Genomic DNA, 56,217 nt, shown 5'->3' on the forward strand with positions numbered 1-56,217 from the left:
CTGCCCGCCCTGCGCGACCGCTTGGCCGCCGCCCTCCCCTGACGGCCGTCCACCCGGTTCAGCGGGCCACGGCCAGCCGGTAGTCCTCGTCGGCGCCGAGCAGGTTGCGGTGCGTGTCCTCCGCGGTGATGACGCCGTCGTCCAGGACGAGGACCCGGTCGGCGGCGTCCAGGAGGGCCGGGCTGGACGTGATCACCAGCGTGGTGCGGCCGCCGCGCAGCCCGGCGATGTTGCGCGCGATGAGCTGCTCGGTGACCGCGTCCACGGCCGTGGTCGGGTCGTGCAGGACGAGGAGGGGAGCGTCGGCGGCCAGGGCGCGGGCCAGGCACAGGCGCTGGCGCTGGCCGCCGGACAGGTTCGCGCCGCGGTCGCGGACGGCGTGGTCGAGCCCCTCCCGGTGGAGGGCGACGACGTCGGCCAGCATGGACGCCTCGACGGCCTCGGCGACCAGCCGGGCGCCGCCCGCCGGGTCGATGTTCGTGCGGAGGGTGCCCGCGAAGACCTCCCCGTTGGACGGGTTCACCAGCATGTGCTCGCGGAGCGCGTCGATCGACAGGTCCGCCGCCTCCCGGCCGCCGACCCGCACCGTGCCCTCGTACGCACCGGGCGGGACGTCGCCGGAGAGAAGCGCCATGAGGTCGGCGGCCGCACCCGGCCGGTACGCGGCGATCGCGACGAACTCGCCAGCGGGCACGTGGAATCTCAGCTTGCGCAGGGACCCGTACTGGACGCAGTCGATCTCCAGGCCGCCGTCCGCGGCGGGACGCCCCGAGCCCGGAACCGTCACCGGAGGCGCGGCCAGCACCAGTGCCATCCGCTCGGCGGACGCCCGCGCGACCATGACGTACTTCGGCATCTCCGAGAACAGCTTGAGCGGTTCCATGATGAACTGCGCCAGCCCCACGGCCATGACGAGTTCCCCGGTGGTGATCGCGCCCTGGAACGCGAGCCGTCCCGCCAGCAGCGTCACGGCGGTGGCGAGGAGCGCGTTGAGGGCGAGCGCGGTGCCCGCGTACGCGGCGTTCGCCCCGGCGACGGTGACCGCCTGGTTCCGCGCCTCCCCGCTGACCTCCCGGTAGGACCGGAACGCCGCGTGGTTGCCGCCGAAGCCGTGCAGCGGGCGCAGGCCCGCGATCAGGTCGGCGACCTTCGCGCCCGCCCGCGCGACCCGGGCCTGCTGCTCGCGGGTGCCGGAGCCGATCCGCTTGGACAGCACGCTCAGCGCCGACAGGACGGCGACGGTCCCCGCGATCACCAGCAGTCCGAGCCACGGCGAGGCCAGGGCGAGCGCGACCGCCGCGATCAGCACCGCGACCAGCGAGCTGACCAGCAGCGGCACCACCTCGACGATGTCGGCGGTCTGGTCGGCGTCCTCGGTGGCGATGGTCAGCACCTCGCCGGACTTGAGGCCGGTGTCCGCGGCGACCGGCTGGAGCCCGCGGCCCGCGACCCGCACCCGCCAGCGGTGCGCCTCGGTCGTGCCGGCCTTCTGCAGGACGCGCATCCCGAACCGCCACGAGAACGACACGGTCGTGATGATCACGGCGAGCGCGGCGACCGACAGGGCGAGCGCGCCGGGGCTCCGGTCCCGCATCGTGTGCTGGACGATCAGGCCGAGCGCGATGGGGAACGCCGTCTCGCCCGCCTGGTACATGCCGAGCAGGACGGTGCCCGCGGACATGGCGCCGGCGTTGCGGCGCAGCGCGGTCCGGAGGATCTCCGGCCCGGTGCCGGTCCGCCGGCTCTCGTCGGCTGTCATCGGCCGCCCGCCCGCCACGCCTGCCAGAGCCGCGCGTACCGCCCGCCGAGGGCGACCAGTTCGTCATGGGTGCCGTGCTCCACCACGCGGCCCGCGTCCAGCACGGCGATCCGGTCGGCCGCCTTCGCCTGGCTCAGCCGGTGCGCGACGAGCAGCGTGGTGCGGCCCCGGCACGCGGCGAGGACGGCCCGCTCCAGTTCGGCGGCGCCCTGGCTGCCCGCCTCCGCGGTCGACTCGTCCAGCACCACCACGGGCGACCGGCTCAGCACCAGCCGGGCCAGGGCGATCTGGGTGACCCTGGTGGCGTCGAGGCGCTCGCCGCCCTCGCCGACCCTGGTGCTCAGCCCGGCGGGCAGCGCGGCGGCCCAGCCGTCCGCGCCGACCGTGCGGAGTGCGTCCACCAGTTCGGTGTCGGACGCCTCCGGCGCGGCGAGCCGCAGGTCGCCGGCGAGGGAGCCGGAGAACACGTGCGTCTCCTGCGTGAGGATGCTCACCAGCGCCCGCGCCCCGGCCTCGTCCAGACCGGCGAGGTCGGCCGGGCCGATGCGCACCGATCCGGCCTGCGGGGTCCCGATGCCGGCGATGAGCGCGGCCAGGGTCGACTTGCCCGCGCCGGTCGCCCCCACCAGCGCCAGTGAGCCGCCCGCCGGGATCGTCAGGTCGACGTCCCGCAGGACCGGTTCCTCGGAGCCGGGATAGGTGAACGTCAGCCCCTCGACTGCCACCGGGTACGCCGCGCCGGCCTCCGGCGGGACGGCCGTGCCGCCCACCAGGCGCTCCTCCGCGGCCTCCCCGAGCACCCCGACGAGCCGGGTCAGGCTCGCGCCCGACTTCTGCGCCTCGTCGAAGGTGAACAGGATGGAGCCCAGCGGGTTGAACAGGCGGTGGAACAGCAGCGGGGCCGCCGCCACGTCGCCCAGGCTCGCGGCGCCGGCCTCCAGCAGCGCGTACCCCACCACGATGATGAGGACGAGTCCGATGAACTCGGCCCGGTTCTCCCGCCCGACGAACCGGCCGAAGAGGTGGAACACCTCGATGCCGAGATCGCGCACCCGCCACGACTCCGCGGTGACCTTCGCGCGGAAGGCGCCCTCAAGCCGGTACGCCCGGACCGTGCCGATCCCGTCCAGGCCGCTGATCAGTTCCTGCGCCCGGTCGGCCTGCGCCGCGCGCTGCTTGCGGTAGAGCGGCGCCGACCTCGGGAGGTACCAGCGTAGCGCCAGCGCGTACGCGGGCAGCGCGCCGGCGCCCGCCAGGCCGAGCCGCCAGTCGAGGCCGAACATGCCGGCGGTGGCGATGGCGACCAGCACGCCCGCGGAGAAGACCGTGGGGACGGCCGTCCGGATGCCCTTCGACAGGACGGCGACGTCGTCGCCGACCCTGGACAGGACGTCCCCGCGGCCGACCTGCTCGATCCGCGCGCTCGGCATGCCCAGCACCGCCCGCACGGCGTCCTCCCGCAGCCGTGCGAGCAGGTCGGCGCCGAGCCGTCCGATCAGGTACTCCGACGCCGCGGTGGCGACGGCGCCGAGCGTCCCGGCGGCCACCATGAGGGCGCCGACCGTGACCAGGATCGATGACGATCCGCCCTCGGTCACCCCGTCGACGACCCGGCCGAGCAGCAGCACCGGCAGCACCTGGAGCGCCGCCCCCGCCACCGTGGTGAGGACGGTGGCGGCCGTCAGCCCGGGCGTCTCACGGCAGTGCGCCGCGACCCATCGGGTGGCCTCGCGGCCGGTCGCCGTGTGCAGGGCGGCGGGGGCGAGGCGCGTCGCTGTGGTCGCCACGCACCTACCCGGCCGACTCGACGAGCTGGTCGATCGCGTACGGCACGGACAGCAGGGTGCTCTGGGAGAGGGCCGCGCCGACCGCCGGGCCCTCGCTGTCCAGCAGGTACGACACCTTGCCGTCCTTGACCGCGGAGAGGTTGGCGAACAGCGCGAACTTCTTCAGCGCCTCCTGGTCGGCCTTGTCGTTGACGACGAAGACGCGGTCGACGTCGACGAGGTCGACGCGTTCGGGGGACAGCACGGTGTAGAACTTACCGCCGGCGATCTTGTCGATCTCCGTGGCGCCCTTGAAGCCGAGGCCGGACACCAGCTGCCCGCGGACGTCGGTGGTGGTGAAGGGCGCGACCGAGTTCTTGTACCAGGACAGGACGACGGCCGTCTGGCTCGCGAACTCCGGGTGCGCCTTGCGGACCGCGGCGAGCTTGGCCTGGATGTCCGCCACCATCTTCGTGCCCTCGGCCTCCTGGCCGAGCGCCTTCGCGATGTGCACCGCGTTGTCCTGCCACGGCGCGCTGAACGGCTCCTTCTCCGCCTTGGTCCGGGCCACCGTCGGGGCGATCTTGGAGAGCTTGTCGTAGCCCGCCTTGTCGATCTCGGAGTAGACGGCGACGATCAGGTCCGGCCGCAGCGCGGCGATCTTCTCGTAGTTCGGGCCGGAGTCGCCGTTGCTCATCACGACCTCGGGACGGGCGCCGCCCCACTTGTCCTTCACCCAGGGCCACTGGGTGTTGATGTCGGGGGACGTGCCCGGCGGGTTCGGGTACTGGTCGACCATGCCGACCGGCTTGACCCCGAGCGCGAGGAGCGCCTGGTCGTCGGTGTAGCCGACGGAGACGACCCGCTTGGGCGCCTCGGTGATCCGGGTGGTGCCGAACGCGTGCTCCACGGTGACCGGGAAGGTGCCCGCCGCCGCGGCCGGGGCGGTGTCGGCCGGGGTGTCCGACGAGCCGGAACCGCAGCCGGCGAGGAGGAGGGCGCCGAGGACCGCGGCGGACAGGACGGCCGCCGGCCGCCGGGACCTCGTGCGTGTCGTTCGATGGGGGGCCATTCGACATCCTTGCCTCGTGCCGTCCGCTCCGCCCCGGGCTCAGGGCGGACTGATCTTGGCGGGAGCTAAGGCGAGGCTAACCTAACTTGTTGTGGACATTCCAGGCGGGGGCCGGTCAGCGGGACCGGACGTGGGCGCGGCCGATCGGCACGATGAGCGGCCGGTCCCCCACCGGGTCGTCGATCACCTCGGCCCGCAGCCCGAACGCCTCGCGCAGCAGCTCCGCGGTGACCACCTCGCGCGGATGGCCCTGCGCGAGGATCGACCCCGCCCGCATCACGACGAGGTGGTCGCTGTACCGCGTCGCCAGGTTGAGGTCGTGCAGGACCATGACCACGGTGCGGCCCGCCTCGTGCAGGTCGTCCACCAGGTCCAGGACGTCGATCGCGTACGCCAGGTCGAGGTAGGTGGTCGGCTCGTCCAGCAGCAGCAGGTCGGTGCCCTGGGCCAGGATCATCGAGATCCAGACGCGCTGCCGCTGCCCGCCGGACAGCGTGTCGACCGGGCGGCGGGCCAGGTCCGCCACCCCGGTCATGGCCAGCGCGTCCGCCACCACGCCGGCGTCGTCCGACGACCACTGCCGCAGCCAGCCCTGGTGCGGATGGCGGCCCCGCGCGACGAGGTCGGCCACCGTCAGCCCCTCCGGCGCGACCGGCGCCTGCGGCAGCAGGCCGAGCTTCCTCGCGACGTCCCTGGTCCGCAGCTTCGCGATGTCGGTACCGTCCAGCACGACCGTGCCGCTGGCCGGCTTCAGCAGCCTCGACAGGGTCCGCAGCAGGGTCGACTTGCCGCAGCCGTTCGGGCCGATGATCGTGGTGATCACACCGGACGGGATCTCCACGTCGAGCCCGTCGATGACCGTCCGGCCGCCGTATCCGACCGCGACGCCCCGGGCGGCGAGCCGCGCGTCGTCCCCGGTGTGCCCGCCGGCCGCAGCATCCATTTCGCTCCGCCTCACCATCACGCCGTCCGCCTCAGGTTCGCCCGCACCAGCAGATAGACCAGGAAGGGCCCGCCGATCGCGGCGGTGACCACGCCGACCGGCAGGGCGACCGGCAGCACCGTCCGCGCCGCCAGGTCGGCGCCGGTCAGCAGCAGCGCGCCCACCAGGCCGGAGGCGACCAGCGGCGGCGTCGCGCACCGTGCCAGCCGCATCGCCGCCTGCGGCGCCACCAGCGCCACGAACGGGACCGGGCCCGCCGCGCTCACCGCCACACCGGCCAGCAGCACCGCGCACAGCAGCATGACCGCCCGCACCGGCGAGTTCCGGACGCCCAGTCCCGCGGCGACGTCGTCGCCGAGGTGCAGCGGCCGGAACTGGAACGCGGCGCCCGCCACGACGGCCAGCAGGACGAGCGTGCACCCGAGCGCCGTCCCGGCTTCGCGCCACCCGCGTCCGTCCAGCGAGCCGACCAGCCACACCTGGGCGCGGGCCACGTCCGTGATGTCGGCGGTGACCAGCAGCCAGCTCGTGACCGCCTGCATCACGGCGCTCACCGAGATGCCGATGAGGATGAGCCGGAAGCCGTCGATCCCGCGCCGCCACGCCAGCAGGTACACCAGCAGCCCGGTGGCGAGGCCGCCCGCGAGCGCCGCCGCGGGCAGCCCCGCGGCGCCGGCGACCGCCGCGCTCGTCCCGCCCGACACCGTCAGCAGCAGCACCGCGACCGCTCCGGCGCCCTGGGTGATGCCGAGGACGTCCGGGCTGGCCAGCGGATTGCGCGCGATGGACTGCGTGATCGCGCCGGACGTCCCGAGCGCGATGCCCACCACGAGCCCGGCCAGGGCGCGCGGCAGCCGCAGGTCCATGATCACGAACCGGTCGAACCGCTCGCCGCCGCCGAAAATCGTGGCGATCACCCGGGGCAGCCCGATGGGGAAGTCCCCGGCGCCGATCGACAGGCAGAACACCAGGAACGTCGCCGCCGCCAGCAGCAGCGTGACCAGGACGAGCCACGGCCGCCACACGAACGACACGCGGCCGAGGCGCACGCCCGGCACCACCGGCCGCTCGGTCCCGGTTCCGGTCATGCGGTCCTGAACTTCCCGCGCCAGACCAGGGCCGCGAAGAACGGGGCGCCGACCAGGGCGACGACGATGCCCGCGTCCAGTTCGCCCGGCCGCACGACCAGCCGCCCCACGATGTCGCAGACCACGAGGACGATGGCGCCGAGCAGCCCCGCGTACGGGACCAGCCAGCGGTAGTCGGGACCGGTCAGATATCGGGCCACGTGGGCGACCATGAGGCCGAGGAACGCGATGGGGCCGCACGCGGCCGTCGCCGCGCCCGCCAGCAGCGTGATGGCGGCGATGGCGGCCGTCCGGCTCAGCCCGACGTTGACCCCGGCCGCCCGCGCCATGTCGTCGCCCAGGTTGAGCATGTTGACGGCGGGCAGCGTGGCCAGCGCCAGGACGAGCCCGGCCGCGATGAACGCGGCCACCGGCCAGATCACGTGGAACTTGACACCGGCCACGGTGCCCGCGTTCCAGAACCGCAGGGCGTTGAGCGACTGCTGGTCCGACAGCGCGACCGCCGTGGTCATCGCCGCCAGGAACACCGTGACCCCCTGCCCGGCCAGCGCGAGCGTCAGCGGGTTCCCGGCGCCCCGCCCGATGCTCGCCAGCCCGAACACGACGGCACCGGACGCCGCCGCCCCGAGGAAGGCGAACCACACGTACTGGAACGGGTTGGTGAACCCGAAGAGGGTGACCGCCGAGACCACGGCGAACGAGGCGCCGGAGTTCACCCCCAGCAGGCCCGTGTCGGCGATCGGGTTGCGCGTGCACCCCTGGATCAGCGCACCGGCGGCTCCGAGCGCGGCGCCCGCGACCATCGCGAGCACCGTCCGGGGCACCCGCACGGTCTGCACGATGAGCCTGATCTCGGTGAGCCGCTGGTCGGGGCCCGGCGCCGCGAACAACCCGTCCCAGACCTCGCCCGGGCTCAGCGCCCGCGCGCCGACGACCAGCGACGCCGCTCCCGCGACCACGAGGACCGCCACGAGAACGCCCAGCCCGACGCCCCGCCGCCCGGATGCCGCCGCGACCCCGGACGCGGAACCGGAGGCGGGCCGCTTCTCGGTGACCGCGCTCATCCGCGCCCGTCAGGTCCGCCCAGCACCGCTGTCCTCCGAACTCGCCCAACAAATAAGGCGAGCCTAACCTAATCAGCCGCGGGTGCGGCGGGCGGCGGCGGTGCGGCCGGCTCGGCGGCCGAAGAAGGAGCCCTCGCCCAGTTGGGTGCCCGAGCAGTAGCCGGCGCCGTCCTGGGCGATGTTGGACGCGCAGGCCCCGGCCGCGTAGAGGCCCTCGATGACCGTCCCGTCCGGCCGCCGGACCTCGCCGTCGAGCGTGGTGGCCATGCCGCCGAGCGTGAAGCCGGCGTACAGGGCGGTGCCGAGGCTCAGGTCGTAGACGCCCCACGGGCCCTTGGCCTGCGGCGCCAGCCAGTCGGGGTGCTTGTGGAAGTCGGGGTCCTCGCCGCGGACGGCGTGCTCGTTGTAGCGCGCCATGGTCGAGGCGAGGGAGCCCTGGGGCAGGCCGAGGCCCGCCTCCATCTCCTCGATCGTCTCGTAGCCGTCCTTCAGGGGGACGAGCGGCATGCGCTGCTCTTCCATGTGGTCGCTGTCGGCGATCAGGTATGCCGTGGCACCGGGCTGTTCGAGGACGAAGTACGAGGTGCGCGCGTGGTAGCTGTCCTCGGCCACGAAGCGCTCGCCGCGGCTGTTGACGATAATCCCCTTGACCAGCGACGACGGCGGGTAGAAGGGCGCGGTGATGAACGGCTCTTCCATGTGTTCGAGCGCGGCGCCGGCCGACTGGCCCAACCGGATGCCGAGGCCGTCGTCGTAAGTGCTGCCCAGGGTGAACAGTTTCCCGCCGAGGGGCGGCGTGTAGGTGGCGACCATGTCCGGGTTCATCACGAAGCCGCCGGCCGCGATCACCACACCGGTGCAGCCGATGACGCCGCTCTGGTCGAACTTCCGCCACGCGACACCGGTGACCGCGCCATTTCCGGTGACCACCAGATTGGTCGCGCCGGTCTCGTAGCGGACCTCGACGCCCGCTTCCTCGATCCGGTCCCGCAGCAGGTCCATGACGATTTTCGTGCCGTCGGTGTCGCCGGGCACCGGCACCTTGTGGCCTCTCGGCGCCGGGACGATCTCGTCGCGGAACGGCCATACCTTCTCGTTGCCGGTGAACATCAGGCCCTCGGTGCCGGGCTGGATCACCGCCTTGCCGGGAAAGTAGGACCGCTCGAACTCGAAGCCCAGCGCCTCAAGCCAGTCGAAATGAGCGACCGACCCTTCGCAGTAGGCGCGGATCTTCTCCTCGTCGGGGTTCTTGGTGCTCGCCATCAGGTAGCGCACCATCGCCTCGACCGTGTCCTGATGGCCGGTCGCCTGCTGGACGGCGGTGCCCCCGCCCAGGTAGAAGTGGCCGCCCGACATGCTCGACGTCCCGCCGTGGACGGCGGCGCGCTCCAGAAGCAGGACCCGGGCTCCTGATCGGGCGGCTTCCAGTGCGGCACAGCCGCCGGCGATTCCGAAGCCGACCACGACCACGTCGAACTGCTCGGCATCGCCGGGGAGATCCGCTGCCGGTATCACCTGGGGGACGGTCAGCCCCGAAGAGGATTGCGAGTTCATCCGCGGTCAGCCTTTGTGCGGGATCTGGTTGACGGTGCCTCCGTCAATGACGAATTCCGATGCGGTCGCGAACGAGGACTCGTCGCTGGCGAGGAAGACGACGAAGGAGGCCACGTCTTCGGGCTGACCGGGGCGTCCGAGCGGAATGGGCACCATGTCGTCGGGAATGCCTTCGGTGATCGGGGTGCGGATCAGCCCCGGATGCAGCGAGTTGACCCGGACGCCGTGCGGGGCGAGTTCGATGGCGACCGACTTGGTCAGACCGCGCAGCCCCCATTTCGAGGCGACATAGCCGTGCGCCCAGGACGTGCCGCGCAGGCCCTCGATCGAGGAGTTGTTGATGACCGAGCCGCCCCCGGCAGCGATCAGCGCGTCGGCCGCCGCGCGCATGCCGAGGAACGCGCCGGTGAGGTTGACGTCGATGATCTGCTGCCATTTCTCCAGCTTGAACCGGTTGATGGCCGCGCCGTTGGCGATCCCCGCGTTGTTGAACAGCACGTTCAGGCGGCCGAACTCGCGGACGGTGGTCTCGACCGCGGCCGTCCAGTCCTCGGGGCTCGTCACGTCGAGGTGCACGTAGCGGCCCGCGTCGCCCAGCTCGTCCGCGACGGCCCTGCCCTCGTCGTCGAGGATGTCGCCGATCACGATCTCGGCGCCCTCGGCGGCCAGCGCGCGGGCGGCGGCCGCTCCGATGCCGCGCGCTCCCCCGCTGATCAGGGCGACCTTTCCGTCCACACGTCCCATGGCCGGTGTCCTCTCTCAGTGGGCCAGCGCCGTCGCGAAGACGCCGCGGGCGGTGTTGAAGGGCAGGTCGAGCGGCGTCCGCAGGCCCGGCGGCGCCGCCACGACGTCGGGGATCGAGTTCACGATGCGGCCGGCGCCGGCGGCGATCGCGGCGTGGTTGTGGTCGCCGTGGGCGCTGGTCGGGCAGACGTCGACGCGATAGGACGGCTCGCCGGTGATCTCGACCCGGTAGGAGCCGCCGTCCTGCGCGGGCTGCGGCCAGTCGGGGCGGAGGTCGCCGCGCAGCCGGGTCGTGTGGTCGATGACGAGCACCTCCTTGCCCGCGGCGACGCCGGTGATCTGGAACCGCATGCCGGCCACGCCGCCCGCGGGGATGTGCCCTGCGGCCACGTCGAACGCCTCCGGCGCCGGCTCCAGCTCGAACCACTCGGTGATGTCGTCCAGCTCGAAGCCGAACCCCTTCGCCATCATCCGGAGGCTGACGCCCCAGGACGCCGCCAGGATGCCCGGCTTGAACATCTTCGGGAGGTCCCCGGCGGGCCGTCCGAAGCCCATGAAGTCGAACACGACCGGGCCGCCGTCGTAGGACGCGTAGTCGGCGATCTCCGAGCAGCGCACCTGCTCCACCTTCTGGCAGGTGCTGGCGAGCGCGAAGGGCAGCAGGTCGTTGACCCATCCGGGGTCCACCCCGGTGGCGAGGAGGCTCGCCCCGCCCGCCCGGCAGGCGTCCTCGACCGGGTCGATCATGCGGTCCGGCAGCAGGTTCCAGGGATAGATGAGCGGCACCGGCGAGGAGGCGACGACGTTGCTGCCCGAGGCCAGGATCTTCGCGATGTCGCCGAGCGCCTCGAACAGGCGGGTCTCCCCGATCGCGCAGTAGACCGTGCACTCCGGACCGGCGGCCAGCGCCGCGTCCAGGTCGCCGGTGGCGGCCACCCCGGTGACGACGTCGAGACCGGCGAGCTCACCGGCGTCCCGCCCGATCTTCTCCGGGTTCGACACGACCAGCCCGGCGAGTTCGAAGCGGGGGTCCTCGATGAGCTGCGACAAGGCGATGCGCCCGACGTTGCCGGTCGCGACATGAAGGACGCGGATGGCCATGGTGCTCCTCAACGGGTGGGACGACGCCTGTCGGACAGCTGTCCAGTCACTATTCCAGAACAGTAGAACACGTTCTAGTATGACGCCATGCGCAACGGCATCGTGCTCTTCACCTCCGACCGCGGCATCGCCCCGGCAACGCTCGCGAAGGCCGCGGAGGAGCGCGGCTTCGACACCCTCTACGTGCCCGAGCACACCCACATCCCGGTGCGCCGGGACGCGCTGCACCCGACCGGCGGCAAGGACCTGCCCGACGACCGCTACATGCGCACCCTCGACCCCTGGGTGTCGCTGGCGACCGCCGCCGCGGTGACCGAGCGGATCGGCCTCGCGACCGCGGTCTCGCTGCCGGTGGAGTCCGACCCGATCACCCTCGCCAAGACGCTCGCGACCCTGGACCACCTGTCCGGCGGCCGGGTGACGGTCGGCGCCGGCTTCGGCTGGAACACCGACGAGCTGGCCGACCACCACGTCCCCGCCGCGAAGCGCCGCACCGTCCTCAAGGAGTACCTGGAGGCGATGCGCGCCCTGTGGACGCAGGAGGAGGCGTCCTACGACGGCGAGTTCGTGTCGTTCGGGCCGAGCTGGGCCTACCCCAAGCCCCCGCAGGGCCGGATCCCGGTGATCATCGGCGCGGGCGGCGGCCCCAAGACCATGAAGTGGATCGCCGGCCACGCCGACGGCTGGATGACCACCCCGATCGAGACCGGTGTCGCCGCGAAGGCCGGCCTGCTGCGCAAGGAATGGGACGAGGCGGGCCGCGAGGGCGACCCCGACGTGCGGATCCTCGTCGCCAAGAAGCCCACCCCCGAAGACCTCGCCGAATGGTCCGGCGCCGGCGTGTCCGAGCTGATCTGGGGCGTGCCCGACGCCGACGACACCACGGTGCTCACGTACCTCGACAAGACGGCCGCGCGCCTCGGCCTCTGACCCCACCCGCGTGCAAGGAGACCGGCAGATGCCCCACCCGCCAGCGAGCCGCTACGCAGACCTGTCCAGGGAGGAGCTCGCGGTCGTCGTGCCCGAGCTGCTGCTGATCGGACAGCTCATCGACCGCTCCGGGATGGCGTGGTGCATCTCCGCGTTCGGCCGGGAGGAGATGGCGCGGATCGCGATCGAGGAGTGGGCGGCCGCGAGCCCGATCTACACCAGGCGGATGCAGCGGGCGCTCGGCTACGCCCCCGAGGTCCCCGGGAAGGGCGACGTCCCGACCATCTTCAAGGGCCTGCAGCTCGACATCGGCGCTCCGCCGCAGTTCATGGACTTCCGCTACACCGTCCACGACCGGTGGCACGGCGAGTTCCACCTCGACCACTGCGGCGCCCTGATGGACGTGGAGCCGATGGGCGAGGCGTACGTCCGGTCCATGTGCCACGACATCGAGGACCCCACCTTCGACGCGACCGCCGTCGCGACCAACCCGAAGGCGCAGGTGCGGCCCGTCCACCGCCCGCCGCGGCAGCCGGCCGGACGGCACCCCCACTGCGCGTGGACCGTGATCATCGACGAGGCGTACCCCGACGCGCAGGGCATCCCCCTGCTCGCCGTCAACGAGCGTTCCCGCGCCGCGAACCTGGAGCTGGCACCGATCGACCCGGCCGGCGACGGCCTCGCCGGCTACACCGGCCCGCTGCTGTCCGACCTGGACTTCGCCGCGTTCTCCCGGTCCGCGCTGGCCCGGATCGCCGACGAGGTGTGCCTCCAGATGCACCTGCTGAACCGCGCCTTCACCCTCGCCGTGGCCGAACGCGCCGCCGACGCGGGCGAACTGCTCGGGATCCGCCGCAAGCAGCTGGTGGGGATCGCCGGCATCGCCGCGGAACGGCTCGCCCGCGCCCTGGACCTGCCGGGCGACGCGGAGGCGGCGGCCCGCCTCCTGGCGGTCCATCCCATCCTCAATCCGTCGGCCTACGTCGATGCCGGCATCGACGGCGCGAACGTCGACGTCCGCCCGTCCGCCGCCCACGAGGACGATGCGTGGATCTCGCTGTGCGGCCCGGAGTGGACGACCCCGCTCCAGGCCGTCGTCCGCGCCGTGGACGACCATCTCGGCGTCGAGGCCACCGGTACCGCCGACGGATGGCGGCTGACCGTCGTCCGCCGCGACGAGCCGGCGCCCGAATCCGACGAGGTCGCCGTCGTGCGGTTCAGCACCGGCTCCGACTTCGCCTTCGAGCCCCGCCGCTCCCTCCCGATCACACCCGTCTGACCCCCGTCCGACTCCCGACGCACGGAAGGTCGAACATGAAACGCCTGGCAGCCGCATTATCAGCCCTCACCGCCGCGACGGCCGTCCAAGCCCTGCCCGCCGGCACGCCGGTCGCGCACGCCGAGACCCTCGCGCCCGACCGCATCACCGTCACCGCCGCCGGGACCCCCGCCTACCGGCTTCAGGACGACCTGTCGTCCGGCGGCATCACCGTGACCGAAACGGTGGGCGACTACACCACCGACAAGATCGTCGGACAGGGCGCCCTGCCCGGCACGAGCGGCGGGACCGCCCAGGTCGGGTTCCAGATCAGCCGCTCGGTCCTCACCCTCTCGGGGACGTTCACCCTGCACGACCCCGGCGCCGGCGTGCAGATCACCGCCAACGTGCTCGGCGGCGTCCGATCACCCTCGGACGGCACGGTCACCTGGCAGGGCAAGGGCACCGTCGAGCGCGGCGGGCAGTCCTCCACGCAGACGGTGAGCTTCACCGTCTCGGGCGGCCCCGCCTCCCCCGACGTGGACGACCCCGGCTTCGTCAACGCGCTCCAGGACATCCTCATCGAGCGCTTCAACGCCGACCCGCGCCGCCTGTACGCGTCCGGGATGAGCAACGGAGGCTTCTTCACCAGCAAGATGGCCTGCGAGAACCAGCGGTTCGCCGCCTACGCGCCCGTCTCGGGCCAGCTTGAGGACCAGGGCGCCTGCCATCCGGGACGGCACGTCCCGATGCTGATGATCCACGGCGACGGCGACTTCATCGTCCCCTACAGCGGCGCCACCTCCGCCGCCCCGTTCTGGGCGCGCAACAACGGCTGCGCCGCCACGACCACCGACACCGACCTGCCCGACACCCACCCGGACGACAACACCACCGTCACGAGGCACACCTACAACGGATGCCCGGCAGACGCCCCCGTGCTCCTCTACCAGATCAAGGGCGGCGGCCATAACTGGCCCGGCGGCACCCCCTTCCTAGGCCCCTTCCTGGGAGGCACCACCTACGACATAGACGCCAACGAGGTCATCTGGAACTTCGTCTCCAACTTCCGCCTCCCCCGTTGAGGTCGGCGATGGCGCGGAGGATGCCGGCGCGGGCCGCTTCCGGGGTTGTTACGGCTATGAGGACGTAGTACGCCAGGCCCTCCGCTTGGGCCACCAGGTCGACTGCCGTGGCCTCGGGGTCTGCGGCGGGTGGAGGAGAGCGGCGTCTCTGCGTATGAGGTCGGCTACCTGGTCGTGGAAGCGGGTGTAGTCGGCGCGCTTTCGAGGTCCTCGCCGACGAGCGCCCTGATGCGGGCGCTGCTCAGCTCGTTGCCGCGGTCGAAGGCCGCCTCGACGAGCTTCTGCTTGGTGGGGAAGTAGTGCTGGACGCGTCCCGCCGACACTCCGGCCTGCGCCGCGACCTCGGCCAGCGACACGGCCGGGAGCCCGCGCTCGGCGACGACCGCGAGCACCGCGTCGGCGATCTGCCGCCGCCGCGCCCCGTGCTCGACGCCCGGCCCGCTGGACGTCTCCGTGGTGAACGTCGCGCTGCCCTCGATCCAGGCGTCCCTGCACTTCGCGGACGCGGACCTGCCCTGGGTCGCGGGCGCATACACCCTCACCTTCGCCGGGTTCCGGCTGCTCGGCGCCACCGTCCTGGCTCCGGCGACCCTGACCGTCCTCACCACCACGTTCCCGGAGGGGCCCTCAGCGCACCCGCGCGCTCGCCGACCGGCGCCGGGCCGGGCGCGCCACCCGCCTCGACCTTTCCGGCGCGGCATCGGTCACCGCCGGTCTGGCCCTGTTCGCCTACGGCATCATGCAGGCCGGGCCCCGCGGCTGGGACGACCCGGTGACCGTGGCCGCCCTCGCGGTCGCGACCGTCCTGCTCGGCGGGTTCGTCTTCATCGAGACGCGCCTGGCCCGCAACCCGCTGATCCCGCCACGGTTGTTCCGCGTCCGGGCCATCTCCGCCGGGAACGCGGTGATGCTGCTCGCGGGCGCCTGTTTCCAGGGGCCGATGTGGTGCTTCCTGACGCTCTACATGCAGGACGTCCTGCACTACACCGCGTCGCAGACCGGCCTCGGCTTCCTCCCGCACACGCTGCTCACCATGATCGTCGGCCTGCGGGTCACGCCGTGGCTCATGCGGCGCACCGGCGACCGGACCGTGGGCCGCCGCGTCGCTCCTTCTGCCGGCTCACCACCAGCCGAAGGCGAGCCAGGTGAGCAGCGGCGCGATGGGGATGGAGACGAGGCCGTAGATGAGCAGCTGGCGGAACAGGCGGGGCCGCACCGCGGGTTCGGCGGCGCCGAGGATCAGGCCGCCGGTGATGCCGAGCGGGTTGATGTCGACCAGGACCGAGGCCAGCGCGAGGGCGAGCACGCCGCCGACCGGGGAGACGCCGTCGGCCACCAGCGGGGGGAGCAGCGGCATGGTGGTGACGAACACCGCGATGGAGCTGGCGGCGAACGAGGTGACCCCGGCGATGTAGCAGAGCACCAGGAGGCTGAGCAGGGGCGATCCGTCCACCTTGAGGAAGTCGCTGATCTGCTTGAACGCGCCGATGTGCTGCATCAGGCCCACGTAGGTCAGCAGGCCGCCGATCAGCAGGACGACGTTCCACGGGATCCTGGAGACGATCTCACTGGACGGCAGCCGGAACACCACCTGCAGGAGCAGCGCCGCGGTCAGGCCGAGGTAGCCCACGTTCATGTCCCATCCGACCGACAGGACGACGACCGCGAGCATGCAGAGGACCGTGAAGGCGCGGACTCCGCGCGGCTCCCGTGTCTCCGCCGGCGCGGTGGCCACGACCATCGCCGTCCCGCCCGAGCCGGCGGACGGGGACTCGGGTGCAGGGTCCGCCGGCGCGCCGGGACGGGACGGGGCGTCGATCCGCCCGCTCGGCAGGGCGCCGGTCCGCGTGCCGACCACGAGCAGGGCCGCGCACACGACCAGCCCGGTGACGAGCCCGCCGAGCAGGAACGTCACCGGCGCCGAGCCCGGCAGGCCGATGCCCTGCTTGTCGCTCAGCTCGCGCGCGGTGACGCCGTAGACGGCGAGCGGCGACAGCAGCCCGCTGATGATCCCGGTGACGCCGAGGACGGCCGCGATCAGCGGCGAGATCCGGTGCCGCGCGGCGAAGCCGAGCGCGATCGGGGAGACGATGGCGGTCGCCGCCGCGGGCAGGGTGCCGACGGCGGTGAGCACGGCGCCGATCACGAAGGGGACCAGCACGATCAGCACCACGCGGCCGCGGACGAGCTTCAGCAGCAGGTCGAGCAGCCAGTCGAGGGTCCCGTTGAGCTGGGCGACGGCGAACAGCGCCGTCACCCCGACGATCAGCACGAAGAAGTCGGCGGGGAAGAACCCCGTCACGTCGTCGATCGCCACATCGGCGGCCAGGCCGAGCAGGAACGCGGCGGCGAAGGCGCCCAGCCCGAGGTCGAACGCGGGGATCAGGGTCGCCGCGAAGAGGGCGACCAGCACGATGATGGACAGGGTTGCCATGCTCATGGGCGGGTTCTTTCTCGGTCAGACCACGCCTCGGTGGCGCAGGTCGTCGATCTCCGGGTCCCCGAGCCCGGCGAGGTCTCGCAGTACCTCGGCGGTGTGCTCGCCGAGGGCCGGCGCGGCGCGGCCGATCGCGCCGTCGAAGCCGGAGAAGCGGCCGGCCGGCGCCTGCATGAGGTGCCGGCGGCCGGTGCGCTCGTCCACCACCTCCACCACCGATCCGCGGGCGCGGATGTGCGGGTCGGCGCAGATGTCGGCCGCGGTGTTCACCGGGCCGGCCGCGACCCCGGCGTCCCGCAGCAGCGCCATCAGCGGGTCGAGGTCGTGCGCGGCGACGAAGGCGGCGACGCGGCCCTCGATCTCCTCGCGGTGCTCCAGCCGGGCGGTCATGGAGTCGTGGACGGCGAGGTCCGCGGCGTCCATGACCTTGACCAGGCGGCGCCACATCTGCTCGGTCGAGGCGGGCAGCGCCAGCCAGCGGCCGTCGCGGGTCCGGTAGAGGCTGTTCGGGCTGATGTGCGGGTTCTGGTTGCCCTGGCGCTCCCGGTTCGCGCCGGTCGCGCCGTACTCGACGACGAAGTCCTCCATCATCCGCAGCAATGGTTCGTAGAGCGGGATGTCGGCCAGCTGGGCCTCGCCGGTGAGGTCCCGCTGGCGCAGCGCGAGCATGGCGGCGAACGCCGCGTAGATGCCGGTGACGCCGTCGGCCACGGGGTAGCCGGCGAAGACCGGCGGACGTTCCGGGTCGCCCGTGCGGTGGGTCAGGCCCGCGAACGCCTCCGCGACGCGCGCGAAGCCGGGGCGGTCGGCGTAGGGGCCGGTGCGCCCGAACGCGCTCACGTGGACCATCACCAGGTCCGGCCGGTAGGCCCGGAGGTCGTCGAAGTCGATGCGGAACCGGCGCAGCGTCGCCGGGCGGAAGTTGGTCACCACGATGTCCGCGGCGGCGGCCAGCCGGCCGACCAGATCGGCCGCCTCGGGGCGGTGCAGGTCGATCGTGACGCTCCGCTTGGCGCGGGCCAGCATCGCCCAGGCGGCCGACTCGCCGTCGTCCTCCAGCGGCGGGTAGCGGCGCGCCGGGTCGCCCTCGGCGGGATGCTCGATCTTGACGACCTCGGCGCCGAACTCGCCGAGCAGCGAGGACGCCAGGGGGCCGGCCAGGATCGTCGACACGTCCAGGACGCGCACTCCGCGCAGCGGACCGGGCAATGGGAATTCCTTCCACGTACGGGTCATCGGTCAGGGCCGGAAACCGGCCTCCGCCAACATGCCCCGTCGTCGGGACGCTGGGGAAGATGTATTCGCAGCTCACAGGTGAAAGGTTTTCCATTTATAGTGGCCCCGTGCGGGTGGAACGGGCGCGGTACTTCCTGGCCGCCGTCGAGACCGGGTCGCTGCGCGCGGCCGCCGCGAAGTGCGGCGTCAGCCAGCCCACCATCGGGCAGCAGATCGCGCTGCTGGAGGAGGACCTCGACGTCGTCCTGCTCACCCGCGGGCGGCACGGCGTGCGGCCGACCCCGGCCGGCCGGGCCCTGGTCGAACCGCTCGGACGGCTCGTCGCCGCCGAGGACGCGGTGCGCGCGTCGGCCATGGAGTCGAGCGGCGCCTACCGCGGCCGGGTCGGGATCGGCGGCGTCTCGGTGACCGCGGAGACGATCATCGCGCCGGTCGTCGGACGGCTGCGGGAGCGGCATCCGGGGCTGCGGTTCACCGTCCGCGAGGGCGCCTCGGCCGCCATCGAGGCCGCCGTGCTGGACGGCGAGCTGGACTTCGGCGTCGTCACCATGCCGGTGGGCCCGGCCGCGCCGGGGCTGCACCGGATACCGCTCGTCTCCGCTCCGGTGGGCGTCTGCATGCGGACCGGCCATCCGCTGGCCGGGCGCGGCCACGTCCACTGGCGCGACCTGGAGACCTGGCCGATCGTCACCATGCGGGCGGGCACCGTCCTGTGGGAGATGCTGCACCGGCACATGGCCGCCCCTGATGTCGTCATCCAGGCCATGTCGGCGCGCACCGTCAAGGTGATGGTCGCCCGGGGGGCGGGGCTCGGCATCCTCGCCGGGTTCGAGACCTCGGCCGACATCGCCGACCTGGTGTGGCTGCCGCTGCGCGACGCGCCGCCCGTCCAGCTGTGCCTGACGCAGCGGCGGGACGGCCGGCCGTCGCCGTCCGCGCTCATCGTCCGGCGGCTCATCCGGGCCGAGGCCGACGAGCTGGCAGAACGCGAGGAACGCCGCCCCTGACGGGCCACCTGGGGACGGTGTGGGTTGTGGCCCGTCAGGGGTGCGGCCTCCGGATTGGACTCGGGGTGCTCCGATCAGCCGATCGAGCAGGTGTTGACCACGTCGCCGGACGTCTGGCGCGGGATGGTGGCGCTCGGCGAGGGCGCCTGGCCGCCGCGCGGGGCCGTCCAGCGTTCGAGGGCCTCGAAGGCCGTCCGCATGCAGGGAAGCAGCGGCCGCATCCTGTCGGGGAACATGTCGTACTCGATGTCCAGGTGGGAGGCGCCGCCGATCCGGTAGTAGCGGTGCAGCGCGCCCCTGCCCTGCGCACGGATCTTCCGGTCGTAGGCGTCACCGTGGACCCTGATCGGCAGCAGGGTGTCCAGCGTGCCCTGCACCGTGATCATCGGCTTGCCGATGCGGCCCGACATCCCCAGCCGCTTCACCGTCCGGTGGACGCTCCTCGGACGCGAGTAGTAGCGGTAGTCGGTGTCGCAGTTCGGCGTGCCGCTCTTGCAGTACGGGATGCCGGCTTCCAGGTCACCGTCGTAGGCGGGGTCGACTTCCTCGCGGTAGATGCGCTGCGTGTTGTCCCAGATGGCCCCGTAGTTGAAGTCCCACAGGAACTCCGAACCGGGGGCGAAGCCGGCCCTCAGCATCGCGGCGTGCGCCTTGGGGTCGCCGGTCGCGGCGTACTTCGGGTAGTTGCGCAGCGCCACCGGCAGGTAGACCAGGGCGTTGTTCCCGTCGTCCTTCGGCCAGTACGTGCCTTCGGCGTCCAGGCCGCCGTCGTACAGCTCGGGGTGGTTCTCCAGGGCCCAGCGCACCATCTGGCCGCCGTTGGAGATGCCCGCCGCGTACGTCTTGCGCAACGGCCTGCGGTAGTGGCGGGCGACGGTCGCCTTGGCCGCGACGGTGACCTGGATCATCCGCCTGTACCACTCCGCGATGGCGTCGCCGGGGCGCTTGCCGTCCCGGTAGAACTGGTTGCCGTTGCTGCCCTTGTCGGTCGAGGCGAAGGCGTACCCCTTCGCCAGCACCCAGTCGGAGATGGTGAAGTCGTTGGCGTACTGGCGGCGCGTCCCCGGCGCCCCGGCGACGACGAGGCCGCCGTTCCAGTGCTCCGGGAGGCGGATCACGAACTGGGAGTCGTGGTTCCAGCCGTGGGTCGTGTTGAACGTGGAGTCGTCCCGGAAGTAGCCGTCGATCTGGATGCCCGGCACTCCGCTCGGGTTCCGGGTGGCCGCCGCGTTGAGCCCCTGCCAGTCGGCCTTGTCGGTGTGGCCCGAGGCGACCGTGCCGGCGGTGGTCAGATCGTCCAGGCAGGCGGCGATCTGGTGCTCGGCTCCGGGGACGTGGACCCGGCCCATGTGCGCGCAGCGGGTGTCCGCCTGGGCGGACGGCCCGGCCACGACCAGGGGCGCCGCCAAGAGCGACCCGAGCAGGGCCGAGACGGCGGAGGATCTGCGAAGGACGGGCATGTGCGGCTCCCTGGGGTGGGAAACGGGGCACGTCGGTCAGCCCCGTGAGTGGTTGCCATGCTGATCGACCGCCCGCGGGCGGAGCCACGTCGGCGAGCACACTCTTCACCGGCCTCCTGTGTGTCTTCGGCGGTGTGCGCCGCCTCATATCGGGCGGCCTGAATATGTGGCCGGTCACCTGGTCCGATGGCCCGGCCGCGCCTAGCGTTCACGGTCACGGCGTCCCGGTGTGGCTTGGGTCACGCCAAGACGCGTGAGGAGGGCGCATGGGAGAACGTCCCACGGAGACCGGGAGCGGCGCCGTCCTGGAGGCGCCCGTCCTGAAGGCACGGGGTCTGGTGCGGGAGTTCCGCGGCTTCCGGGCCGTGGACGGCGTGGACCTGGACGTGGCCGAGGGCGGCGTGCACGCGCTGGTCGGCCCGAACGGCGCCGGCAAGACGACGCTGTTCAACCTGCTCACCGGATTCCTGAAACCGACGGCGGGCAGCGTCCGGCTCGGCGAGCACGAGCTGGCCGGCCGCAGCCCCGAGTCGATCACCCGGCTGGGGGTGGCGCGCTCGTTCCAGATCACCAGCCTGTTCGCGGAGCTGACCCCGCGCCGGCATGTGGAGCTGGCCCTCGCGAGCCCCACCGGGCTGGGCTGGCGGTTCTGGCGGTCGGACAAGGCGCTCGGCCGCTTCTCGGCACGCGCCGGGGAACTGCTCGACGAGGCGGGCCTGTCCGGCCACGCCGACGTCCCCGCGGGATCGCTGTCGTACGGGAGCAAGCGGGCGCTGGAGCTGGCGCTCGCCCTCGCGCTCGACCCCAAGGTCCTGCTGCTGGACGAGCCCACCGCCGGCATGGGCGTCGAAGACGTGGACCGCACCATCGAGCTCGTCCGCAGGATCCGTGCCGGCCGCACCGTCGTCCTGGTCGAGCACAACATGAACGTGGTCGCGAGCCTCGCCGACCGGGTGACGGTCCTGCAGCACGGCAAGGTGCTGGTCGAGGGGCCGTACGCCGAGATCCGCCATGACGAGCGCGTCATCACCGCCTACCTCGGAGACTCCCATGCTGCGCATTGACGGGTTGTCCGCCTGGTACGGCGAGGCGCAGGCCCTGCGCGAGGTGTCGATGCACGTCGCCGAGGGCGAGATCGTCACGCTGGTCGGACGCAACGGCGCGGGCAAGACCACGCTGCTGCGCTGCCTGATGGGGCTGCACGGCGCCCACGGCCGGACCGCCGGCACGGTCTCCCTGTTCGACGACGACATCACCAAACTCGCCGGCCACGCGAGGGCCCGCCGCGGCCTGGGCTATGTCCCGGACGACCGCGGCATCTTCGCCACGCTCTCCGTCGAGGAGAACCTGACCTTGCCGCCCAAGATGGGCCCCGACCCTTGGTCGCTGGAGCGGGTGTACGAGACGTTCCCGATGCTGCGGGAGCGGCGCCGGTTCCCCGGGACGAAGCTGTCGGGCGGTGAGCAGCAGATGCTCGCGCTGGCCCGGGTGCTGCGGACCGGCGCCCGGCTGCTGCTGTGCGACGAGCCGACCGAGGGCCTGTCGCCGCTGATCGTCCAGCGGATCGGCGAGATCCTCCGCGAGGTCAGGGCGGCCGGGGTGACCGTGCTGCTCATCGAGCAGAACGTGCACTTCGCCGCGTCCGTCGCCGACCGCCACTACCTGCTCGCCGAGGGCCGGATCGTCGAGTCGCTGGACTCCGCGCAGGTCCGCGAGCGCGAGCACGAGCTCCTCGAATACCTCGGAATCTGACGACCACCCCCGGAACCCGAAGACGGCCGAGAGCCTGGGCACGAAGGAGACGCCGGAATGAGAAACATGCGCTGGAGCGGCGGCCTGGCCGTCGCGGGGCTGCTGCTGGCCGGCTGCGGGGGCGGGCCCGGCGGCGGCGGAGGCAAGATCAGCAACGACAAGATCGTGCTGGCCGTGCTGAACGACCAGTCGGGCATCTACGCCGACACCTCCGGCCGCCGGTCGGTCGAGGCCGTCAAGATGGCGGTGGCCGACTTCAAGGCCAAGTACGGCGACAAGGCGGTGACCGACAAGATCGAGGTCCTGTCCGCCGACCACCAGAACAAGCCGGAGATCGCCAACTCCAAGGCGCAGGAGCTCTACGACCGGCAGCACGCCGACGTGATCCTGGACGTGCCGACCTCCTCCGCCGCGTTCGCCGTGGCCACCACCGCCAAGAACAAGAAGAAGGTGTTCATCGACGTCGGCGCCGCGAGCACCGAACTCGAAGGCAAGCAGTGCAACAAGTACACCTTCCACTACGGCTACAACAGCTACATGCTCGCCCACAGCACCGGCGCCGAGGTGACCAAGGACGGCGGCAAGAGCTGGTACATCGTCTACCCGGACTACGCGTTCGGGCAGGACATGCAGAAGACGTTCAGCACGGCGATCAAAGAAGCGGGCGGGACGGTGGTCAAGACCGACCCGACGCCGTTCCCGAACGACAACTTCTCCACGTTCCTGCTCAAGGCGCCCGGCCTGAACCCGAAGCCGAAGGTGCTCGGCACCATGCACGCGGGCGGTGACCTGGTCAACCTGGTGAAGCAGTACAACGAGTACAAGCTCCGCGACAAGGGCGTCGACCTCGCGGTCGGGCTGCTGGTCATCAGCGACATCCACTCGCTCGGACCGGACGCGCTGGCCGGGACCCGCTACACCGACATGTGGTACTGGAACCTCGACGGCACGGCCCGCACCTGGGCCGACAAGTTCCAGGCCAAGGCGGGTGTGCGCCCCACCTCCAACATGGCCGGCAACTACTCGGCCGCCCTGCAGTACCTGGAGGCCGTGCAGCGCGGCGGAAGCGACAAGTCCGACGAGGTGGTCAAGCAGCTGGAGGGCCACAAGTTCGACGACGTGTTCGCCCGGCACGCCACCATCCGCGCCAAGGACCACCTGCTGCTGCACGACGCGTACCTGGGGCAGGTGAAGCCGGCCAGCGAGGTCAAGGAGCCGTGGGACTACGTGAAGGTGCTGAAGACGATCCCGGCGGCGGAGGCGTTCCAGCCGCAGCCCGATCCGTCGTGCAGCCTGTGAGGCGGGCCTGACGTGCTGCAACAGGCGTTCAACGGGCTGGTTGGCGGGGCGTTCTACGCCCTGCTCGCCCTCGGCCTGGCCGTCATCTTCGGCATGCTGGGCGTGGTCAACCTCTCGCACGGCGCGTTCTACATGCTCGGCGCCTTCGGGGCGTTCATCGCGCTCGACTCGTTCGGGCTGAACTTCTGGCTGTCGCTGGTGCTCGTCCCGCCGCTGCTGGGGCTGGCCGGGGTCGTGCTGGAGCGGCTGTTCGTCCGGCGGCTGACACCGCTGGACCCGCTCTACAACTTCCTGTTCACCTTCGGGCTGGCACTCATCCTGCAAGACCTGGTGAAGCGTCAGTACGGAGTGAACTCCCAGCAGTACCCCCGGCCGTCGCAGCTGGACGGCACGGTCGACCTCGGGCTGTTCACCTACCCCGCCTACCAGGTGTTCGTCCTGGGGGTGTCGGCGCTGACGTGCCTCGCGGTGTGGCTCGTCCTCACCCGCAGCCGGGTCGGGATGATCGTCCGGGCGGCGACCGAGCGGCCCGAGCTGACCCGCGCCCTCGGCATCGACGTCGGCCGCTGGGTGACCCCGGTGTTCGGCTTCGGGATCGCGCTCGCCGCGTTCGCCGGGGTCCTCGCCGCGCCGATGCGGGCCGTCAACCCGCTGATGGGCTCGGACCTGATCATCACCGTCTTCGCGGTGGTGGTGATCGGCGGGCTGGGCTCGGTGTTCGGCTCGGTCGCCGCGGGCTTCGCCGTCGGGCTGGTCTCGGCGCTCGGCAACCTGTACATCCCGTCGCTCTCGCAGACGCTGGTGTTCATCCTCATGGCCGCCGTGCTGCTGTGGCGCCCGGCCGGCCTGTTCGGACGCGAGGAGGCGTTCCGTTGATTCTTTCCAGGCTGGCCCGCTCGGGCGGCCGGAGCGGGCCGCTGCTGCTGGCGATCGGGCTGGTGGCCGCGCTCGCCCTGCCCTGGATGATCTACCCGCCGGTCGCGCTGGACATCGCCTGCTGGGCGCTGTTCGCCGCCGCGGTCGACCTGCTGCTCGGCTTCACCGGGCTCCTGTCGTTCGGGCACGCCGCGTTCTGGGGCGGCTCCGCCTACTGCACCGGGCTGATCGCGCTGCATTCCGGGCTGCCGTTCCCCGTCGCGATCGTGGGCGGCGCGGCGTTCGCGGCGCTGCTGGCGGTCCCGATCGGCTACCTGTCGGTCCGGCTGACCGGGATCTACTTCGCGATGGTCACCCTGGCCTTCGCGCAGATGGTCTACTTCATCGCCAACCAGTGGCGGGACGTCACGGGCGGCGAGAACGGCCTGCAGGGCATCCCGCGCGAGCTCTTCGGCGTCGACCTGTCCGAGCCGTTCTACTTCTATTACGCGGGCCTGCCGTTCGTGCTGGCCGGGCTGTTCGCCGCCTGGCGGATCGTCCGGTCGCCCTTCGGCCGCGTGCTGGTGTCCATCCGCGACAACCCGGCCCGTACACGGGCGCTCGGCTACCCCGTCGACCGCTACAAGCTGCTGGCCTTCGTCCTGTCCGCGGGGCTCTCGGGGCTGGCCGGGGGCCTGTTCGCGATCGGGCACGGCTTCGCCTCGCTCGAAGGCGTCTACTGGACCACCTCCGGGCAGGCCGTCATGATGGTCATCCTCGGCGGCATCGGCACCCTGTGGGGCGGCACCATCGGCGCCGCGCTGGTCGTCCAGCTCCAGGACTACCTGGCCACCGCCGGATTCCAGGAGACCGGGATCGTCACCGGCCTGATCTTCATCGTGATCGTGCTGCTGTTCCGCCGCGGCATCTGGGGAACGGCCCGGCACCTGCTGGACGTCCGGGGCCGGGCCGCCTCGTCCGGTGACACGGCACCTGAACCGAAGGAGGCCGTCGACACCCCGGCCTGACGGCGCCCATGCTCAGCCGGGCGGCGCGACCATCCTGATCGCGAGGGCGGCGTAGAACTCGCCGAGCTGCTCCGGCGAGTCGGACCCGTCGAGGCGGTACCAGCGGACGAGGTCGATGCTCAGCGACAGCATCGCGCGCGTGACCCGCTTGACGTCGACCTGCGCGAACGACCCGTCGGCGACGCCGCGGGCGACCGTGTCGCGGAAGAACGCGTTGGTCCGGTGCCGCACTTCGAGGATCTCGTCGTAGTGCTCGGCCGTGAGGCCGGCGAGTTCGAGCTGGCAGACGCGCGCCGCGACGTGGTGGCGCGCGTGCCACACGGTGTACCCCGCGATGACGGCGCGGAGCCGGTCCGCGGAGCCGTCGCCGTGCGCGGGCAGGACGGCCGGGTCCCGCACGTACTCCAGCACCCGCTCGTGGCCGGCGCGGATGATCTCGAAGAGGACGAGCTCCTTCGACGGGAAGTGGACGTAGAGCGCGGCCGGGCTGAGCCCCACGCCCTCGGCGATGTCGCGCGTGGTCGTGGCGTGGAAGCCGTTCGCGGCGAAGCAGCGCACCGCCGACGTCAGCAGGCCGCGCGGCACCGCGGCGAGATCCGCTCTCCACAGGTCGGGGGAATGGTCCTGCAGCCGGGGGTCGTCCGCCAGGTCCTGCGCGGTGTACCGGGCCTGCCGTCTGGCCATCCGCGACTCCCGCCTCCTCAGGTGCGGCGCATGGTGCCGGTGCCCCCGAGTACCGATGCCCGCAAGTCTTGACATGGGCATGCTACTCGGTGACTATGCGCTTATTCAGTCCGAGGAGCGTTGTGAACAGGCGCAGTTTTCTCCGGCTACTCGTGGACGGGGCACCACTGCCCCATTACGACGAGATCCTGCACGCCGCGGTGGCGGACGCCGCGTCACCCGCCGAGATAGCGGACCTGCAAGCCGAGCACACGCTCGCGCTCCAGCTCCGCGACACCCTGGAAAAGCGGCATGCCCGGCACGAGCAGCAGCGCGCGCTGGTCGAGTGCGCGAAGGAACTGGCCGAGGACCACGGCGACCCCGGCACCGTCCTGAACCTGATCGTGAGCCAGGCGCAGCGGCTGCTCGGCTGCGACATGGCCTACCTGAGCCTGAACGAAGGCCAGGCGACGTGCATGCGGGTGATGGTCGGCGCGACGTCCTCGGCGTGGCGGGACGTCCGGATCCCGTTCGGCACCGGGATCGGGGGCAGGGTCGCCGTCACGGGCACGCCGTTCTCCACGCCCGACTACTTCAGCGACGAGCGGCTGACGCACGATCCCGCCGTCGACGCATCGGTCAAGGCGGAGCGGCAGGTGTCGATCGTCGGCGTGCCGCTGCGCAACAGCACCGTCATCGGGGTGCTGTTCGCCTCCAACCGCACGCCCGGCCCGTTCTCCCACGACGCCATCGCCCTGCTTGGATCGTTCGCCGCGCTCGCCACGTCCGCCATCGACCAGGCGCAGCAGCGGGCCGACACCGACCAGGCGCTGATGGCCCTGGGGAAGGCGAACGAGACGCTCCGCGAGCGGACGGTCGACGCGGAGCGCGCGGTCGCGGCGCACGACCAGAGCATGGACATCGTGCTCCGCGGCGGCGGCGTCCAGGAGGTCGTGACCGCGGCGGGCGACCAGCTCGGCGGCGTGCTCGCCATCTTCGACGAGTTCGGCGCGCCCGTCGCCTGGACGCCCGGGGCGCCGGGCGAGGTCCTGAAGGCGATGGCCGCCGGCGTCCCGGAGGGGACGTACCGGGCCACCGACCTGGTGGCGGGCACCGAGAACCTCGGCACGCTGGTCTGGGCCCCGCCGGTCCAGGCCGCCGAGGCCGGCGACCTGGACCGGCGGCTGCTCGACCGGGCGGCCGTCGTCGCGTCGCTGCTCCAGCTGTTCGGCCGCAACCTCGCCGCCGCGGAGGCCAGGGTGCGCGGCGAGCTGCTCGACGACCTCCTCACGCCGAACCCCCGCACGTACTCCTCGCTGGCCGAGCGCGCCCTGCGGATCGGCTACCAGCCGCAGAAGCGGCACGCCGTCGTCGTCGCGCACATCCGGGCGGAGAACCGGCGGAGCCTCGCCTCCGTGGCGTCCGACCTCGCCGCCGCGCGCGACGGCCTCAGCACCGTGCGGGACGGCCAGGCGGTGCTGGTCATCCCGTCCGACGACCCGTCGCTGACGGCCCGGGGCGTCTCGCGCTCGATGACCAAGCGGCTGGGGTCGCCGGTCACCGTCGGCGCCGCCGGGCCCGTGGACGACCCGGCCGACCTGCCGGGCGCCTACGCCGAGGCGCTCGCCTGCGCGAACGCCCTGCTCCGGCTCGACCGGGCCGGCGCCGCCGCCACGGCCGCCGACCTCGGCTACGCCGGGCTGCTCCTCGGCGACGGCGCGTCCGCCGGACGGTACGTGGAGCGGACGCTGGGCCCGGTCATCCAGCACGACGAGCAGCGCTCGACCATGCTGATGGAGACGCTCGAAACCTACTTCGCCACCGGGCAGAGCCTCGTCGCCAGCGCCAAGCGGCTCCACATCCACCCGAACACCGTGACCCAGCGCCTCGACCGGGTGAAGCGCCTCCTCGGCGTGGACTGGAACGGCGCGGACCACACCCTGGAAGTGCAGCTGGCGCTGCGCCTGCACCGGCTGAGCCGCGACCTCGACGCCTGACCGCACTCCCGTCTACCGGCTGTCCCCTATGCGAGCTACAGGCGAGTGTCCACCGTGCGGTGAAGCCCCGGAGGGGGCCGGATCCATAGCGTTCTTGCAGCCGCGGCACTCGGTCGCGGACCCCCTCCCGAAGGAGCGGTCATGCGACTGCTTAAGCAGCTCATACCCGTCATGCTGGTCGGCCTCATCGGCGGCCAGATCGCCACCGCGGTGCAGGACAACGAGATCCTCACCCTGGTCGTCGGTCTCGTGACGGCCGCGCTGACGCTCGTGGTGTACGCCGCGACGGTGCGGTGGTCCGAGCGCCGGGAGGTCACCGAACTGGCCCGCAAGGGCATCGCCGTCAGGCTCGGCGTGGGGATGGTCGTCGGTACGGCGCTGATCGGGTCGGTGATCGCGAACCTCGCCTTCCTGGGCGACTACGAGATCGACGGGAAGGGCTCGGCGCTCGGCGCGCTCGGGCTGGTCGGCTTCATGGCCGGCGCGGCCGTGACGGAAGAGGTGATCTTCCGCGGCGTGCTGTTCCGGATCATCGAGGAGCGCGCCGGGACGTACGGCTCGCTGGTCGCGACCGCCGTGCTGTTCGGGCTGTGGCACATGGCCAACCCGGACGCCACCCTGTTCGGCGCGGTCGCCATCGCGATCGAGGCCGGCACCATGCTCGCCGCCGCCTACGCCCTCACCCGCAGCCTGTGGTTCACGATCGGCCTGCACTTCGCCTGGAACTTCACCGCGGCCGGCATCTTCAGCACCGTGGTCTCCGGCAACGGCGACACCGAGGGCCTGCTGCGCGGCACCACCTCGGGCCCGGACCTGGTCACCGGTGGCGAGTTCGGCCCGGAGGGCAGCCTGTACGCGATCGGGTTCGGCCTGCTGACGGCGGTCGTGATGATGGCGCTGGCGCACCGCAAGGGCAACGTGATCCCCCGTGGCCGGGGCACCCGCGTCGCCGCGACCGCTACGCTCGCCCAGTGATCGATCACCGTCGGGTCCCGGACCTGTGGCGGCGGTGCCACGTCACGGTCCGGGACCTCCCCTTCGCGCTCCTGCTCGCCTCCCTCGCGTTCCTGCCGACGTTCCAAGGGCGCGGGACGCAGCTCGGTGACATGCCGGGCCGCGGCTACGACGAGCTGGCAGTCCTGGCGGTCCTGCTCCAGTGCCTCCCGCTCGCCCTGCGCCGGCGGTGGACCACCGTCTGCGTCGCGCTCGTGTCGCTCGGCTTCGCCATCGACCAGATCCGCGGCTACCACTCGCTCGCGGGCACCGCGCTGCCGATCGCGCTGGTGAGCACGAGCGCCTACCTGGAGCGCCACCGCCGCGCCACGATCGCCGGCCTGTCCGCCGCGTACCTCGCGCTGGCGGTCGTGCTCAACCGGATGGGCTCGTCCGAGAAGCTGGAAGGGTTCCTGGTCATCTACGCGACGATGGCCGCCGCGTGGGTCGTCGGGTCGTGGCTGCGCGCGACGCGGGCCGCCGAGGCCGAACGCCGCCGCCGCGTCGCCGAGGACACCCGCACCGCCGAACGCACCCGCATCGCCCGCGAACTCCACGACGTGGTGACCCACCACGTGACGGCGATGGTCGTGCAGAGCGAGGCCGCGCGGTACCTGACCGCCGCGCCCGACCGCCTGGACGAGACGCTGACCGCCGTCACCGACACCGGCCGCCGCGCCATCAGCGACCTGCGGCACCTGCTGGACCTGCTCAACCCCGACAACGGAACCGACCCGGCGGTGCCGTCCGTCGGCGAGCTCGGCACGCTCGTGGAGCAGACCCGGCAGGCCGGGCAGCCGGTGGAGTTCACCGAGGAGGGCGAACGGGCGAAATCGGCCGGCAGCGCGGAATTCGTGACCTATCGGGTCGTTCAGGAGGCCCTGACGAACGCGCTCAAGTACGCTCACGGTAGTCGCACGGTCGCTCTCGTGCGCTATGGCGAAAGGGACATCACCGTGGAGGTCAGCACCGACGGCTCCGGGTCGCGGACGGCGTCCCCGGGCGGCAGCGGGCGGGGCCTCACCGGGCTGCGGGAGCGGGTCGACGCCCTCGGCGGCGAGTTCAGCGCCGACCGGCGGACGGGCGGCGGCTTCGTCGTGCGGGCGCGCATCCCCGGGGGCAGCCGGTCGTGAACGCACCTGTCCGGGTGCTGGTCTGCGACGACCAGGCGCTGATCCGCACGGGCTTCGTCACGATCATCGACGCGCAGCCCGACCTGGAGGTGGTGGGCGAGTGCGGGGACGGGCGCGCGGGCGTCGAGCTCGCCCGCCGGCTCGACCCGGACATGGTGGTGATGGACGTCCGGATGCCGGTGCTCGACGGCATCGAGGCGACCCGGCAGCTGGCCGGCGCCGGGGTCGCGCACCCCGTCAAGGTGCTCGTCGTGACGACGTTCAACCTGGACGAATACGTGTACGAGGCGCTGCGCGCGGGCGCGAGCGGGTTCCTGCTGAAGGACGCGCCGCCCGCGCAGTTACTCCAGGGCATCCGGACGGTCGCCGCCGGTTCCTCGCTGCTGGCGCCGGAGGTGACCCGGCAGCTCGTCGGCAAGTACGCGGCGCGGATCCGTCCCGCCGACGGCAGGCCGCAGGAGACCCCGCTGACCCCGCGCGAGATGGAGGTGCTCCGCCTCATCGCCGAGGGCCTGTCCAACAACGAGATCGCGGGGAAACTGGTGATCAGCCAGGAGACCGTCAAGACGTACGTGTCGCGCATCCTCACCAAGCTCGACCTGCGCGACCGCGTGCAGGCCGTGGTCTACGCCTACCGCCGGGGCCTGGTGACCTGACATGGACGACACTCGCACGGACGACTTCGCACGCTCGTGGACGGCGCTGCTCGCGGCGGTCGCCGCACTTCCGGACGACGACTTCGCGCGGCCGTCCGGCTGCGCCGGCTGGCTCGTCCGGGACCTGGTGTGCCACCTGGTCATCGACGCCCAGGACGTCCTGATCACCCTGGTCACGCCCGCCGAGACCGAACCGACCGCGGACGCGGTCACCTACTGGGACCTCGTCGGCCCGCCGACCGGCGACGACCCGCTCGACGCGCTGATCCCCCGGCTGGCCGCCGCGTACGGCGAGCCGCGGCTGCTCAAGTTCCACCTCGACGACGTCGGTTCCGCCGCGGGCCGCGCCGCCGGTCTCGCCGACCCGGCCGCCCGCGTGAGCACCCAGGACAAGGTGCTGACCGCCGGCGACTACCTGTCCGCGTACGTCCTCGAATGGACGCTGCACCACCTCGACCTGATCGCGCATCTCCCGTCGTCCCCCGAGCCGCCCGCCGAGACCCTCGCGGCGGCACGCGCGGCGCTGGAGAGAATCGCCGGAAGCCCGTTCCCGGCCGCGCTCTCCGACACGGACGCGCTGCTCGTCGGCACCGGACGGCGCGCGCCGTCCGAAGCGGAGAAGGCCGCGCTGGACGGTCTCGCCGCGAAGCTCCCGTTCGTCCTCGGCTGACGCGCCACGCCCCACCGGCGGGGGCCCGTTCCGTTCCCTGGGCGGCCATGATGGACTGGCTGAAGATCCGGAACACGCGACAGGGGCCTGAGCAGCGCGTCCGGTCCGCGGTTACCTGGCCGGGAGGGCACAGTTGAGCGGATGGCTGTCTCCGGACACGATCAACACGATCACGCGCTATCTGGACCTGGCCGGCGTGTTCACCTGCGGGCTGCTCGGCGGCGTGGTCGCCCGCGCTGAGGGGCTGGACCTGTTCGGCTACCTCGTCGTCGGCACCATCTCCGGGCTCGGCGGCGGCATCATCCGCGACACGCTCCTGCAGCACGGCACGCCGGTCGCCCTGACGGACGCGGCCTACCTGCCGACCGCGTTCGCCGGCGCGCTGATCGCGTTCCTGATCAAGTTCAGCGAGGAGCAGTGGGACCGGCTGTTCACGCCGCTGGACGCGGCCGTCATCAGCTTCTGGGCGGTGGTCGGCGCGCAGAAGACCCTCGCGGCCGGCCTCGGATGGTTGCCCGCGCTGCTGCTGGGCACCATCACCGCGGTCGGCGGCAGCGCGGTCCGCGACCTGCTTCGCGGCCGCGTCCCCGCCGTACTCGGGGGCAACGCGCTGTACGCGACGGTGGCCGTGGCCGTGGCCGGCGTGTTCGTCCTCTGCTCATATCTGGAGGCGCCCACGGTCGGGATCGTCGCCGGAATCCTGCTGGGGTTCGTGCTGCGCACGATCGCGCACCGGCGGGGCTGGCGGCTTCCCGAGGGGCTGCCGCTGGAGCCGTCCACCGCGTTGCGGGGCGTCCGGGCCCGGACCCGGCGCGGTTCACGAGGGGAGAGGGAGCCATGACCGCCGCCGACACCGTACTGGCCGGGCTGGACGACGTCCGCCCGCAGCTGGAGGACTTCTACACCGATCTCCACGCGCACCCGGAACTCGGGCTGGCCGAGCACCGCACGGCCGCGCGGGTGGCGGAGCGGCTGCGCGGCTGGGGATACGAGGTCACCGACGGCGTCGGCGGCACCGGCGTCGTGGGCGTCCTCGCCAACGGCGACGGCCCGACCGTGCTGCTGCGCGCCGACATGGACGCGCTGCCGGTCAAGGAGGACACCGGCCTCCCCTACGCCTCCGAAGTGACCGTCACCGACGGGGACGGGCATCAGCGGCCCGTAATGCACGCCTGCGGGCATGACGTCCACGTCACCTGCCTGCTCGGCTTCGCCCGGCTCATGGCGCAGGCCAAGGACGCCTGGCGGGGGACGCTCGTCCCGCTGTTCCAGCCCTCCGAGGAGGACTCGGCCGGCGCCGCCGCCATGGTCGGGGACGGCCTCGCCGACCGGATCCCGCGTCCCGACGTGGCGTTCGCCCAGCACGTCCTGGCGCAGCCGGCCGGATACGTCGGCGTGCGGTCCGGGCCGTTCTTCTCCGCCGCCGACAGCCTGCGCATCACCCTGTACGGGCGCGGCGGCCACGGGTCCATGCCGCAGGCGACCGTCGACCCGGTGGTCCTGGCGTCGATGTGCGTGCTGCGGCTCCAGACCATCGTGTCCCGCGAGCTGGCCGCCACCACCCCCGCCGTGGTGACCGTGGGCAGCATCCAGGCCGGCGCGAGCGCGAACGTCATCCCCGACACCGCCGTGATGCTCCTGAACATCCGCACCTACGACGACGACACGCGGCGGCACGTCCTCGATGCGGTGAAGCGGTGCGTCGACGCCGAGGCCGCGGCGTCCGGCGCATCGAGGGAACCGCAGATCGAACGCCTCAACACGTTCCCGCCGACCGTCAACGACGACGAGGTGGCCGGGCGGCTCGCGCGGGCCTTCAAGGCGCGTTTCGGGGACGACTTCAGCACCATCCCTCTGCAGACGGCCAGCGAGGATTTCAGCGTCATCCCCGAAGCCCTGCACACGCCATTCGCTTACTGGGGCCTGGGCGGCATCGACGCCGACCTCTACACCAAGGCCGCCGAACAGGGCACGGTCGGACGCGACATCCCCGTCAACCACTCCCCCAAATTCGCACCCGTCATCCAGCCGACCCTCGACACCGGCGTCACCGCCCTCACCGTCGCCGCCCTCGAATGGCTCGGCACGGACGCTTAGGCTCGGCCCCATGCTCAGACTCGGTTTCCCGGTCATCGGCGTGAACGACCTTCCCCGCGCAGTGGCCTTCTGGACGTCCGCACTCGACCTCGTCGCCACACCGGAGTGGGAGAACGCCAATTGGAGGACGCTGAATCACGCGGACGGATCAGGCAGGGCATTGGGTCTGATGCGCAGTGACTCGCCCGTAGAACCTCGGCCGCGCGTGCATCTCGATCTACTCGTGGACACCGAGCCCGAGCAGGAGGCCGAGGTCGAGCGGCTGATAGGTCTCGGCGCGAGCCGAGTCGACTGGCAGTCGTATCCGCCGGAGCCGGACTTCGTCGTCCTCGCCGACCCGGACGGCAACCTCTTCTGCGTCGTGGACCTGGGCCGGGCGCCCTCCGGTTCGGGCTAGCGGCGGGTCCAGGGCCAGGTGATCAGGGCCCAGCCGGCCAGGATGACCAGGGTCTCGACCAGGACGTACCAGGGCCAGGGGCCCAGGACGTCCAGGATCGAGGCGCTGCCGGGCTTCTCGTTGAGGTATCCGTAGTTCGTCCCGGCGATCAGGTTGAAGACGAACGTGGCGACGGCCCACACCAGGGTGGCCGCGACCGCGAACCGGTAGTCGCGCCAGCCGGGGCGCATCCCCAGCCCCCAGGTCAGGTACACCGCGGCCCACACGATCATCAGGTGCATCCCGAAGAAGCCCAGGTAGTCGATGTCGGGGTAGTCGCCGCCGTGCAGGGCCGGTGTGAGCAGGCCCTGCACGGACAGGGTGAGCCCCCAGTAGTACGTCAGCGTGAACCAGCGGTGGCCGAGCGTCCACAGCGCGCCGACGGCGGTGAGCCACGCCAGGTCGCACAGCTGCAGCGGGAGCGACCCGCCGATGCGCCACTGCCCCGGCAGCAGCGAGTACACCTGCGTGCCGATCATCACGTACGCGATCGCCAGCGCGTACGCCCTGCTGAAGCCCCTCGCCTGCTCTCCGAACCCGCCGCCGGGCTCCGTCCGCTGGGCGCGGCCGAGCGGCACCAGCGCGGCGCATCCGGCCGCGAACAGCCCGAGCGCCGCCCAGTGCGAGGGCCCGTACACGGCGAACTCACCGGCGGCGGTCAGCGGCATCCGCTGATGCTAACCGCCGCCGGTGCGCTCGCGCCGCTACCGGTTTCGTCGGTAGTGCTCCGTCCCTCAGCGCGGGGTGGAGTTGACCCTCCCGCGGAGCGGGACAGGGTTAGCCGGATCGCCTCCGGAGCGATCCGGCGGCACCGGTCTCAAGCCGGGTAGTTCTGCTGCTCGATGTATTGGCGCAGGACGCTGATCGGGGCGCCGCGGGCCGATCCGGCGAAGCAGGGGTCCGACCAAGCCTGTTCGTGGTCGCCCTCGCCGTTGAACTCGGCGAACTCGACCTCGAAGTCGCCGCACACCGCCCGCATGATCGCCTCCAGGCGTTCCAGGTGCGGTCCGGTGAAACCCCCTAGGTTAGGCGGGTGCAGCTCAGATACTCCTTCCGCCTCTACCCGACCGGGGGGCAGCGACAAGCCCTCGCGCGGGCGTTCGGCTGCGCCAGGGTGGTGTTCAACGACGCATTGCGGACGCGGGAGGACGCCCGCCAGGCGGGGCTGCCGTCGGTGAAGGCGGCCGAGTTGTCGGCGGCGATGGCGGCGGCGAAGAAGACCCCGGAGCGCTCGTGGCTGGGCGAGGTGTCGTCAGTGGTGCTGCAGCAGTCGCTGCGGGACCTGGAGGCGGCCTACCGGGCGTTCTTCGACGGCCTGGCCGGCAAACGCCCCCGGGTGGGCGCGCCGCGGTTCAAGTCCCGCAAAGACCGGCGCCAGTCGATCCGGTTCACCGCCAACGCCCGCTGGTCGATCACCAATGGCGGGAAGCTGTCGCTGCCGAAGGTCGGCGACGTCGCGGTGAGGTGGTCGCGGCGGCTGCCGTGCACGCCGTCCACCGTGACCGTGATCAAGGACGCTGCGGGCCGGTTCTTCTGCTCGTTCGTGGTGGAGACCGCCGACGTGCCCGACCCGCCCGACACCAGCTCGCAGATCGGCATCGACCTTGGGCTGGAGCATTTCGCGATCACCTCCGATGGCCGCAAGATCGACTCACCGCGTTTCCTGCGCCGCGCCGAGAAGAAGCTCCGCAAGGCCCAGCGGGGACTGTCCCGCAAGCAGAAGGGATCGGCCAACCGCGACAAGGCCCGTCTGCAGGTCGCCCGCACCCATGCGAAGGTCGCCGACGCGCGCCGCGAGTTCCATCACCGGCTCTCGACCGAACTGGCCCGCGACAACCAAGCGGTCTATGTCGAGACGCTGAGCGTGAAGGGGCTGGCGCGCACCCGGCTGGCCAAATCGGTGCACGACGCGGGCTGGTCGGCGTTCACTGGCATGCTGGAGTACAAGACCCGGCGGTACGGCCGGACGTTCGTGCGGGTCGACCGGACGTTTGCGTCCTCGCAGATCTGCTCGCAGTGCGGGCACCGCGACGGCCCCAAGTCCCTGCAAGTCCGCCAATGGGCGTGCGAGCAGTGCGGGGCCGATCATGACCGAGACGTCAACGCTGCACGCAACATCCTGGACCAAGGACGCCGCATCACGACGTGATGCCTTACTGGTCGCCGCTGGACGGAAACCCCCGGGCGTCCGGGGGAGGCGGAGACCTTAAACGCCTGATGGAGGGCAGGTAAGACTCCGGCTCGTTCGGGGCACAGCCCGTTGAAGCAGGAAGCCACGGAAGTGACCGCACCCTGAGCGGGTGCGGTCACAGGCCGAATCCCCGGCCCTCGGGCCGGGGAGCGCGTCAACCGCCGTAGGTCTCGAACTCGGCGATCCTCGGCGTGCCGGACGAAGCGGTGATGGTGAAGGTGATCTTCTTCAGCGAGGTCGGCGGTACGGCGATGACGCCCGCCCCGCTGCCGGAGGCCAGGACGGCGCCGGTGTCGTGGTTCAGCACCTGCCACGACCCGATGGCGCCCGCGGCACCCGCCGCCTCCCGGATGTTGATCTGCGAGACGGCGGTGGCGGTGCCCCACTTGATCGAGATGGAGCCGGTCGAGCCGGACGGCGACCAGTAGGTGCTCATGTCACCGTCCAGGACGTTGCCGTAGCTCGTGCCACTGGCTTTACCGGAGCCGTCGGCGCCCGCAGCGAGGCTGAGGTTGGTCCCGCTGGGCTCGGTGGGCGTGGGGTCGGTGGGTGTCGGGTCGGTCGGGGTCGGGGTCGGTGACTGCGCCGTGCAGTTGCCGTCCGATACCCGCAGGCCCTTGCCCGCACCCGCCGTCTGGCTGACGACGTCCGGCACGCAGCCGGCGTCGTCGAGGTCGTAGGAGTAAGGGATGCTGACGCTGGTGTTGGACTGCGGGTCCGGGCCGGCGGGGTGGTTCTCCTCGCCCTCGCTCGTCCAGGTCACGTTGTCGTAGATGTTGCCGCTGACCTGCCAGTACCCGAGCTCGTCGGTGTAGAAGGTGCCGAGGACGTCCTTGGAGTCCTCGAAGTAGTTGTTCTCCACCTTCACGTGCGCCCCGACCCGGGAATTGATGCCCGACTTCACCAGACCCACGAAGTGGTTGTCGTAGGTGTGGACGGTGCCGCCGCGCAGCAGCGGCGTACGGGAGTCGATGTTCTGGTACAGGTTGTGATGGAAGGTGACGAAGCCGTTGGACGTGTCGCTCTCGCTCGATCCGATGAGGCCGCCGCGTCCGGAGTTGCGCAGGATGCTGTAGGACAGGGTCACGTACTGGGTGTTGTCCTTCATGTCGAAGAGCCCGTCGTACCCTTCGTCCTCTCCGCCCGACGCCTCCAGGGTGGCGTGGTCGACCCAGACGTTGCGGACGTCGCTCTCCATCCCGATGGCGTCACCGCCGTTGGACGTGGGCGAGCCCGACTTCTTGACGTTCTTGACGGTCACGTTCTGGATGATGATGTTGCTGGACTCGCGGATGTGGATGCCCAGCTGGTCGAACACCGCCCCGCCGCCGACCCCGATGATCGTGACGTTGCTGATCTGCTTGAGCTCGATCTTGTCGTCGGCGGTGTTGCAGCTGTCGCCCGACACCTTGCTGGTGTTGCCGTGGTTGATGGTCCCCTCGACCTCGATGGTGATCGGGGTGCTGCTGCTGGCCCGGTTGCACAGGGCCGTGTGGATCGCGGTCCCGGTCGTGGCCCGGACGGTCTGGCCGCCCGCGCCGCCCGTGGTCCCGCCGTTCTGGGTCGCGTAGCCGGTGGCGCCACCGGCCGCCGCCGACACCTCGGGCATCGCCAGGACCGCACCGGCCGTGGCCGCGAGGGACGTCGCCGCCACCGCCGCCCAGAGTCGCCGTACGTTCGTTCGTCTCATGCTCGCTTCTCCTTCGGTGTTCGTCGGCGGCTACGGAGTCGGCGTCCTGCCGCCGAAGGTGACGACGAGCTGGCCGCTCGACGTGAAGGACCAGCCCAGGGAGCCGGAGTAGGACCCGCAGCGGGAGCCGTTCGAGCCGGTCCAGAACTGGTTGGAGCTGTCGGCATTGCCGACGGTCTTGTCGTTCGAGCCGTCGACGTCGAACCGGCACGAGGTGTTGCTCCGGAACGTCGAGCTGCCTTCGTCGAAGGAGAAGTTGCGCTCGGCGTTGTCGATGCTGGCGTTGCCGGAGATCGTCATCGAGCCGGGGTTGCTGTTGTAGGTGAATCCGTGGTGGCCGTTTCCGAAGGCGATGTTGTTCCGGACGACGTGGTTGACCCCGATGTCTTCGCCGCCCAGCTTGAAGCCGTTGCGGTCGCCGCTTCCGGCCTGGCCGCCGTTGCTGAGGGTGCCGTTCTCGTAGGCGAGGGAGTTCTCGATGGTCACCGCGCCGATGGGGCCGGTGTCGTCCTTGGTGTAGAGGTCCCAGCCGTCGTCGATGTTGTTGTGGGAGACGTCGTAGCGGAAGACGTTCCCGGGGCCGGAGGTGAGCTTCGCGGCGAAGCCGTCGGCGTCCTCGCCGTCGGAGTCGGCGTTGTCGTGCGACTCCGCGCTCAGCACGAGGTTGTTGGACGGCCATTCGTCGTCCGGAGTACTCGATGCGATGCGCGAGATCTGCAGCCCGGTGTCGCGGTTGAAGCGCGTGACCGTGCGCTCGATGATGTTGTTGCTGCCGCCGACGAAGATGCCGTTGTCGCCGGCGTGCTCCACGACGAGCCCGTAGACGTGCCAGTACGACGCGTTCACGGCGAGCCCGCGGTTCGCCGAGTCCTCGCTCATGGACGAGAAGTTCAGCACCGGCGTCTCACCCGGGTAGGCGGACAGTTCCGTGCGGGCGCCGGAGGTGCCGTCGTTGCCCGGCGGAATGGTGACCGTCTGCGAGAGGCCGTAGGTGCCGCCGCGCATGTAGATCGTCCCGCCGGAGGCGACGCGGTCGATCGCCGAGGTGAGCGTCGTCGGGTCCGACTCCGTCCCGGACGCGCCGTCGCCGCCGCTCGGGGAGACGTACAGCGTGTCCGCGTCGTCCGGTGGCGTGGTGTCGCCGCCGTCCGTGTCGACCTCGATGTAGTCGATGTTGGGCAGGCCGTTGGCGCTGGTCGCGGTGAGCCGGACGGTGTTGGAGCCCGAGTTCACCGGAAGCGTGATCGTCTCGGTCGTCCACGCGTCCCACGAGGCGGTGGCCCCGAACGACGCCGACGGGCCGGACGCGCCGTTGACCGTGACGTTCGCGGGCCGTGCGCCGGTGGTGCCGTTCGAGTAGCGGACGCGCAGCGTCGCCGTGCCGGCGGCCGAGGCGGTCACGCCGAACTGCGCGTAGGCGCCGGACGCGTTCTCGCTGTTGCAGAAACCACCGCCGGAGTAGCCGGTGTGGTCGGAGTCGATGGTCCCGTCGCACACCGCCGGGGAGCTCTCGGCCTCGTAGCGGGTGGTGGCGGCTTGCGCGGTGTGCGCTGAGAGTGCGACGAGCGCGCCGGCCACCAAGGTGCCGCACGCGATGACGGGTCTGAGGTGCATCGCTAATCTCCAAGTCGTTCAGACTGTCTTCGACCGTTCTGAGAAAGCGCTTTCTCTGGAAAAAGCTAGGCGCCCGCAAACAAGGCGTCAACAGGCTTGCATTCTTTTCATGAATATTCATGGCCGACATTTTTCGGGCAGCATTCATCGCGCCCCCGCGAGCGAGGCGCCCACTTCCCCGATATTTATGCGATCAGTTCGCCGGCTTCGGATTCCTCGCCGCGGAAGCGGAGACGGTATCGGCCAGCCAATCGAATGCGGCTTCCTGCATGGGCCGGTCGAAGCAGTGCGGAGCGTTGAAAAATGATCCGGTATAGGTGGCGGGTGATTTCCGGTACGCCTCGGTGATCTGGAGATGGGCGCGGCGCATGCCCTGGGCGGGGAAGAGCGGATCCGCCGCCGCGTAGAGCACCAGCAGCGGGGAGGGAGCGCGGGCGGCGACGACGCCGGGCCAGTCGGCCAGGCGCGTCAGTCCGGGCGGGAACAGCATCCAGGAATGGGCGGCCACATGCTCGGCACGGAGATCCTGGAAGGAGGAGACCATCGCGGCCACGGCCACCGCGCTGACCGCGGGGTCGAGGACGCCCAGCAGGGCGGCCCGTGCCCCGCCGCCCGACAGGCCGATCGTGCTGACCGACTCGATGTCGGCCCGGGAACGCAGGTACGCCGCGGCCGCCAGGTCCTCGGACGCGATGACGCCCGCGAACGAGGTGCCGAGGAGTGTGCAGGTCTTCTCCAGGACGTGTTCGTGCTCGCGGGCCGCACGGTCGTAGCGGTCGGCCTCGCTCGCGTCCGGGTCGGGGGCGAGGGGCAGCGGGAAGCGGCGGCTCCCCCAGGCGAACACGTCGTGGGCGAGCACGGCGAAGCCCCGGCGGGCCAGCTCGCAGGCATAGGCGCGGCCGGCGTACAGCTCGGCGCGCAGCCGGACGACCTCGGGCGCGGGCCGCTCCGGCCCGTCGGCGATCTTGTCCTTGCCCGCCCGCTTCATGCCCGCGTGGCAATGCATCGCGACGACGCCGGGCAGCGGGCCCGCGACGCCGGCCGGGCGGAGCAGGAAGGCGCGGGTGCGGGGGCCGTAGCCCACCGTCCACGACAGTTCCTCCCCCGCCAGGCCGGCGGCGGTCCAGCGACGCTCGATCCTGACGTCGCCGGCACTCAGCTCCAGGACGCCCAGCACGTCCCGCAGCCGTCCGGGGAGATCCGGGCCCGACGGGGGGAAGAGGCCGCGGCTGCGCCCCGCGACCTCCGCCAGGCCGGCGAACTCCCCGGGCATCATCAGCCGGTCTGCCGGGTGCCGCCGCCCGTGAGGGCGACGGGGGCGCCGGTCGACGCGGACAGGTCGGCCGACACGCCGATCATCACGCTCGCGACACCCGCGCGGTGCCCGGCCTGGCGGCCGAGCGGGTCGTCCGATGGGCCGCGGAACACGTCGTCCAGCAGCAGCGCGTCGCCGCCGCCGTGCGCGCCCGCACCCTGCTCGATCGCGACCTCCTCCGGCAGCTGCCAGTGCCGGTGCAGGACGATCCGCTCGGACGCGCCCGCCGCGTGCTCCTTCCCGGACGCGGTCGGGTCGATCGCCGCGTGCGGGGGCGTCCACGCCCGCTCGACGACGTCCAGCTCCAGCCGCCCGGCGGTGCCGTTGAAGACGGCCCGGTATCCCTCGGCGGGCGCGTGCGCGTTGAGCGAGTAGGTGAGCAGCGCGCCGCGCTCGTACCGGACGAGGACCGACATGTTGTCGTCGATCGTGACGCCCTCGCCGAAGACGTCCTGGTCGCGGAGGTAGCCGTCCTCGTGCTCGGCGTCCAGGTAGAGGCGCTTCAGCCGGGGATCGGCGGACAGGTCCAGCAGGAACGGGTCGGTGCCGAGGCCAGGCGCGTTCCGGGCCCGTTCGGGCCGGTCGGCGAGCCCCCGTTCGCGGGCGTTACCGGCGCCGTAGAAGCGCAGGGACGTCTGCGCGTAGACGGACGCGGCGGCGTCGGCGATCCACCAGTTGACCAGGTCGAAGTGGTGGGTGGCCTTGTGGACCAGCAGGCCGCCGGAGTTCGCCTTGTCGCGGTGCCAGCGGCGGAAGTAGTCGGCGCCGTGGATGGTGTCGAGCGCCCACTCGAAGTGCACGGAGGTGACGTCGCCGATCGCGCCGTCCGCGATCAGCTCGCGGACGGCGCTGTTGCGCGGCGAGTAGCGGTAGTTGAAGGTGACGATGAGCCTGCCGGTGCTCCGCCCGGCCGCGGCCATGATGGCCGCGCAGTCCGCGGCGGTGGTGCACAGCGGCTTCTCGACGACGACGTCCTTGCCGGCGTCGAGGGCCTCGACCACGTAGCGGGCGTGGGTGGCGTCGACGGTGGCGACCACGACCGCGTCGGCGAGTCCGAGCATCTTGCCGAACTCGGCGGGCTCGAAGCACGGCACGGGGCGGCCGATGCGGTCGGTGTAGTAGCCGAGGCGGGTCCGGTTCGGGTCGCAGAGCGCGACGATCTCGCCGGTGTCGCTCCACTCGCCGAGTAGCGCGTCGACGTACATCTGCGCGCGGTGGCCGAGGCCGACGAAGGCGTATCGCATGGTGCGGGGACTCCAGAGAGGGGTGGGCGCCGTGCGGCCCGGCCGTCCGAGAGCGGACCGCACGGCGGGTCATGGATGGTGCCCTTACTGGGACAGGGAGTTGTTGGCCTCGGTGATGAAGGTCTTGGCCGCCGCGTCCGGCGTCGCCTTGCCGAACAGCACCGAGTCGGTGGCGCGCTTGAGGATGTCCTCCATCTCCGTCGCGCCCTTCGGCGGGACGACGACCGGGCTGAGCTCGCCCTTGATGGAGTCCATGAAGGCCAGCACCTTCTGGTCGGCCGGGGACAGCTTGCCCTTGATCGCGGTGACGACCTTGGCGTTGGTGGGCAGGCCGCGGTCGCTGAGCAGGATGGCGCCCGCGTCCGGGTCGTTGACCAGGAAGTCGACGAACTTCTGGGCGGCGGCGGTCTTCTCGGTCCGCGCCGAGATCGTGTAGTACATGGCCGGCTGGAGGAACATGCCGGAGGCGGTGGCGCCCGGCGACTTCGGCATGCGCAGCAGGTCCAGCTCCTCACCGGAGCCCTTGGTCAGCGCGTCGAGCTGGTTGCTCCACCAGCTCCCGAAAGCGCTTTCCTTGGTGACGAGCAGCGCCTGGTCGGGCTTGGTGCCGGTCTCCAGCATCTTGGCGGCGCTCGGCCCCGCCTTCGTGTCGATGATCTTCTGCAGCAGCGTCCACCAGTCCTTGACGGTCTGCTCGGAGACGCCCACCTTGCCGTCCTTGTAGAACGGCTCGCCCTTCTGCCCGGCGAAGATCTGCAGGAACGCCGGGTTCTCGTTGTACTCGGTGCCCCAGGTCTTGCCGCCGTTCTTCGCGGTGATCTTCTGGGCGAGCGAGATGTAGTCGTCCCACGTCCAGGTCTTGTCGTCGGGGACCTTCTGGCCGGCCTTCTCCACGGCCTTCTTGTTGACGATCATCGGGAAGGCGTTGACGCCGGTGGGGATCGCGTACTGCTTCCCGTCGACCTGGCCGGCCTTGAGGACGCTCTGGTCGAGGTCGGTGGTGGTGACCTTGCCGTTCAGGTCGGCGATGGTGCCCCGGCTCGAGTACTCCGCCAGGGCGCGGATCTCGATGGACATGACGTCCGGGGCGTCCCCGGCAGCGGTCTTGGTGGCGAGCTTCTCGTAGTAGCTGTCGAAGTCGGAGAAGTCGCCCTCGACCTTGATCGACGGGTTCTTCTCCTCGAACTTGGCGATGGCGGCCTCGGTCAGCTTCTGCCGGGAGTCGCTGCCCCAGTAGGAGAAGACGATCTTGTTCTTGTCGCCGGAACCGCCGCCGTCGCCGCTTCCGCAGGCGGTGGCCGACACCGCGACCAGCATGGCGGCGGTCGCCGCCAGGATGCGCTTCATTTCGTTGAACCTCCGGGGAACGGGGGGAGAAGAGGGCTACTTGAGGCCGGTGGTCGCCATTCCTCGGACGAGGTACTTCTGGCCGGCCAGGAAGAATCCGAAGATCGGACCGAGCGAGACGATCGACATCGCGAACATCGGCCCCCACGAGGAGTCGCCGCTGGAATCCAGGAACTGGCGCAGCGCGACCGGGGCCGTGAGCTTGTCGGAGTTGGTCAGGTAGAGGTTCTGGGTGAAGAAGTCGTTCCACGTCCAGATGAACGTGAAGATCGCCGTGGTCGCCAGCGCGGGGACGCAGAGCGGCATCACGACCTGGAGGAACGTGCGCAGGTGCCCGGCGCCGTCGATCGCCGCCGCCTCGTCCAGCTCCCGGGGCAGGGTGCGGATGAACTGCACCATGAGGAAGATGAAGAACGCGTCGGTGGCGAGGAACTTGGGCAGCACGATCGGCCAGATCGTGTTGATCCAGTCGATCTTGTTGAACGCGATGTACTGCGGGACGACCGTGACGTGGTGCGGCAGCATGATCGACACCAGCATGATCGCGAACCACAGCTTCTTGAGCGGGAACTCCAGCCGGGCGAACGCGTAGGCCGCGAGCGAGCAGGCGAACAGGTTGCCGACGACGGCCAGGCAGGTGAGGACCGCCGAGTTCCACAGGTAGTAGCCGAACGAGTGCTTGAGCGCGTGCCAGCCGCCGGTGTAGTTCCCGGCGGTGACATCGGACGGGACGAGGCCGGGCTCCCGGAAGATCAGTTCCTCGGGCTTGACCGAGCTGGAGATCATCCAGAACAGCGGGTAGAGCATGAACAGCCCGAACACAATCAGCAGCGCGTGCTTGGTCAGTCGCGAGGCGGGCCGGAACAGCACCGGCACGCGCCTGTTCGTCGTCTTGGTCGTCATCGCCTTAGTTGTCGTCGCCATAGAAGACCCAGAATCGAGACATGAGGAAGTTGACGGCGGTCAGAGCCCCGATGATGAGCAGGAGCACCCACGCCATCGCGGCCGCGTATCCCATCTCGTAGTTCTTGAAGCCCTTGATGTAGAGGTAGAGCGTGTAGAAGAGCGTCGAGTCGACCGGCCCGCCGTTGCCGCCGCTGACGACGAACGACTGCGTGAACGACTGGAACGACTTGATGACCTCCAGCACGGCGTTGAAGAAGATGATCGGGGTGAGCAGCGGCAGCGTGATCGAGCGGAACTGCCGGAGCGTGCCGGCGCCGTCGACCCGCGCCGCCTCGTAGAGGTTCCGCGGGATCTGCCGCAGCCCGGCGAGGAAGATGACCATCGGGGCGCCGAACGTCCAGACGTGCAGGACGATCAGCGTCCACAGCGCGGTGTCGGGACTGGTGACCCAGCCCTGCCCCTCGTAGCCGAACCAGCCGAGGAAGGTGTTGACGATCCCGTCCGTCCCGAAGATCTTCTTCCACAGGATCGAGATCGCCACGCTCCCGCCGAGCAGCGAGGGCAGGTAGAAGACCGACCGGTAGAACGGCAGCCCGCGCAGCCCCTTGTCCAGCGCCAGCGCCAGCCCGAGGGCGAAGGCGAGCTGGAGCGGGACGGAGACCACGACGTAGGTGGTCGTGACCTTGAGCGAGTTGATGTACCGGTCGTCGGCCGTGAACATCTTGTCGTAGTTGTCCAGGCCGACCCAGTGCGCGGGGGCCAGCAGGCTGTAGTCGGTGAACGACAGGTACAGCGAGGCGATCATCGGCCCGAGCGTGATGGCGAACAGGCCGATGAACCAGGGGGCCAGGAACAGGTAGCCGGCCCATGCCTGCGAGCGGGCGCGGGAGCTCTTGCGGCGGCGTCGGCGGCGTCCGCCCGTCTGCACGGGGGGCGTGTCCGGAGGCTCGGCCGTCTCCGTCGCCGTGTCGGCCGCAGCGGGCCTCAGCGTCATCACTGGCCTCTCGGTGAGGTGGTTGAGATAGCGCTTTCTTATAGCGAATCCGGAGATGACGTCAACCCTTTGCAGTGAGATTCCTCACGGGCCGGACCTGGACGAATTCGCATAACTCAAGCTCAGCGGCATCTTCGGCAACGCAGCGTCGCAAGAGAATGACCGAGGCTGAAGCTTGTTACTACAACCGATTGCAGTCGCGGGCACGACTGAAGCGGTAGGTGGTGACCGAGGCGTGCTCCTCGCCCGGCCGCAGCACCGCGGACGGGAATCCCGGCTGGTTCGGCGCGTCGGGGAAGCGCTGGGTCTCCAGGCACAGGCCCGCGAACGGGCCGTACGGCGTGGCGACGCCGTCCAGCATGTGGCCGGTGTAGAACTGGACGCCCGGCTCGGTGGTCGTGACCTCCATCGAGCGCCCGCCGGCCGGGTCGGTGACCGTCACCCGGCCCCGCAGCACGTAGCAGTGGTCGTAGCGGCCGCCGCGCCGCGCGTCCACCCGGGCGGGGGCGGTGAAGTCGAACGGCGTCCCGGCCACCGGGGCCAGCTCGCCCGTGGGGATCTTCCCCTCGTCCACCGGCAGGTAGCGGTCGGCGTCCATCGCCACCACGTGCCCGCGGACGTCGCCCGATCCCGCCAGGTTGAAGTAGGAGTGGTTGGTCAGGTTGACCACCGTCGGGGCGTCGGTCGTGGCGCGGTACTCAAGGCGCAGCGCGTCGCCGTCCAGGACGTACCGGACGCGGGCGTGCAGCTCGCCGGGGTAGCCCTCCTCGCCGTCCGGGCTCACCAGGCTCAGGGTGACCTCGGCCGGGCCCGCCGACTCGGCCCGCCACACCCGCTTGTCGAAGCCGCGGACGCCGCCGTGCAGGCTGTGCCCGTCGTTGTTGGCCGCGAGCCGGTGCTCCCGGCCGTCGAGGGTGAACCTGCCGCGGGCGATGCGGTTGCCGTACCGGCCGACGACCGCGCCGAAGTACCGGCTGCGGCACAGGTAGTCGTCGAGCGTGTCCAGGCCGAGGACGACGTCGGTGCCGTCCGCCACCTGGAGCCGCTGCAGGACGGCGCCGTAGGTGAGGACGGCGGCGCGCATCCGCCCGTTGTCCAGCACATGCCGTTCGACCTTCTCGCCGTCGGGCGTGACGCCGAAGGCGGCGGTGTCGTGTCTCATGGGAGTCCCTTCGGGGGGGCGGTGGACTCGCGGACCACCAGGTGGGTTTCCAGGACGGTGGCGGCGCTCATCGACTTGATGAGCAGGTCGACGGCCATGCGGCCGGCGTCGGCGGTGGGCATGGCGACCGTCGTGAGCTTGGGCCGGTGCAGACGTCCGGTGACGCTGTCGTCGATGCCGATCACGCTGACGTCGTCGGGAACCCGGACGCCCAGCTCCTCCAGGCCCTCGATGAGGCCGATCGCGACGAGGTCGTTGTAGGCCAGCACGCCGGTCACGCCGGCCGCGGCCACCTGGCCGGCGGCGCCGACGCCGCCCTCCTCGGTGGGCGCGTTGGGGCCGATCACGTGGGTTTCGAGGCCGGGCGTGTTCGTGACGGCCTGGCGCATCTCGCCGCTCGTCCAGGAGCCGGACGGGCCGGACACGAGGGCGACCCGCCGGTGGCCGAGCCCGGCGAGGTGCCCCATCGCGGTGCGGGCGCCGTGGGCGACGTCCATGACGACCGTCGGGACGCCGCGCAGCCGCCGGTTGACCAGCACGAACGGGATCGACTCGGCCAGCTTCTCCAGCGCCTTGTTCGACAGCCGGGGGCTGCACAGCACGATGCCGTCCACCTGCTTGGAGAAGGCGAGGACGAGGTCCTGCTCCTCCACCGGGTCCTCGTCGGTGTCGGCGACGAACAGGTGGTAGTCCTGGCCGCGGGCGGCGGCCTGGGCGGCCTTGATCAGCGGGGGGAAGAACGGGTTCGCGAGATCGGCGACGATCAGCCCGAGGTTGCCGGTCCGGCCCGTGGTGAGCGACCGGGCCGCCCGGTTCGGCCGGTAGCCGAGCTCCTCGGCTGTCGCGAGCACCCGGGTCCGGGTCTCGGCGTTCACCATGTGCGGCGCGGAGAACGTCCGCGACACCGTCGACACATGGACGCCGCACGCGTGCGCGACATCCCGGATAGTCACTGCCATGGAACCGACTCTAACGCAACCGGTTGCACGTTCGACAAGATCACGGAGACCGTTTGCGCTGGTCGTGCAACGTTCACTTGACGGGCGAGCACGTCTGGGCCGATTGTTTACTGCAACTGTTTGCAGCCCGAAGGAGTCCCAGCGGTGAGCCCTGAAGGAGTCCCGGCGACGAGCAGGGTGCTCGTCACCGGAAGCGCGGGCCGGATGGGCCGGAGCGTCGTCACCACGCTGGCGGCGGCCGGGCACGAGGTGATCGGCGTCGACAGCGCCCCGGGCACGCCCCGGGCGGCCGCCGCCACCCTACCGGCCGATCTCACCGACCTCGGCGAGGCCCATTCGGTGCTCACCCGCTTCCGGCCGGACGCCGTCGTGCACCTCGCCGCCATCGCCGTCCCCTTCGGGCGGACCGACGCGACGACGTTCCGGGTCAACACCCAGCTCGCCTTCAACATGTGCGCGGCCTCGGTGGCACTGGAAGTACCGAAACTGGTCGTCGCGAGCAGCCCGACGGTGATGGGCTACGGCGCGCCCGGCGGCTGGGTCCCCGACTACCTGCCACTGGACGAGGAGCACCCGACCCGGCCCTGGAACGTCTACAGCCTGTCCAAGCTGGTCGCCGAGCAGACCATGGGGTCGTACGCCCGATCGGGCACCGGCACCCGGATGGCCGCGTTCCGCCCCTGCTTCGTCGTCGCGCCCGAGGAGTGGGAGGGCGCGCCGACCCAGTCGGGGCACACCCTCCGCGAGCGGCTCGACGAGCCCGCGATCGGCAGCGTCTCGCTGTTCAACTACCTCGACGCGCGCGACGCCGGCGCGTTCGTCGACGCCCTCCTCACCGGGCTGCCGCGGCTGGAGCGCAACGGCGAGGTGTTCTTCGCCGGCGCCGGCGACGCGCTGGCCCGCGAGCCGCTCGCCGAGCTGCTGCCCCGCTTCCTCCCCGAGACCAAGGAGCCGGCCGAGGTGCTCACCGGCACCGCCGCGGCCTTCTCCGCCGCCAAGGCCGAGCGGCTGCTCGGCTGGACCGCACAGCGCAGCTGGCGCACCGAACTCGCCTGAAGGAGCCGGGATGATCAAGGACCTGTCGGTCGTGCTCCGGCCGGTGCCGCTGGCCCGGCCGTGGGGCGCGGACCGGCCGTTCAACCACGTCCTGCTCGTCACGCTCACGCTCGACGACGGACGCACGGGCACGGGGTTCTCCTGGACGCCCCAGATCGGCGCGCACGCGATCAAAGCGCTGCTGGAGCATGACATCCGCAACGCGGTGATCGGGCTCCCGGCGCACTCCGGCCTCGTGTGGGACACGCTGTCGAAGCTCCTCGGCGAGGCGGGGCGGTCGGGGATCGTCCCGATCGCGATGGCCGGGGTCGACCTCGCGCTGTGGGACCTGGAGTGCGGCGGGCGTTCGCTGGTGGACGTCCTCGGTGCGCGGCGCGACAGCGTCCCGGTGTACGGCAGCGGCATCAACCGGCACTACTCGCTGGAGGAGCTGACCGCCCAGGCCGGACGCTGGGCGGCCGCCGGGCATCCCGCCGTCAAGATCAAGGTGGGGCGGCCGTCGCTCGCCGAGGACGTCGAGCGGGTCGCCGCGGTGCGGGAGGTCATCGGCCCGGACACGGCACTGATGATCGACGCCAACCAGCTGTGGGACCTCCAGCGGGCCAGGACCGCGATGCGGGCGCTGGAGCGGTTCGACCTGTTCTGGATCGAGGAGCCGCTGCCCGCCGACGACGTCGCCGCCCATGTGGAGCTGCGCCGCGCCATCGGCACGCCGGTCGCGGTCGGCGAGAACGTCGCGACGGCGCACGGCTTCCGCGATCTGCTGACCGCCGGCGCCTGCGACGTCGTCCAGCCGAACGTGGTCCGGGTCGGCGGGATCACCCCGTTCCTGCGCATCGCCGACCTCGCCCGGCTCTTCGACGTGCCGGTCTACCCGCACCTGCTCACCGAGCTGTCGGGGCAGCTCGCCCTGGCCCTGCACCATCCGGTGATGGTCGAGCACCCGGAGGACGCCACGCTCACCGACCTCGGACTGCTCGCCGATCCGCCACCGGTGGAGATCACCTCTGCCGGGCTGCGGGCGACGGGCGCGCCGACGAGGTGGGCGCTGTGAAGCCGGTCCGGGTGGTCGTCGCCGGAGTCCACGGTTTCGGGCGCCACCATCTGGAGAACGTCCGGCGGCTGGCCGCCACGGGCCGGGCGGAGCTGGCCGGGGCGTGCGACGTCCGTCCGCCGTCCGGGCTCGGCGTGCCCGTCTCGGCGGACCTTCCGTCGCTCATCGAGGCGACGGGGGCGGAGGTGGCGGTGATCGCCACCCCGATCCACACCCATGCCCCGCTGGCGGTGGCCGCGCTCCAGGCGGGCGCGCACGTGCTGCTGGAGAAGCCGCCCGCGCCGTCGATCGAGGAGTTCGCGGCGATCTCCGCGGCGGTGGCCGATACCGGACTGGCGTGCCAGGTCGGCTTCCAGTCGCTCGGCTCCGCGGCGATCGCCGCCGCCGCGGACGTGCTCGGCGAACCGGTCCGCGGCATCGGCGTGGCCGGGGCGTGGACCCGGCCGCTCGGCTACTACACGCGCTCGGCGTGGGCCGGCCACCGGCGGCTGGACGGCGTCGACGTCATGGACGGCGCCCTCACCAACCCCTTCGCCCACGCGGTGGCGTCCGCCCTGGCCGTGGCCGGCGCGGACACGGTGGACTCGATCGACGGGATCGAGCTGGAGCTGCACCGCGCCAACGCGATCGAGTCCGACGACACCTCCAGCGCCCGGCTGCGCCTCGCCGACGGGACGCTCGTCGCGATCGCCGTGTCGCTCTGCAACGACCGGCGCACCGAGCCCTACCTGCACCTGCACGGCGAGAACCGGTCGGCCCGGCTCTTCTACACCCTCGACGAGATCGAGATCGACGGCGTCAGGACCGGCTACGGCTGGACCGACCTGCTCGGCAACCTCCTCGCGCACGTGCGCGAGGGCACGGACCTTCTGGTGCCGCTAGCCCGCACCGGCGGTTTCACCCGGCTGCTCGACGCGATCCGGCTGGCTCCCGAACCGCGGCCGATCGGGGCCGGTGCCGTCCGGAGGGAGCCGTCGCGGCTGGTGCTGCCGGGCATCGAGGGCCTGGTCGTGCGGGCGGCCGACGAGCTGAAGACCCTCTCCGAACTGGGCTTCCCCGGCACCCTGAAACCGCCCCCGGCACCGTGGCCGGAGACGCTGCTGAGGGCCGGCGGACACGAGGTGGCCGCCTATGTCCAGCGCGGGGATCTACAGGCCACCGACGCTCCACGCCCCCACCTGCACCCCGTCCGGACGCTCGGCGGGACGGTCGTCACCGAGGTGCAGCCGGACGACCACGTCCACCACTTCGGGGCGAGCGTCGCGATCTCCGACGTCGACGGCGTCAACTTCTGGGGCGGCTCCACCTACGTCCGCGACGAGGGCCCGAAGATGCTCCGCAACCACGGCCGGCAGCGGCGGCGCACCCTCCGTCCCATCGACGGCGGCTATGCGGAGGCCCTCGACTGGGTCGGCCCGGACGGCACCGTCCTGGCCTCCGAGGAGCGGACCCTGATCGCGCGAACCGTGCCCGGCGCATGGGCGCTCGACTTCGCGTTCACGCTGACCGGCCGCACCGGGCGGCCGCTCGTCCTGCAGAGTTCCGCGTGCAAGGGCCGTGTCGGCGCGGGTTACGGCGGCTTCTTCTGGCGCGCCCCCAAGGACGCCACCGGCCTGGACGTGTTCACGGGCGAAGCGTCCGGCGAAGAGGCGGTGCACGGCAGCGTCACCCCCTGGCTGGCGCTCACCTCGGACGCCTGGAGCCTCGTGTTCGTCCAGACCGCCGGACTCGACCCGTGGTTCGTGCGCGTCACCGAGTACCCCGGCGTCGGCCCCGCACTGGCGTGGGACAGGCCGCTGACCGTCCCCGACCGCCTGAACCGCGCGATCACGGTGGTGGTCGCCGACACTCGCCTGACCCCGGAACAGGCCGGCAACCTCACCGCCGGTTGATCGGCCGCTCATGGCCGGAACGCCGCGCCGTCCGCCTGGAGGGCAATAGCATGAGCCGACCGATCGAAGAGGTGAGTGGATGTACCCGGTTTCTCATGGCGGTGCCGAGCCCGTTCTCCTGCAGATCGGCGACATCTCCCTGACGAACACGCACGTCATTCTCCCGTACGGGCGATATCCGCTGCACGGCTCCACCTGGACCGTTCAAGACTCCACCCAGGTCACCGAGGGCATTCCGGTGGTGGCCATCGTCCTGACGGTGATCTTCGTCTGGTTCTGCCTGCTGGGCCTGCTCTTCCTCCTGATGAAGGAACGCAAGTACCTCGGTTTCGTGGCCGTTTCCGTGACCGGCCCCGGTTTCCACCATTCCGCCCAATTCCCGCCAGGCCCGCAGACGAGCGCCTGGGCGAACCACGCGGTATCCCAGGCCCGCGGCATCACCGCCACCGCACCCCCCACGATCTGACGACCACGCCGCTCGCCGGGGCGGTGCGGGTCAGCGCAGGTGGGGGCCCAGGAGCATCTCGCAGGAGACGCGGATGTCGATGTCGGCTTCGGCCGCGGACGTCCGCTCGTTGAGGCAGGTCAGCAAGACTCCGTACCAGCAGGACTCGACCAGCCGGACGAGGCGCCGCTGCTCCGGCGTCGGGGAGTCGAAGCCGGCGACGGCGAGGAGCATCTCGCCGAACTGGCGGTCCGGCGCCCAGAGGTCGCGCGAGGTGGCCTGGGCGATGTGGTCCGCCTGGAGGACGGCGCGGGCCAGCCGAGGGTTCCGCATCATCTGCTCACGGGCCCGCACCAGGATCTGCACCACGGCGTCCAAGGGCGGCTCCGACGTGGAGCGCAGCCGGGACGCCTCCTCCGCCAGCCGCTCGATCTGCTGCTGCTTGACCGCGCTGAACAGGTGGGTCTTCGAGGGGAAGTAGCGGTAGAGGGTGGCGATCGCGACGCCGGCCCCGTTGGCCACGTCCTGCATCTGGACCCGTTCGAGGTCGTGCTCGGAGCCGAGCCTTCGCGCGACGCGGAGGATGCGCGCGTAGCGGTCCTTCTGGTGCGGCGAGCTGGGCTCCGCCGGCGGCCTGGCTCCGGCGATTCGCGGCAAGAGCGTCTCCTCCACTCGGTACTGCGTCGATTCTGCCGTGCGCGCGTACCGGCGGTCAGCCCCAGTCGCCCTCCTGGCCGATCGCGACGAGCCTGGCGAGCGTCTCGGCCGACCAGGTCTCCGCGGGCGCGGGGGCCGGGCGGCGCCGCTCCAGTTCCGGGACGAGGTCCAGCGAGATCGTCCGGGCCGCGGCGGCCACGAGCCGGGCGACGCGCTCCAGCCGGAAGTCGGCGCCGCCGACGAGCGAGACGGCTCCGAGCGGTCCGTCCGGGCCGCGCACGGCCGCGGCGACGCAGGCGATGCCGGGGCAGTACTCGCCGCGCTCGAAGGCGAGCCCGCCGCGCATGCGGATCCGGTGCAGTTCCTGGTGCAGCGTGGCGAGGTCGCCGATCGTGTGCCGGGTCAGCCTGTTCAGCGGGTCGCCGAGCCTGGCGTCGACGTCCTCGGCGGGCAGCAGGGCCAGCATCGCCTTGCCGAGCGCGGTGGAGTGCGCCGGGGCGCCGCCGCCGACGCGGGACGGCACCGCGACCGCGGACCGGCCGCCGGCCTTGTCGAGGTAGCGGATCAGGGCACCGTCCAGGACGGCGAGATGCACGACCATCCCGGTCGTGAGCTGCAGTTCGTGCAGCAGCGGGGCGGCGGCCGCGCGCAGGTCGTCGTGGCTCTGCCCGCGGCGGCCGATCTCCAGGGCGCGGCGGCCGAGCGCGTAGCCGAGCGGCGAGTGCTCCAGCCAGGCCAGCCGGACCAGCTGTTCGAGGATGCGGTGCGTGGTGGAGCGCGGGAGGCGGGTCGAGCGGACCACGTCTTCGAGGGGCAGCCGCGCCGCCGGGCCGCGGAACGAGTCCAGGACGAGCGTCATCCGCCCGACCATCGAGAGCGGTACCTCGCGGGCGGGTCCTTCGGGGTGCTCGGCCGTGGCGGCTGATCCCATCGCGGCCACCTCCCAAAACTGAAGTGAATTCTGGTTTCTGCTTCAGAAGGTAGCGCGCCAAGACTTATTGGCTGAGTGTCAACAGGTTTGGTCCGTGATGATCTGCCAGGGATCCGCGCGGCCGGAAGCGGTCTCCGGAGCCCTATTGGCGGAGCGCCAATAATGTTCTAAGGTCGGGACACCGACGGCGAGGCCCGGGAGGAGACAGGCATCGGCGGCCACTGGGCGGCCCCGCCGGATCGCTACCGCCGCGGACTCCCCCACATCTTCGACGACGAGCAGCCCCGCCCGTAGACGCCGGCACCGGCCGCATGCGCGCCAACCTGTGCGGCCGGTGCCGGTTTCGCCCGGTGCCGGTTTCGCGCCCTCAGCCCTGCCTGGGCGCCCACTCCGTACCGCGTCCGCGCGCCTCCTCGAACACCAGCCACGTGCGGGTGCCGCGGACGCCCGGAATGCCCTGGATGCGTTCCAGCACCACGTCCCTGAGCGCCGCGTTGTCGGGCGCCCTGACCAGGACCAGCAGGTCGTAGTCGCCGCCGACCATCGCGAAGTGCTCGACATGGGGAATGTCGCGGAGCCCGGCCGACACGGCGCGCCAGGCGTTCTGCTCGATGGTGACCGACACGTAGGCACTGGTGCCGAGGCCCGCCTTGTTCGTGTCCAGCTCCGCCGTGAACCCGGTGATCACCCCGTCGTCCATCAGCCGGGTGAGCCGGGCGTAGGCGTTGGCCCGGGAGATGTGGACCCGCTCGGCCAGCGCCCGCACCGGCAGTCGGCCGTCCCGCAGCAGCTCGGCGATGATCGCGCGGTCCACCCCGTCCAGCCGCCCGGCAGAATGTCCGGTCCATCCCCCCGTGGGGCCCCCTTCTGAAGACATCTGGTCCCCCCACGGCCCACTCCGGAGCCATTTGTCGCCTGTTCTGCCCGGTCCATTGAACACATGGTCGCATCGGGCGGACGCTTCCCTTATCAAGCGTCCAGAGAACGTGGAGGGCGCGATGTCAACGCGGACATCCCACCCGGCGGTCGACGGCCTGCTCCCCTCGGCCGTCCCGGTGCGCTTCGTCGCCGAGGACGGCACGGCGGCCGAACCGCCTCCCGGCTACCCGGCGCCTGAGGGCGAGCGCCTGGTCGAGGCGTACCGGCGCATGGTCCTCGGCCGCCGCTTCGACCGCCAGGCGACCGCGCTCACCAAGCAGGGCCGGCTCGCCGTCTACCCGTCCAGCCGCGGCCAGGAGGCCTGCCAGATCGCCGGGGTGCTGGCGCTCCGGCCGGACGACTGGCTGTTCCCGACCTACCGGGACACGGTCGCGCTGGTCGCCCGCGGCGTCGACCCCGCCGAGGCGCTCACCCTGCTGCAGGGCGGCTGGCACTGCGGCTACGACCCGGCGGCCGTCCGCGTCGCGCCCCAGTGCACGCCGCTCGCCACGCAGACCGTCCACGCGGTGGGCATGGCCGACGCCCTGCGCCGCAAGGGCGAGGACGCCGCCGTGATGGCGTTCGTCGGCGACGGCGGGACCAGCGAGGGCGACTTCCACGAGGCGCTCAACTACGCCGCCGTCCTCCGCGCGCCCGTCGTGTTCTTCGTGCAGAACAACAAGTACGCGATCTCCGTGCCGCTGGCGAAGCAGACCGCCGCCCCCGCGCTCGCCTACAAGGGCATCGGCTACGGCATCCGCTCCGAGCAGGTGGACGGCAACGACCTCGTCGCGGTGCTGTCCGTCCTGACCACCGCCATGGAGCACGCGCGCTCCGGCGAGGGGCCGTTCCTGGTGGAGGCGCACACCTACCGGATGGACGCCCACACCAACGCCGACGACGCGTCCCGGTACCGGGAGTCCGCCGAGGTCGAGCAGTGGGAGTCGGCCGACCCCGTCGCCCGGCTGGAGACCTACCTGCGCGACCGCGGCCTGCTCGGCACCGAAGACGTCACCGCAGCGCAGAAGGCCGCCGAAGAGTTCGCCGCCCGCGTCCGCGAGGCGATGAACGCCGACCCGGAGGCGGACCCGTTCGAGCTGTTCGAGCACGTCTTCGCCGAGCCCACCGGCCAGCTGCGCGAGCAGCGGGCGCAGCTGGAGTCCGAGCTGACCGCCCCGGAGGACTGACATGACCACGATGACGATGGCGCAGGCCCTGAACACCGCGCTGCGGCACGCGCTCGGCGGCGACGAGCGGGTGCTGGTCTTCGGCGAGGACGTCGGCCCCCTCGGTGGGGTCTTCCGCATCACCGACGGGCTGACCGCCGAGTTCGGCGAGGACCGGTGCTTCGACACGCCGCTCGCCGAAGCGGGGATCGTGGGCCTCGCCGTGGGCATGGCCATGGGCGGCTTCCGCCCGGTGGTGGAGATGCAGTTCGACGCCTTCGCCTACCCGGCGTTCGAGCAGATCGCCTCGCACGTGGCCAAGATGCGCAACCGCACCCGCGGCCGGATGCCGCTGCCGATGGTGATCCGCGTCCCGTACGCGGGCGGCATCGGCGGTGTCGAGCACCACTGCGACTCCAGCGAGGCGTACTACGCCCACACGCCGGGCCTGAAAGTCGTCACCCCCGCGACCCCGGACGACGCGTACTGGCTGCTCCGCGACGCCGTCGCCGACCCCGACCCCGTGGTCTTCATGGAGCCCAAGCGCCTGTACTGGGCCAAGGACACGGTCGGAATCACGGCCCGGCAGGCCG

52 protein-coding genes (1 of these 52 only partly in view) are annotated in these 56,217 nt (G+C 71.6%); 24 read left to right on the forward strand and 28 right to left on the reverse strand.

The genetic code is table 11. The features are described from left to right. Positions 1 to 58: 58 nt before the first annotated feature. The 9 genes from E1293_RS07665 to E1293_RS07705 all read right to left on the reverse strand — a co-directional run bounded on the left by E1293_RS07665 (position 59) and on the right by E1293_RS07705 (position 11,091). Positions 59 to 1,759 carry an ABC transporter ATP-binding protein gene (locus E1293_RS07665; RefSeq protein ID WP_132195314.1) on the reverse strand — a complete coding sequence of 567 codons (1,701 nt, stop codon included), beginning with the start codon at positions 1,757 to 1,759 and terminating at the stop codon, positions 59 to 61. Further along, on the reverse strand, positions 1,756 to 3,546 hold the full coding sequence (locus E1293_RS07670) for an ABC transporter ATP-binding protein (protein WP_132195316.1): 1,791 nt from the start codon (positions 3,544 to 3,546) through the stop codon (positions 1,756 to 1,758). Before E1293_RS07670 ends, E1293_RS07665 begins: the two co-directional genes overlap by 4 nt. 4 nt (positions 3,547 to 3,550) lie before the next feature. Continuing rightward, complete coding sequence (locus E1293_RS07675; protein ID WP_132195318.1) at positions 3,551 to 4,597, reverse strand: iron-siderophore ABC transporter substrate-binding protein; 1,047 nt, start codon at positions 4,595 to 4,597, stop codon at positions 3,551 to 3,553. 115 nt (positions 4,598 to 4,712) lie between these two features. Next, on the reverse strand, positions 4,713 to 5,540 hold the full coding sequence (locus E1293_RS07680; protein ID WP_132195320.1) for an ABC transporter ATP-binding protein: 828 nt from the start codon (positions 5,538 to 5,540) through the stop codon (positions 4,713 to 4,715). 17 nt (positions 5,541 to 5,557) lie between these two features. Then, positions 5,558 to 6,628 carry a FecCD family ABC transporter permease gene (locus tag E1293_RS07685; protein WP_132195322.1) on the reverse strand — a complete coding sequence of 357 codons (1,071 nt, stop codon included), beginning with the start codon at positions 6,626 to 6,628 and terminating at the stop codon, positions 5,558 to 5,560. Continuing rightward, complete coding sequence (locus E1293_RS07690) at positions 6,625 to 7,692, reverse strand: FecCD family ABC transporter permease (protein ID WP_132195324.1); 1,068 nt, start codon at positions 7,690 to 7,692, stop codon at positions 6,625 to 6,627. Before E1293_RS07690 ends, E1293_RS07685 begins: the two co-directional genes overlap by 4 nt. 72 nt (positions 7,693 to 7,764) lie before the next feature. Further along, entirely contained in the window at positions 7,765 to 9,207 is a 1,443-nt protein-coding gene (locus E1293_RS07695; RefSeq protein WP_243716083.1) for an FAD-binding protein, read from the reverse strand. 45 nt (positions 9,208 to 9,252) lie between these two features. Continuing rightward, the gene (locus tag E1293_RS07700; RefSeq protein WP_132195328.1) at positions 9,253 to 9,990 is read right to left on the reverse strand and encodes a glucose 1-dehydrogenase; all 738 of its coding nucleotides are present in this window, start codon (positions 9,988 to 9,990) and stop codon (positions 9,253 to 9,255) included. A gap of 15 nt (positions 9,991 to 10,005) precedes the next feature. Beyond that, entirely contained in the window at positions 10,006 to 11,091 is a 1,086-nt protein-coding gene (locus tag E1293_RS07705; protein WP_132195330.1) for an NAD(P)H-dependent amine dehydrogenase family protein, read from the reverse strand. A gap of 87 nt (positions 11,092 to 11,178) precedes the next feature. Here E1293_RS07705 and E1293_RS07710 point away from each other — a divergent pair, with 87 nt between their 5' ends. Genes E1293_RS07710 through E1293_RS07720 form a run of 3 tightly spaced genes read left to right on the forward strand, consistent with a single transcriptional unit; the run spans position 11,179 to position 14,364 of the window. After that, a complete protein-coding gene (locus E1293_RS07710; protein ID WP_132195332.1) occupies positions 11,179 to 12,021 on the forward strand; it encodes an LLM class F420-dependent oxidoreductase in 843 nt (280 codons plus the stop codon). A gap of 28 nt (positions 12,022 to 12,049) precedes the next feature. Next, on the forward strand, positions 12,050 to 13,300 hold the full coding sequence (locus E1293_RS07715) for a hypothetical protein (protein ID WP_132195334.1): 1,251 nt from the start codon (positions 12,050 to 12,052) through the stop codon (positions 13,298 to 13,300). Between the two features lie 35 nt (positions 13,301 to 13,335). Beyond that, complete coding sequence (locus tag E1293_RS07720; RefSeq protein ID WP_132195336.1) at positions 13,336 to 14,364, forward strand: CE1 family esterase; 1,029 nt, start codon at positions 13,336 to 13,338, stop codon at positions 14,362 to 14,364. A gap of 164 nt (positions 14,365 to 14,528) precedes the next feature. On the opposite strand, the gene E1293_RS49300 is transcribed toward E1293_RS07720, so the two are convergent. The 3 genes from E1293_RS49300 to E1293_RS07735 form a co-directional block, all read right to left on the reverse strand. Then, the gene (locus E1293_RS49300; protein WP_243716084.1) at positions 14,529 to 14,969 is read right to left on the reverse strand and encodes a TetR family transcriptional regulator; all 441 of its coding nucleotides are present in this window, start codon (positions 14,967 to 14,969) and stop codon (positions 14,529 to 14,531) included. 515 nt (positions 14,970 to 15,484) lie between these two features. Beyond that, entirely contained in the window at positions 15,485 to 16,804 is a 1,320-nt protein-coding gene (locus E1293_RS07730; RefSeq protein ID WP_132195338.1) for an SLC13 family permease, read from the reverse strand. A gap of 18 nt (positions 16,805 to 16,822) precedes the next feature. Then, positions 16,823 to 18,010: a CaiB/BaiF CoA transferase family protein gene (locus tag E1293_RS07735; protein WP_165978123.1), complete on the reverse strand. Its 1,188-nt coding sequence runs from the start codon at positions 18,008 to 18,010 to the stop codon at positions 16,823 to 16,825. Positions 18,011 to 18,144: 134 nt separating this feature from the next. Between E1293_RS07735 and E1293_RS07740 the strand changes: the two genes are divergently transcribed. Next, entirely contained in the window at positions 18,145 to 19,044 is a 900-nt protein-coding gene (locus tag E1293_RS07740; protein ID WP_165978124.1) for a LysR family transcriptional regulator, read from the forward strand. A 74-nt stretch (positions 19,045 to 19,118) separates the two neighbouring features. Here E1293_RS07740 and E1293_RS07745 read toward each other — a convergent pair whose 3' ends face one another. Next, a complete protein-coding gene (locus E1293_RS07745) occupies positions 19,119 to 20,504 on the reverse strand; it encodes a tannase/feruloyl esterase family alpha/beta hydrolase (RefSeq protein WP_132195344.1) in 1,386 nt (461 codons plus the stop codon). A gap of 266 nt (positions 20,505 to 20,770) precedes the next feature. On the opposite strand from E1293_RS07745, the gene E1293_RS07750 reads away from it, so the two are divergent. The 5 genes from E1293_RS07750 to E1293_RS07770 are packed head-to-tail and all read left to right on the forward strand — an operon-like array spanning position 20,771 to position 25,438. Continuing rightward, the gene (locus E1293_RS07750; protein ID WP_132195346.1) at positions 20,771 to 21,568 is read left to right on the forward strand and encodes an ABC transporter ATP-binding protein; all 798 of its coding nucleotides are present in this window, start codon (positions 20,771 to 20,773) and stop codon (positions 21,566 to 21,568) included. Then, entirely contained in the window at positions 21,555 to 22,256 is a 702-nt protein-coding gene (locus E1293_RS07755; RefSeq protein ID WP_132195348.1) for an ABC transporter ATP-binding protein, read from the forward strand. Before E1293_RS07750 ends, E1293_RS07755 begins: the two co-directional genes overlap by 14 nt. A 57-nt stretch (positions 22,257 to 22,313) precedes the next feature. Then, on the forward strand, positions 22,314 to 23,555 hold the full coding sequence (locus tag E1293_RS07760) for an ABC transporter substrate-binding protein (protein ID WP_207938723.1): 1,242 nt from the start codon (positions 22,314 to 22,316) through the stop codon (positions 23,553 to 23,555). A 12-nt stretch (positions 23,556 to 23,567) separates the two neighbouring features. Continuing rightward, the gene (locus E1293_RS07765) at positions 23,568 to 24,431 is read left to right on the forward strand and encodes a branched-chain amino acid ABC transporter permease (RefSeq protein ID WP_132195350.1); all 864 of its coding nucleotides are present in this window, start codon (positions 23,568 to 23,570) and stop codon (positions 24,429 to 24,431) included. Further along, positions 24,428 to 25,438, forward strand: a complete 1,011-nt coding sequence (locus tag E1293_RS07770) for a branched-chain amino acid ABC transporter permease (RefSeq protein ID WP_207938724.1) — start codon at positions 24,428 to 24,430, stop codon at positions 25,436 to 25,438. Before E1293_RS07765 ends, E1293_RS07770 begins: the two co-directional genes overlap by 4 nt. A 12-nt stretch (positions 25,439 to 25,450) precedes the next feature. Here the strand turns inward: E1293_RS07770 and E1293_RS07775 are convergent, their stop codons facing one another. Continuing rightward, positions 25,451 to 26,122: a TetR/AcrR family transcriptional regulator gene (locus E1293_RS07775; protein ID WP_132195352.1), complete on the reverse strand. Its 672-nt coding sequence runs from the start codon at positions 26,120 to 26,122 to the stop codon at positions 25,451 to 25,453. 122 nt (positions 26,123 to 26,244) lie between these two features. Here E1293_RS07775 and E1293_RS07780 point away from each other — a divergent pair, with 122 nt between their 5' ends. From E1293_RS07780 to E1293_RS07815, 8 genes are all read left to right on the forward strand, one after another. Next, complete coding sequence (locus E1293_RS07780; RefSeq protein WP_165978125.1) at positions 26,245 to 28,098, forward strand: helix-turn-helix domain-containing protein; 1,854 nt, start codon at positions 26,245 to 26,247, stop codon at positions 28,096 to 28,098. Between the two features lie 141 nt (positions 28,099 to 28,239). Further along, positions 28,240 to 29,073 carry a CPBP family intramembrane glutamic endopeptidase gene (locus tag E1293_RS07785; RefSeq protein ID WP_132195356.1) on the forward strand — a complete coding sequence of 278 codons (834 nt, stop codon included), beginning with the start codon at positions 28,240 to 28,242 and terminating at the stop codon, positions 29,071 to 29,073. Further along, positions 29,070 to 30,224 carry a sensor histidine kinase gene (locus E1293_RS07790; protein WP_132195358.1) on the forward strand — a complete coding sequence of 385 codons (1,155 nt, stop codon included), beginning with the start codon at positions 29,070 to 29,072 and terminating at the stop codon, positions 30,222 to 30,224. The genes E1293_RS07785 and E1293_RS07790 overlap by 4 nt, the downstream gene beginning before the upstream one ends. After that, entirely contained in the window at positions 30,221 to 30,880 is a 660-nt protein-coding gene (locus E1293_RS07795) for a response regulator (protein WP_132195360.1), read from the forward strand. Before E1293_RS07790 ends, E1293_RS07795 begins: the two co-directional genes overlap by 4 nt. Position 30,881: 1 nt before the next feature. Then, entirely contained in the window at positions 30,882 to 31,550 is a 669-nt protein-coding gene (locus E1293_RS07800; protein WP_132195362.1) for a maleylpyruvate isomerase N-terminal domain-containing protein, read from the forward strand. Between the two features lie 133 nt (positions 31,551 to 31,683). Continuing rightward, a complete protein-coding gene (locus tag E1293_RS07805; protein ID WP_132195364.1) occupies positions 31,684 to 32,391 on the forward strand; it encodes a trimeric intracellular cation channel family protein in 708 nt (235 codons plus the stop codon). Beyond that, positions 32,388 to 33,647, forward strand: a complete 1,260-nt coding sequence (locus E1293_RS07810; RefSeq protein WP_132195366.1) for an amidohydrolase — start codon at positions 32,388 to 32,390, stop codon at positions 33,645 to 33,647. Before E1293_RS07805 ends, E1293_RS07810 begins: the two co-directional genes overlap by 4 nt. 10 nt (positions 33,648 to 33,657) lie before the next feature. Further along, complete coding sequence (locus tag E1293_RS07815) at positions 33,658 to 34,044, forward strand: VOC family protein (RefSeq protein ID WP_132195368.1); 387 nt, start codon at positions 33,658 to 33,660, stop codon at positions 34,042 to 34,044. On the opposite strand, the gene E1293_RS07820 is transcribed toward E1293_RS07815, so the two are convergent. Together E1293_RS07820 and E1293_RS47315 are read right to left on the reverse strand one after the other, a co-directional pair. After that, positions 34,041 to 34,751, reverse strand: coding sequence for a YwaF family protein (locus E1293_RS07820; protein WP_132195370.1), 711 nt, complete (start codon positions 34,749 to 34,751; stop codon positions 34,041 to 34,043). The two genes, E1293_RS07815 and E1293_RS07820, sit on opposite strands and share 4 nt — an antisense overlap. A gap of 149 nt (positions 34,752 to 34,900) precedes the next feature. Beyond that, a complete protein-coding gene (locus E1293_RS47315; protein ID WP_165978126.1) occupies positions 34,901 to 35,062 on the reverse strand; it encodes a hypothetical protein in 162 nt (53 codons plus the stop codon). A gap of 54 nt (positions 35,063 to 35,116) precedes the next feature. Between E1293_RS47315 and E1293_RS07825 the strand changes: the two genes are divergently transcribed. Then, positions 35,117 to 36,232, forward strand: coding sequence for an RNA-guided endonuclease InsQ/TnpB family protein (locus tag E1293_RS07825; RefSeq protein ID WP_132195372.1), 1,116 nt, complete (start codon positions 35,117 to 35,119; stop codon positions 36,230 to 36,232). 196 nt (positions 36,233 to 36,428) lie between these two features. Here the strand turns inward: E1293_RS07825 and E1293_RS07830 are convergent, their stop codons facing one another. From E1293_RS07830 to E1293_RS07870, 9 genes are all read right to left on the reverse strand, one after another. Next, positions 36,429 to 37,964, reverse strand: coding sequence for a pectate lyase family protein (locus E1293_RS07830; RefSeq protein WP_132195374.1), 1,536 nt, complete (start codon positions 37,962 to 37,964; stop codon positions 36,429 to 36,431). Between the two features lie 30 nt (positions 37,965 to 37,994). Beyond that, entirely contained in the window at positions 37,995 to 39,578 is a 1,584-nt protein-coding gene (locus E1293_RS07835; RefSeq protein WP_132195376.1) for a carbohydrate-binding protein, read from the reverse strand. Between the two features lie 193 nt (positions 39,579 to 39,771). Further along, positions 39,772 to 40,854, reverse strand: a complete 1,083-nt coding sequence (locus tag E1293_RS07840; RefSeq protein ID WP_132195378.1) for a dienelactone hydrolase family protein — start codon at positions 40,852 to 40,854, stop codon at positions 39,772 to 39,774. Continuing rightward, positions 40,854 to 42,137: a Gfo/Idh/MocA family protein gene (locus E1293_RS07845; protein ID WP_132195380.1), complete on the reverse strand. Its 1,284-nt coding sequence runs from the start codon at positions 42,135 to 42,137 to the stop codon at positions 40,854 to 40,856. The genes E1293_RS07840 and E1293_RS07845 overlap by 1 nt, the downstream gene beginning before the upstream one ends. 84 nt (positions 42,138 to 42,221) lie before the next feature. After that, positions 42,222 to 43,484, reverse strand: coding sequence for an ABC transporter substrate-binding protein (locus E1293_RS07850; RefSeq protein WP_132195382.1), 1,263 nt, complete (start codon positions 43,482 to 43,484; stop codon positions 42,222 to 42,224). Between the two features lie 36 nt (positions 43,485 to 43,520). Continuing rightward, complete coding sequence (locus tag E1293_RS07855) at positions 43,521 to 44,387, reverse strand: carbohydrate ABC transporter permease (protein ID WP_132195384.1); 867 nt, start codon at positions 44,385 to 44,387, stop codon at positions 43,521 to 43,523. Positions 44,388 to 44,391: 4 nt separating this feature from the next. Next, complete coding sequence (locus E1293_RS07860; RefSeq protein ID WP_132195386.1) at positions 44,392 to 45,384, reverse strand: carbohydrate ABC transporter permease; 993 nt, start codon at positions 45,382 to 45,384, stop codon at positions 44,392 to 44,394. A gap of 181 nt (positions 45,385 to 45,565) precedes the next feature. Then, a complete protein-coding gene (locus E1293_RS07865; RefSeq protein ID WP_132195388.1) occupies positions 45,566 to 46,546 on the reverse strand; it encodes an aldose epimerase family protein in 981 nt (326 codons plus the stop codon). Further along, positions 46,543 to 47,505, reverse strand: coding sequence for a LacI family DNA-binding transcriptional regulator (locus E1293_RS07870; RefSeq protein ID WP_132195390.1), 963 nt, complete (start codon positions 47,503 to 47,505; stop codon positions 46,543 to 46,545). Before E1293_RS07870 ends, E1293_RS07865 begins: the two co-directional genes overlap by 4 nt. Positions 47,506 to 47,649: 144 nt before the next feature. On the opposite strand from E1293_RS07870, the gene E1293_RS07875 reads away from it, so the two are divergent. From E1293_RS07875 to E1293_RS07890, 4 genes are all read left to right on the forward strand, one after another. Next, positions 47,650 to 48,561: an NAD-dependent epimerase/dehydratase family protein gene (locus E1293_RS07875; RefSeq protein ID WP_243716085.1), complete on the forward strand. Its 912-nt coding sequence runs from the start codon at positions 47,650 to 47,652 to the stop codon at positions 48,559 to 48,561. A gap of 10 nt (positions 48,562 to 48,571) precedes the next feature. Then, a complete protein-coding gene (locus E1293_RS07880) occupies positions 48,572 to 49,615 on the forward strand; it encodes a mandelate racemase/muconate lactonizing enzyme family protein (protein ID WP_132195392.1) in 1,044 nt (347 codons plus the stop codon). Further along, positions 49,612 to 51,507 (forward strand): DUF6807 family protein, encoded by a 1,896-nt coding sequence (locus E1293_RS07885; RefSeq protein ID WP_132195394.1) that lies wholly within the window; start codon positions 49,612 to 49,614, stop codon positions 51,505 to 51,507. The genes E1293_RS07880 and E1293_RS07885 overlap by 4 nt, the downstream gene beginning before the upstream one ends. Positions 51,508 to 51,586: 79 nt before the next feature. Continuing rightward, complete coding sequence (locus tag E1293_RS07890) at positions 51,587 to 51,973, forward strand: hypothetical protein (protein ID WP_132195396.1); 387 nt, start codon at positions 51,587 to 51,589, stop codon at positions 51,971 to 51,973. 30 nt (positions 51,974 to 52,003) lie between these two features. On the opposite strand, the gene E1293_RS07895 is transcribed toward E1293_RS07890, so the two are convergent. From E1293_RS07895 to E1293_RS07905, 3 genes are all read right to left on the reverse strand, one after another. Further along, on the reverse strand, positions 52,004 to 52,609 hold the full coding sequence (locus tag E1293_RS07895; RefSeq protein WP_132195398.1) for a TetR/AcrR family transcriptional regulator: 606 nt from the start codon (positions 52,607 to 52,609) through the stop codon (positions 52,004 to 52,006). Positions 52,610 to 52,664: 55 nt separating this feature from the next. Further along, on the reverse strand, positions 52,665 to 53,540 hold the full coding sequence (locus E1293_RS07900; protein WP_207938725.1) for an IclR family transcriptional regulator: 876 nt from the start codon (positions 53,538 to 53,540) through the stop codon (positions 52,665 to 52,667). Positions 53,541 to 53,907: 367 nt separating this feature from the next. Beyond that, positions 53,908 to 54,354 (reverse strand): Lrp/AsnC family transcriptional regulator, encoded by a 447-nt coding sequence (locus E1293_RS07905; protein ID WP_424923609.1) that lies wholly within the window; start codon positions 54,352 to 54,354, stop codon positions 53,908 to 53,910. A gap of 184 nt (positions 54,355 to 54,538) precedes the next feature. Between E1293_RS07905 and pdhA the strand changes: the two genes are divergently transcribed. Beyond that, positions 54,539 to 55,645 carry a pyruvate dehydrogenase (acetyl-transferring) E1 component subunit alpha gene (pdhA, locus tag E1293_RS07910; protein WP_132195402.1) on the forward strand — a complete coding sequence of 369 codons (1,107 nt, stop codon included), beginning with the start codon at positions 54,539 to 54,541 and terminating at the stop codon, positions 55,643 to 55,645. 1 nt (position 55,646) lies between these two features. Next, positions 55,647 to 56,217, forward strand: partial view of an alpha-ketoacid dehydrogenase subunit beta gene (locus E1293_RS07915; protein WP_132195404.1) — the 5' portion only. The gene runs 446 nt beyond the window's last position; the window shows 571 of its 1,017 coding nt (coding positions 1-571); it begins with the start codon at positions 55,647 to 55,649; its stop codon lies off the right edge, out of view.

The organism is Actinomadura darangshiensis (assembly GCF_004349235.1).
Lineage (GTDB): Bacteria > Actinomycetota > Actinomycetes > Streptosporangiales > Streptosporangiaceae > Spirillospora > Spirillospora darangshiensis.

Excerpts from the sequence above, each read along its gene's own strand:
- E1293_RS07665 (WP_132195314.1), bottom strand. The coding sequence starts at position 1,759 with ATGACAGCCGACGAGAGCCGGCGGACCGGCACCGGGCCGGAGATCCTC.
- E1293_RS07675 (WP_132195318.1), bottom strand. The coding sequence starts at position 4,597 with ATGGCCCCCCATCGAACGACACGCACGAGGTCCCGGCGGCCGGCGGCC.
- E1293_RS07680 (WP_132195320.1), bottom strand. The coding sequence starts at position 5,540 with ATGGATGCTGCGGCCGGCGGGCACACCGGGGACGACGCGCGGCTCGCC.
- E1293_RS07685 (WP_132195322.1), bottom strand. The coding sequence starts at position 6,628 with ATGACCGGAACCGGGACCGAGCGGCCGGTGGTGCCGGGCGTGCGCCTC.
- E1293_RS07690 (WP_132195324.1), bottom strand. The coding sequence starts at position 7,692 with ATGAGCGCGGTCACCGAGAAGCGGCCCGCCTCCGGTTCCGCGTCCGGG.
- E1293_RS07700 (WP_132195328.1), bottom strand. The coding sequence starts at position 9,990 with ATGGGACGTGTGGACGGAAAGGTCGCCCTGATCAGCGGGGGAGCGCGC.
- E1293_RS07705 (WP_132195330.1), bottom strand. The coding sequence starts at position 11,091 with ATGGCCATCCGCGTCCTTCATGTCGCGACCGGCAACGTCGGGCGCATC.
- E1293_RS07710 (WP_132195332.1), top strand. The coding sequence starts at position 11,179 with ATGCGCAACGGCATCGTGCTCTTCACCTCCGACCGCGGCATCGCCCCG.
- E1293_RS07715 (WP_132195334.1), top strand. The coding sequence starts at position 12,050 with ATGCCCCACCCGCCAGCGAGCCGCTACGCAGACCTGTCCAGGGAGGAG.
- E1293_RS07720 (WP_132195336.1), top strand. The coding sequence starts at position 13,336 with ATGAAACGCCTGGCAGCCGCATTATCAGCCCTCACCGCCGCGACGGCC.
- E1293_RS07730 (WP_132195338.1), bottom strand. The coding sequence starts at position 16,804 with ATGAGCATGGCAACCCTGTCCATCATCGTGCTGGTCGCCCTCTTCGCG.
- E1293_RS07745 (WP_132195344.1), bottom strand. The coding sequence starts at position 20,504 with ATGCCCGTCCTTCGCAGATCCTCCGCCGTCTCGGCCCTGCTCGGGTCG.
- E1293_RS07750 (WP_132195346.1), top strand. The coding sequence starts at position 20,771 with ATGGGAGAACGTCCCACGGAGACCGGGAGCGGCGCCGTCCTGGAGGCG.
- E1293_RS07755 (WP_132195348.1), top strand. The coding sequence starts at position 21,555 with ATGCTGCGCATTGACGGGTTGTCCGCCTGGTACGGCGAGGCGCAGGCC.
- E1293_RS07760 (WP_207938723.1), top strand. The coding sequence starts at position 22,314 with ATGAGAAACATGCGCTGGAGCGGCGGCCTGGCCGTCGCGGGGCTGCTG.
- E1293_RS07775 (WP_132195352.1), bottom strand. The coding sequence starts at position 26,122 with ATGGCCAGACGGCAGGCCCGGTACACCGCGCAGGACCTGGCGGACGAC.
- E1293_RS07785 (WP_132195356.1), top strand. The coding sequence starts at position 28,240 with ATGCGACTGCTTAAGCAGCTCATACCCGTCATGCTGGTCGGCCTCATC.
- E1293_RS07800 (WP_132195362.1), top strand. The coding sequence starts at position 30,882 with ATGGACGACACTCGCACGGACGACTTCGCACGCTCGTGGACGGCGCTG.
- E1293_RS07810 (WP_132195366.1), top strand. The coding sequence starts at position 32,388 with ATGACCGCCGCCGACACCGTACTGGCCGGGCTGGACGACGTCCGCCCG.
- E1293_RS07815 (WP_132195368.1), top strand. The coding sequence starts at position 33,658 with ATGCTCAGACTCGGTTTCCCGGTCATCGGCGTGAACGACCTTCCCCGC.
- E1293_RS07820 (WP_132195370.1), bottom strand. The coding sequence starts at position 34,751 with ATGCCGCTGACCGCCGCCGGTGAGTTCGCCGTGTACGGGCCCTCGCAC.
- E1293_RS47315 (WP_165978126.1), bottom strand. The coding sequence starts at position 35,062 with ATGCGGGCGGTGTGCGGCGACTTCGAGGTCGAGTTCGCCGAGTTCAAC.
- E1293_RS07830 (WP_132195374.1), bottom strand. The coding sequence starts at position 37,964 with ATGAGACGAACGAACGTACGGCGACTCTGGGCGGCGGTGGCGGCGACG.
- E1293_RS07835 (WP_132195376.1), bottom strand. The coding sequence starts at position 39,578 with ATGCACCTCAGACCCGTCATCGCGTGCGGCACCTTGGTGGCCGGCGCG.
- E1293_RS07840 (WP_132195378.1), bottom strand. The coding sequence starts at position 40,854 with ATGATGCCCGGGGAGTTCGCCGGCCTGGCGGAGGTCGCGGGGCGCAGC.
- E1293_RS07845 (WP_132195380.1), bottom strand. The coding sequence starts at position 42,137 with ATGCGATACGCCTTCGTCGGCCTCGGCCACCGCGCGCAGATGTACGTC.
- E1293_RS07850 (WP_132195382.1), bottom strand. The coding sequence starts at position 43,484 with ATGAAGCGCATCCTGGCGGCGACCGCCGCCATGCTGGTCGCGGTGTCG.
- E1293_RS07855 (WP_132195384.1), bottom strand. The coding sequence starts at position 44,387 with ATGACGACCAAGACGACGAACAGGCGCGTGCCGGTGCTGTTCCGGCCC.
- E1293_RS07860 (WP_132195386.1), bottom strand. The coding sequence starts at position 45,384 with ATGACGCTGAGGCCCGCTGCGGCCGACACGGCGACGGAGACGGCCGAG.
- E1293_RS07865 (WP_132195388.1), bottom strand. The coding sequence starts at position 46,546 with ATGAGACACGACACCGCCGCCTTCGGCGTCACGCCCGACGGCGAGAAG.
- E1293_RS07870 (WP_132195390.1), bottom strand. The coding sequence starts at position 47,505 with ATGGCAGTGACTATCCGGGATGTCGCGCACGCGTGCGGCGTCCATGTG.
- E1293_RS07880 (WP_132195392.1), top strand. The coding sequence starts at position 48,572 with ATGATCAAGGACCTGTCGGTCGTGCTCCGGCCGGTGCCGCTGGCCCGG.
- E1293_RS07890 (WP_132195396.1), top strand. The coding sequence starts at position 51,587 with ATGTACCCGGTTTCTCATGGCGGTGCCGAGCCCGTTCTCCTGCAGATC.
- E1293_RS07900 (WP_207938725.1), bottom strand. The coding sequence starts at position 53,540 with ATGGGATCAGCCGCCACGGCCGAGCACCCCGAAGGACCCGCCCGCGAG.
- pdhA (WP_132195402.1), top strand. The coding sequence starts at position 54,539 with ATGTCAACGCGGACATCCCACCCGGCGGTCGACGGCCTGCTCCCCTCG.